We start from the raw sequence: 52,223 nt of genomic DNA on the forward strand, positions 1-52,223 counted from the left end.
GCCACCGGCGGGGGCGTCCGCGGGGGCGTCGGCCGGTACGGCGTCGGGGGCGGGGCGGGCGGGCTGGCGGCGGGCGGCCGCGGCGGCGAGGCGCTCGGCGAGGGTGCTCATGGGTGGTTCACCTCCGGCGGCGGAAGAAGCGCCGCTCGTCGCGCGGCTCCTCCGACGCGTTCGACGTGGTGGGGGAGGCCGGGTGGCCCGGCGCGGAGGTGCCGGCGAGGCGGGCGGCGAGCTGCACGAATTGCGCGCTCGACCCGTGCTCCGGCTTGGCCGCGACGATGGGACGCCCGGCGTTCGTGGCGGCCGCGATCTCCACGGAGGTGGCGACCTGGGCGGCGATCTCGAGGCCGAGGATGGCCTCGACCTTCTCGGCGCTGATGCCGACCTCGTCGTCGGCGCGGTTGAGGAGCAGGTGGCGGTGGCCCTGGGCGATGCCCAGGGCGTCCATCGTCTCCAGCGCGACCTTGACGTTCTTCAGCGTCGGCACGTCGAGGGTGGCGACCATGACGCACTCGTCCGTCTCGTCGAGGGCGGTCAGCGTCAGCTCGTCGAAGGCGGGCGCGGTGTCGACCACGACGAAGTCGAAGTTCTCCGCCAGCACCCGGAGGGTGCGGGCCACCAACGTGGGCGTGATGCGGTCGCGGGCGTCCGGGGTGCTGGGGGCGGCGAGCACCATCAGCGAGTCCTCGTGCCGCGTGAGCATGGGCTCGAGGAGGCGGAAGTCGAGGGCCTCCTCGGAGCCGACTGCGTGCTCGATGGAGTGCGACGGGAAGAGCTGCAGGGTGATGGCGACGTCGCCGAACGCCAGGTCGAGGTCGACGAGGCAGACCTGCCGCGCCCCGCGGTCCGCGAGAGCGAGCGCGAGGTTGACGGCCGCCGTCGTCTTGCCGACCCCGCCCTTGGGCGAGAAGACGGCCGCGATGCGGCCCTGGCGGGCCACGCCGCCGGGGCCCCGCAGGGCGATCCACAGCTGGTAGGCGCGCTCGACCGCGCCGCTGATGGCGGCCAGGTCGGCCCCCGGCACGACGTCGCGCACGCCGGCGTGCATCGCCTTCGTCAGCACGTCGGTGTCGACGTGGTCGCGGACGACGACGACGCTGACGGTCGGTCGGGTGAACCGGAGGGTCTCGCAGATCTCCAGGGCGACGGCGAGGTCGACGCCGGGGCCGATCACCGCGACGTACTCGTCGGGACGGTTGTCGAGCCAGGCGGCGAGCTTCTCCGTGCTGTCCATCCCGTGCCCGCCCGGGGGCAGGGCGGTCAGCAGCTCGCTGAGGGTCGAGCTGTCGGGGTCGACGACGACGGGCATGGTCTCCTCGTTCGGATCGCTGGTGCTGACGTCCGCGGGCGCGCGGCGGGAGCCGCCGCGCCGGGGGTCAGGGGGAGAGGGCGGTCGAGCCGGGCACGGTCTGGCCGCGCTGCAGCTGGACGCCCTCGCCACGGATCGCCAGGGTGATGGTGGACCCGGCGTCGATGGCCGCGGTCAGGTCGAGCGCTCCCTCGGGGGTCAGCGCGAGGGTGACGACCGTGTTGGCGACGGCGTTCTCCTCCGCCGCGCCCGCCTCGCCCTCCGTCGTCGGCGAGGCGATGGGCGACGACGAGCCGACGGCGAGCACCTGGGTCTCGGGCACGAGCACGACGGCGGCCGAGGAACCGGTGGCCACGAGCACGGCCACGGAGTCGCCCGGGCTGGCGAAGCCGGCGACGCGGCCCTGGTCGTCGAGCTCGACGGACTGGCCGAGCATGCCCTCGGGCACGGGCAGCACCACGCCGGTGCGCACCTCCTCGGCGAACTTGGCCGTGGTGACCTGCTCGCCCGGGGCGATGTCCATGGCCGCCAGCTGGCCCTCGAGGCTCGTGGCGTTCTCCGAGGTCACGTAACCCTCCAGCAGCTGGCCCCGGGGCACCGCCTGCTGCTCGATCTTGCCCTCGGCCAGCGCGGCGTCGAAGGTCTCGCCGAGCTCGATGGGCTTGACGACCTTGTAGACGTCGACGGCGTCGTACCGCTCGTCCGCACGGGCGTCGGCCTGGCGGGCGTAGAGGAAGACGATGACGAGCCCGAGCGCGGCGACGACGGCCGCGACGACGAGCAGGATCCTGCGTCGGTCCATGGGGGAGGGGGTCCTTCCAGGCGAGACGTGCGTGCGGGGAGGACGGCCGGCCCGCCGCCGCGGACGCACGGCACGGACCCCTCCCCGCGCCTCACCCTGCCCGACCGGCCCGCCGCGCCGAGCGCTTTTGCGCAGGAGGTGGCCGAAAGTCCCAAGGGTGGTCTAGACCGGCCCTGGCCCGCGGCCTCAGGAGCCGTAGAGCCCCTCGACCTCGCTGCGGAACTCGCGCATGACCACGTTCCGCTTCAGCTTGAGGCTGGGGGTCAGCTGCCCGCCCTCCTCGGTCCAGTCGACGGGCAGGATCGAGAACTTCCGGATGGCCTCGGCCTTCGAGACCGCCTTGTTCGCGTCGTCCACCGCGCCCTCGATGGCCGCGACGAGGTCGGGGTCGTCGACGAGGTCGGCGATCTCGCCGGTCTTGCCGTGCGCCTGGGCCCACGCCGGGAACGACTCTGGGTCGATGGTGACGAGGGCGCCGACGAACGGCTGGCCGTCGCCCACGACCATGCACTGCGAGACGAGGAAGTGGGCGCGCAGCCGGTCCTCGAGCACGGCGGGGGCGACGTTCTTGCCGCCCGCGGTCACGATGATCTCCTTCTTGCGCCCCGTGATCCGCACGAAGCCCTCGTCGTCCACCTCGCCGACGTCGCCCGTGCGGAACCAGCCGTCGGCGTCGAGCGCCTCGGCGCTCGCCTCCGCGTTGCCCCAGTAACCGCGGAACACCTGGCCGCCGCGGAACTGCAGCTCGCCGTCGTCGGCCACCCGCACCGCGGTGCCCGGCAGGGGCCGGCCCACGGAGCCGATCTTCTGGGCGTCGGGGAGGTTCACCGTGAGCGCGGCGGTCGTCTCGGTGAGGCCGTAGCCCTCGAGCACGCCGAGGCCGATGCCCCGGTAGAAGTGGCCGAGCCGCTCCCCGAGCGGCGCGCCACCGGAGACGGCGTACCGGCACTGCCCGCCCAGCGCGGCCCGCAGCTTGCCGTAGACGAGCCGGTCGAACAGTCCGTGCTGCAGGCGCAGGGCGAGCGAGGGACGGCCGTGGTCGCGGGCGCGGGACCAGGCGATGGCCACGTCGGCGGCGCGGTCGAAGATCTTGCCCTTGCCGTCCGCGGCGGCGTTCTGGCTCGCGGTGTTGAACACCTTCTCGAACACGCGCGGCACGGCCAGGATGAAGTGGGGCTGGAAGACGCCGAAGTCGGCGACGAGGGTCTTGATGTCGCTGGAGTGGCCCATCCGGACACGCGCCTTGACGCAGCCGACCTGGATGATCCGGGCGAACACGTGCGCCAGCGGGAGGAAGAGGAGGGTCGAGGCCCCCTCGTCGAACAGGTCGTCCAGCTCGTCGACGGCGACCCCGAGCTCGAACATGAAGTTGCCGTGGGTCAGCTCGCAGCCCTTGGGCCGGCCCGTCGTGCCCGACGTGTAGATGAGCGTGGCGAGGTCGCCCGGGCCGCTCGCGGTACGGCGGGCCTCGAGGTCGGCGTCGGCGACGTCACCGCCGAGGGTGGTGAGGACGCCGACGGCGTCGTCGTCGAAGGACCAGACGTGGGCGAGCGCCGGGGCCTGCTCGCGCGCCTCGGCGACGCGGGCGACGTGGTCGGCCGTCTCGGCGAGGACGGCGACGGCGCCGGAGTCGGCGACGATCCACGCGACCTGTTCCGCGGACGACGTCTCGTAGACCGGCACCGTGACCGCGCCGGCGAACCAGATCGCGTAGTCGGCGAGGGTCCACTCGTAGCGGGTCTTCGACAGCAGCACCACCCGGTCGCCCGGCTGCACCCCGGCCGCGACGAGACCCTTGGCCACCGCCGTGACCTCCGCGAGGAACGTGGCCGCGGTGACGTCCGCCCACCCGCCGGACCCGTCGGGCCGGCTGAAGACGACGGCGTCGGGAGCCTCGGCGGCGTTGCGCACGACGTCGTCGGTGAGGTTCCCGGTGCTCGGGATCTCGATCGTCATGGGGGTGGAGTACTCGCGCACAGAGGGGCTCCTGGCTGCTCGGGGACGCACGTGGTGGGGGTGATCCGCGGTGCACGTTACCGCCGCGATCGGAGGCCACCGCGATCCGGTACGCTCGCCGGGCGTCAGACCGCAGACCGACGGCGGTGGTGATTCCGGAGGCCTGGGAGGTCGCAGTGGCAGAGCAGACGTCGTCCACGATCGTGATCGACGCGCCGCCCTCGGTCGTCATGGCCGTCATCGCCGACTTCCCGGCGTACCCGCAGTGGGCGACCGGCATGAAGTCGGTCGAGGTCGTGACCCCCGGTGCCGACGGCGAGCGTGCCCGCGAGGTGCGCTTCGTGCTCGACGTGGCGCCGATCAAGGACGAGTACACGCTCGCCTACGAGTGGCACGGCGACCGCGAGGTCACCTGGACGCTCGTGCAGGGCGGCATCCTGCGCGCCCTCGACGGCTCGTACGTGCTGCGCGACCTGGGCGGCGGGTCGACCGAGGTGACCTACAGCCTGGCGCTCGAGGTCACCATCCCGCTCATCGGCATGCTGCGCCGCAAGGGCGAGAAGATCCTCATCGACACGGCCCTCAAGGGTCTCAAGAAGCGCGTCGAGGCCCTTGGCTGACGACCCGCGCGTCCTGCTCCTCACCGGGAAGGGCGGGGTCGGCAAGTCCACCCTCGCAGCGGGTACGGCGGCCCTCGCCGCCGCGCGCGGCGCGCGCACCCTGGTGCTCAGCACGGACCCCGCCCACTCGCTCGCCGACGCGTACGGCGTGCCCGTGGGCGCCGAGCCGACACCCGTGGCCGACGGCCTGTGGGTGCAGCAGGTCGACGCCCAGCTGCGCTTCGAGCAGTCGTGGGCGGAGGTGCAGCGCTACCTGCTCTCGGTGCTCGACGTCGTCGGCGTCGACCGGGTGGCGGCCGAGGAGCTCACCGTGCTGCCCGGCGCCGAGGAGGTGCTGGCGCTGCTCGAGCTGCGGCTGCAGGCCCGCTCGGGACGCTGGGACGTGATCGTCGTCGACTGCGCGCCGACCGCCGAGACCCTGCGGCTGCTGGCGCTGCCCGAGGCGCTCGGGTGGTACGTCCAGCGCATCTTCCCGGCCCAGCGCACGGTGGTGCGGGCGCTCAAGCCGGTGCTCACCCGCGCCGCCGGGGTGCCGATGCCCGGTGACGGGGTCTTCGACGCCCTCGAGCGGCTGCACGCCGAGCTCGCCGAGGTGCACGCGCTGCTGACGGGACCGCAGGCCTCGGTCCGTCTCGTGCTGACGCCGGAGCGGGTCGTGCTGGCCGAGGCACGGCGCTCGTGGACGATGCTGTCGCTCTTCGGCTACCGCGTGGACGGGGTCGTCGCGAACCGGGTCTTCCCCGACGACGACGGCGCCGACGCGTGGCGTGCCGGCTGGGCGCGCGCCCAGGCCGCGGTGCTCGCCGAGGCCGAGGAGTCGTTCGCCGGCCTGCCGGTGTGGCGCTCGGTCTACCGCGCCGAGGAGCCGGTGGGCGCCGAGGCCCTGGCCGCGCTCGTGGCCGATGTGCACGGCGACGGCGACCCGCTCGCCGTACCAGTCGGTCCCGGCCCCTACGCGGTCGAGCGGAGGGAGGGGTCCGCCACCGTCCGGCTCACGCTGCCGCTGGTGGAGCGCAGCGACGTCGCCCTCGCCCGCACCGGCGACGAGCTGGTCGTGACCGTCGGGTCGTATCGTCGCGTGCTGACCCTGCCCAGCGGCCTCGCGCACCAGCGCATCGCCGGTGCGCGGGTGGAGCGGGGGGAGCTGGTCGTGCGATTCGAGGAGGGGACGACGTGAAGGGTCACGACGAGCGGGAGGCCCCCGGCGCCCGCACCGACCACGAGGCCGCGGTCGGCAGCGTCGGCGAGGAGGCGGTCAAGCTGTTCGGCGCGTTCTCCGACTGGGCCCGCGACCACGGGGCTGGCGGCCACGCCGGTCCCGCCGCCGACCCGTACGCCAACCCGTACGACGCCCCGCACGACGCCCCGCACGACGCCCCGCACGACGCCCCGCACGACGCCCCGCACGACGCCCCGCACGACCCCCGGACCGGTACGACGGGTGGCGCGGCCGAGTGCACCTGGTGCCCCGTGTGCCGCGGCGCGCAGGCCCTGCGTCACGCCGTGACCCCGGAGGTGCGCACCCACCTCGCGTCCGCGGCGGCGTCACTGCTGCAGGCGGCGGCCGGGCTCCTCAGCGCGGCCGCCGAGGCGCGCCCCGAGGGGTCGCCCGACGGGTCCGGCGGCGGCGGGCGGGCCGACGGCCTTGAGCACATCGACCTCGACGGCGACCTGTCCACCGACGACGACACGACGGGCGGTGCCCGGTGAGCCTGTCCTGCGGCATCGACATCGGCGGCACCAAGATCGCCGGCGGCGTGGTCGACGAGTCCGGCCGCATCCTGGCCCGCCTGCGGGCGGAGTCCCCGGCCACTGACCCGGAGGCCATCGTCGACACGGTCGCCTGCCTCGTCGACGACCTGCGGGCGGAGCACCCGGTCGAGCACGTCGGCGTGGGCGCCGCCGGGTTCATCGACGCCGGCCGGTCGACCGTGCTGTTCGCCCCCAACATCGCCTGGCGCGACCAGCCGCTGGGCCGTCAGCTCGCCGAGCGCACCGGCCTGCCGGTGGTCGTCGAGAACGACGCCAACGCCGCGGCCTGGGGGGAGTACGTGTTCGGTGCGGGCCACGGCTCCGCGACCGGCGACATGCTGCTGGTGACGGTCGGCACCGGCGTGGGCGGCGGCATCGTCGCGGACGGCGAGCTGCGCCGCGGCGCGTTCGGGATCGCGGCCGAGATCGGCCACCTCCGGCTCGTGCACGGCGGACGCCTGTGCGGGTGCGGCAACCACGGCTGCTGGGAGCAGTACGCCAGCGGGTCCGCGCTGGTGCGGGAGGCCCGGGCCGACGCGGTGGGCGGCTCGCTCCTCGCCCGTCCGCTGCTGGATCGCGCCGGGGGCGACCCGGGACGCATCACCGGTCCGCTCGTCACCGAGCTGGCCCAGCAGGGCGACCCCTTCTGCGTCGAGCAGCTGACCGAGCTGGGGCACTGGCTCGGGGAGGGCGTCTCCTCCCTCGTGGCCGTGCTCGACCCCGGCATGGTGGTCATCGGCGGCGGCGTCTCGGCCGCGGGGGAGCTGCTGCTGGCCCCCCTGCGCGACCGGTTCGCGCACACGCTGAGCGGCCGCGGCTTCCGCCCGGCCCCCGCCATCCTCGGCGCCGTGCTCGGCAACGACGCCGGGATGATCGGCGCGGCCGACCTCGCCCGCCGGTGACGGCGTGAGCACGCACGGGGACACGCGGGTCGACGCCACGGGCGGCAGGGGCGGCGGCGTCCGCATCGGCGTCGACGTCGGCGGCACGAAGATCCTCGCGGGCGTCGTGGCGCCGGACGGGCGGCTCGACGCGGTCGCGGTACGGCGTACCCCCGGCCGCGACAGCAGCGTGCTGCTGCTGGAGAGCACCGTGGCGGAGGCCGTCGAGGAGGTCGCCGACGGCCGGCCCGTCGCCGCGGTCGGCGTGGCGGCCGCCGGGTTCGTCGACGGGGCGGGGGAGCGCGTCATGTTCGCCCCCCACCTGCCGTGGCGGGGCGAGGCCGTGCGCCGGCGTCTGGCGGAGCGCTTCGACGCGCCGGTGCGGCTCGACAACGACGCCAACGCCGCCGCCTGGGCCGAGCAGCTGCACGGCGCCGCGCGCGGCGCGTCGCTCGCGGTCACCATCACGGTCGGCACCGGCCTCGGCGGGGCGGTGGTGCTGGACGCCGGGGCCGGGCCCCGGCTGCTCCGGGGCCGCAACGGCATGGCCGGGGAGTTCGGCCACCAGCAGGTCGTGCCCGACGGCGAGCCGTGCGAGTGCGGCGGGCGGGGCTGCTGGGAGCAGTACTGCAGCGGGAACGCGCTCGTCGCGTTCGCCCGGGCCCGGGTGGGCCGGGAGCCCACGCTGCTCGACGACTGGTGCGGCGGGGTCGCGGAGCGGCTGACCGGCCCCATGGTCACCGACGCGGCGGAGGCCGACGACCTGGTCGCGCTGCAGGCGTTCCGGGCGGTGGGCGACTGGCTCGGCGTCGGGCTGGCCAACCTCGTGGCCGTGCTCGATCCTGACGTGGTGGTGGTCGGCGGAGGTGTGTCCGCGGCCGGCGACCGGCTGCTCGAGCCCGCCCGCGCCGCGCTGTCGCGCTCGCTGGTGGGCGCGCCGTACCGCGCGGTGCCGCCGGTCCGCGTCGCGGAGCTCGGCCCCGAGGCGGCGATCGTCGGCGCCGCCGCGCTCGCGGCCGACCTGCGCTAGACGACCGCGCCGTCGTCCCCGTCGCCGTCGACGCGCTGCGTGGGCATCGAGGCCACGAGGAAGGCGAAGCCCCCGAGGAACCACACGACCATGAACGAGGAGACGACCGGCCACAGCACGATGCCGAGCAGCAGCGTCAGCACCAGCAGCGCCGGCATGCCGAGCACCCCCACCCAGGCGAGGAGCCGGGGCGGCGACGGGCGGGGCAGCGGCGGGGGTGGTGGCGGGACGAACCGGTCCTCGAGCGGGTCGCGGACCGGCGCGGCCGGGACGTCGTCGGGCAGGTCGCCGGGCAGGTCGGCGAGGTCGTCGGTGAGGTCGTCCGGTCGCTCGTCCGGGCCCTCGCCCGGGCGCTCGACGGGGCTCGCGGTGCGGCCGGACCCGGGTCCGCCGGACGCGTCGGCGGGCCACGCGTCGTCGTCGATCTCGGCGCGGTCCCCGTAGTTCTCGACGATGGCCCGCCAGGCCTCGTCCTCGCTGCCGCGGTTCACCCGACGAGTGTAGGCACGCTCAGGCGGTGACGCGGGCGACGAACTCCGCGGACTCCTCGATGATGCGCTCCGCGTCGTGGTCGAGGGTGGCGACGTGGAAGCTGTGCTCGAGCACGCGCTCCTCCACCTGCGGCACGCGGGCCCGGATCAGCGCCCCCGACGACGGGTCCACGACCTTGTCGACCCGGGAGCGGAAGAGCAGGACCGGCGCCTGGACCCGCTCGAGCTCGGCCTGCACCGTGCGCCAGCCGCGGGTCATCGAGGCGAGCGCCCGCAGTGGGGTGCGGGCGTAGCCGTGCTCGTCGGCGCCGGGCTTGGCGATGTCGTTGCCGATGCCGGCCACCGACGGCACGAGGTGCTGCAGCACGGGCACGGCCTTCAGCTGCTTGTTCGTGGTCGTGACGGCGGGGTTGACCAGCACGACCCCGGCGACCTGCTCGGGGTGACGGGCGGCCAGCGACAGCACGAGCCCGCCGCCCATCGACAGGCCGCCGACCACCACGGCGTCGCAGGCGTCCGCGAGCGTGGTGAGGGTGCGCTCGAGGTGGCCGTGCCAGTCGGCCCACCCGGTGCGGTTCATCTCCTGCCAGGTCGTGCCGTGCCCGGGCAGCCGCGGCACCTCCACGGCGTACCCGCGCTCGGCCAGCGCCTCGCCCCACGGCCGCATCGAGGCGGGGGAGCCGGTGAAGCCGTGGCTGAGCAGCACGCCGACGCGGCGCCCACCCGTGAGGTCGGGACGGGCGGGCGCGGAGAAGGGGTGCGCGAGCGGGTGGATGGCCATGGCGGGCATTCTGCACCGGGCCCCGCAGGGTCTAGGGTTCGACTCGGTCGTGTCGCGGGCGGACCGCGGGCAGGCGGCGGCCCGGTCCGGAGGAGGTCTGACGGTGTTCTACTGGTTCCTGAAGCTCGTGGCCCTGGGGCCCCTGCTGCGCGTCGTCTTCCGGCCCCGCAGCGACGGCCTCGAGAACGTGCCCGCCGAGGGTCCCGCGATCCTCGCGAGCAACCACCTGTCCTACGCCGACTGGCTCTTCATGCCGCTCGTCCTGTCGCGCCGCGTCAGCTACGTCGCGAAGTCGGAGTACTTCACGGGCCGCGGCGTCAAGGGCCGGCTGCAGCGCACCTTCTTCTCGGGCGCCGGGCAGATCCCCATCGACCGCTCCGGCGCCAACGCCGCCGAGGGCGCGCTGACGTCCGCCAAGGCGGTGCTGGGCCGCGGCGAGCTGTTCGGCATCTTCCCGGAGGGCACCCGCTCCCACGACGGCCGCCTCTACCGGGGCAAGGTGGGCGTGGCCCGCCTCGCGCTGGAGACCGGGGTGCCCGTCGTCCCCGTCGCCGTCGTCGACACCGACACCGTGGCCCCTCCCGGCAAGAAGTTCGGCCGCATGGCGCGACCGACCGTCCGCTTCGGCGCCCCGCTCGACTTCTCCCGCTACGAGGGCATGTCCGGCGACCGCTACATCCTGCGCTCGGTCACCGACGAGATCATGTACGCGATCATGGAGCTGTCCGGCCAGGAGTACGTCGACGTCTACGCCAGCCGGGCGAAGGCCGACGCCAAGAAGTCGGACGCCTCCGACGCGTCGGCGGCCGACCGGGGCGCCCCCGAGGACCGCAAGGCCTCCTGACCCCGTGGCGGGCCGACTCCGCATCCTCCCGCCGGGCTGGCGCGACGCCGCCGCCGTCGCGGTCGAGGACCGCATGTTCCGTGCGCTCGCGGTGCTGCGGGTCGTGCTGCTCGTCAACGCCGTCGCCCTGAACGTGGTGCGGCGCGACAACGCCCAGGTCGCGTGGGGCCTGTGGGCGTGCCTGCTGCTCATGGTCGGGTGGACCGGCGTGGCTCTGTGGGGGTACGCCGTGCCCGCGCGGCGCCGCGCGCCCCTGCTCGTGCTCGACCTGGCGGTGACCGCCGCCCTCCTGCTGCTCAGCCTGCCCGTGAAGGGCGAGGGCCTGCGGGCCACGATCCCCGGCTTCTGGATCATGGGGGCGCTGCTCGCCTGGGCGGTCCACTGGCGCTGGCGCGGGGGCCTCGTCGCCGCTGTCGTGCTCATCGCGGCCGACGTGTCGGTGCGCCAGGAGCTGAGCCAGACGAACTACGGCCACCTCTTCCTCATCGGCATCGGGGCGCCGCTGGTGGGCTACCTGTGCGAGTCGCTGCAGCGCATGGCCGCCGAGCGCGACCGCGCCGAGCGCGTCGCCGCCGCCGCCGCGGAGCGCGCCCGGCTCGCGCGCGCCGTGCACGACGGCGTGCTGCAGGTGCTCGCGCTGACCCAGCGTCGCGGCGCCGACCTGGGTCCGGGCGGTGCGGAGCTGGCCCGGCTCGCGGGCGAGCAGGAGGCGGCGCTGCGGGCCCTCATCCGCCAGCAGGACACCCTGGCGACGCCGGACGCCGGCGCCCCGGACGAGGTCGACCTCGCCGGCGCGGTGGAGGAGCTGGGCCACCGCGACCGCCCCCGGGTCGCGGTCGTGACCCCCGGCGTACCGGTGCTGCTCCCGGCCGACGTGGTGGCCGAGCTGGTCGCGGCGGCGGGGGCCTGCCTCGACAACGTGGCGGTGCACGTCGGCGACGACGCCCCGGCCTGGCTGCTGCTGGAGGACCTCGGGGACGCGGTCGTGCTCACGGTGCGCGACGAGGGCCCCGGCATCCCCGCCGGACGGCTGGCCGAGGCCGAGGCCGCGGGCCGCCTCGGGGTCTCCGGCTCGGTGCGGGGGCGCCTGGCCGACCTGGGGGGTACGGCGGAGCTCGCCACGGGCTCGTTCGGCACGGAGTGGGAGCTCACCGTGCCGCGGTCGGGGAAGGTGGCGTCGTGACGATCCACACCACCCACCCGTTCGCCGACCCCGAGCCGGGACGCGACCCCGTCCGCCGTCTCCGCGGGCGCCTCGGCGGCGCCGTGACGCTGTGGACCGCGGGGGAGGGCGCGACGCGGGCCGGCCTGACGGTCAGCTCGCTGATGGTCGCCCACGGCGAGCCCGGGCGGGTGCTGGCCCTGCTCGACCCCGACGCGGACCACACCGACGCGCTGGAGGAGACCGGGCGCGCCGTGGTGCAGCTGCTGCGCTGGCGCCACCGCGACCTCGCCGAGGTGTTCGCCGGGCTCGCCCCCGCGCCCGGGGGCCCCTTCCGGCAGGCGACGTTCACCCCCACCGCGTGGGGGCCGCTCCTCGACGGCGTCGAGGGCTGGGCTGGGGTGCGGCTCGAGTCGGCCACCGACGTCGGCTGGGCGCGCCTCGTGACCTGCGTGGTGGAGGAGGCCCACCTCGAGCCCGCGCCGGACGCCGCCGCGGCGGCCGGTGACGCGTCCGCGGCCGCCGACGCCCCGCTGGTCCACCGCCGCGGCCGCTACGGCCGCGGCTGACGCGCAGGTCCCGCCGAGGACGGGCCGGAGATCTCCGCCCCGCAGCGGGTTCCGCCGCCCCGGCGCCCGTGCTCGACTGGGCCGCATGGCTTCCTCTCGGGACGGACGACCTGACTACTCGGCGCCGCGCGGCGGGCCCGGCCTGCAGCGCGCGCTCCTGACGCTGCTGGCGCCCCTGCTCGCCCTGGCGCTGCTCACCGGCGCGCCGGGCGCAGCGCACGCGGCGTACCCGACCCTGACGACGGGGTCGAGCGGCCCCGACGTCACGGCGGTGCAGCACCTGCTGACCCACCACGGCCGGGCGACGGCGGCCGACGGGCAGTACGGCTCGGGCACGCGGGCCGCGGTGACCGCGTTCCAGGCCGACCGCGGCCTCACCGCCGACGGGATCGCCGGGCCCCGGACCATCGGGGCGCTCGTCGTCACGCTGCGCGAGGGCGACCGCGGGCCCGCGGTGCAGGCCCTCCAGACGCTGCTGAACGCCCGGGGCGCGGCGCTGAGCGCCGACGGCGACCTCGGACCGGCGACGGCCGCGGCCGTGCGCGCGTTCCAGTCCGCCCGCGGCCTCGCCGTCGACGGGGTCGCCGGGCCGCAGACGTGGGACGCGCTCTTCGGCTCCGGCGGGACGCAGCCGCCCGGGTCGTCGTACGACTCCCTGTCGGAGGCGCAGAAGGCCAACGCCCGCACCATCATCGCGGTCGGCAAGGGCGCCGGCGTGCCCGAGCGCGGCTGGGTCGTCGCGCTCGCCACCGCCTTGCAGGAGTCCACCCTCGTCAACGTCGACTTCGGCGACCGCGACTCCCTCGGCCTGTTCCAGCAGCGCCCGTCGCAGGGCTGGGGCAGCGAGGCGCAGGTGCAGGACCCGGTGCTCGCCTCGAAGGCGTTCTACGGCGTCGCCGTCCACACCCCGAACCCGGGGCTGCTGGACGTCGCGGGGTGGCAGTCGATGACGATCACCCAGGGCGCCCAGGCGGTGCAGCGCTCGGCCTACCCCGACGCGTACGCGCGGTGGGAGACGCTGGCGCGCGACCTCGTCGCCCGCGAGGGCGGGGTCGCGCCGATCGGCTGAGGCGCGCGGTCTGGCCCGTGAGGAGGGTGGGCGCCCGGACGCCGCGTCGTACGCTGGGAGAGGTGACCACCACGACGGCCCTGCCCACCCTCGGCGACCGCTTCGCGCGAGCCCTCCCGGAGCTCGCGGTCGACTGGCGGGCCGAGGAGGCCCCCGACCCGAGGCTGCTCGTGCTCAACGAGCCGCTGGCCCGCCGGCTGGGCCTCGACCCCGACGTGCTGCGCAGCCCCGAGGGCGTGCGCCTCCTCGTCGGCAACCTCGTCCCCGAGGGCGCCCACCCCGTGGCCCAGGGGTACGCCGGCCACCAGTTCGGCGGGTTCTCCCCGCGCCTCGGTGACGGACGGGCGCTCCTGCTCGGCGACCTGGCGGACGTCGAGGGCCGCCGGTTCGACCTCCACCTCAAGGGATCGGGGCGGACCCCTTTCGCCCGCGGCGGCGACGGTCGCGCGGTGGTCGGCCCGATGCTGCGCGAGCACGTGGTGAGCGAGGCCATGCACGCGCTCGGCATCCCCACCACCCGCTCGCTGGCGGTCACCGCGACGGGACGGCGGGTGCAGCGCGAGACGGTGCTGCCGGGCGCGGTCCTCGCCCGCGTGGCCAGCAGCCACCTGCGGGTCGGCAGCTTCCAGCACGCGCGGGCGAGCGGCGACCCCGACCTGCTGCGCCGCCTCGCCGACCACGCCATCGAGGTCCACCACCCGGAGCTGGCGGGCGCCGAGGAGCCGTACGCCGCCCTGTTCTCGGCGGTCGTCGCGGCGCAGGCGCAGCTCGTCGCGCGCTGGATGCTCGTCGGCTTCGTGCACGGCGTGATGAACACCGACAACGTGACGATCTCGGGCGAGACCATCGACTACGGGCCGTGCGCGTTCATGGACGCCTACGACCCGGCCACCGTGTTCAGCTCGATCGACAGCGGCGGCCGCTACGCCTACGGCAACCAGCCGGCCGTCGCGCAGTGGAACCTGGCCCGGTTCGCCGAGGCGCTCCTGCCGCTGCTGGACACCGACGAGGAGGCGGCCATCGCCCGGGCCACCGACCTGCTCGGCGGCTTCGCGACGGCGTACGTCGCGGCCTGGGCGGGCGGGATGCGCGACAAGCTGGGCCTGCCCGCCGGCCTCGGCGACGCGGAGACGATGGACCTCGCGGAGGGCCTGCTCGAGGTGCTGCGCTCCGGGCGGGTCGACTGGACGACGGCGTTCCGGGCGCTGGGCCGCGCCGCGCGGGGTGACGTCGAGGCGGTGCGCGCGCTCGTGCTGGACCTGCCCGAGGTCGACGCCTGGCTGGAGCGGTGGCGCGCGCTGGAGCCGGACGCGGACCGGATGGACCGCGTCAACCCCGTCTACGTGCCCCGCAACCACCTCGTCGAGGAGGCCCTCGCGGCGGCCACGGACGGCGACCTCGCCCCGCTCGAGCGGCTGCTCGAGGTCCTGGCGGCGCCGTACGACGAGCGGCCCGGCCTGGAGCGGTACGCCGAGCCCGGCCCCGACGCGGGCGACTACCAGACCTTCTGCGGCACCTGAGCCCGGAGCTGTCGGTGGGCCGTGCTGGGATGGTCGGCATGGCAGTCGCAGGGTCGGTCGCAGGGTCGGTCGCGGGTCCGGCGTACCAGCTGGTGCGCCCGCAGGACGACGTCGTGGTGCCCAGGCTCGACGCGCACCAGCAGCGCGTCGTCGACCACCCGGGCGGGCCGCTGCTCGTGCTCGCCGGGCCGGGCACGGGCAAGACGACGACGCTGGTCGAGGCGATCGTCGACCGGGTGGAGAACCGGGGCGCCGACCCCTCGTCCGTGCTCGCCCTCACCTTCTCGCGCAAGGCGGCGGAGCAGCTGCGCGACCGCGTGACGGCCCGCCTCGGCCGGACGACCGAGGCGGCGCTCTGCTCGACCGTGCACTCGTTCGCCTACGGCCTCGTGCGCCGCTACTCGCCGCCGGAGCTGTACGCCGCGCCCCTGCGCCTGCTGTCGGCCCCGGAGCAGGACGTCGTGCTCGCCGAGCTGCTGACGGACGCGCCGGAGTCGGTGCGCTGGCCCGACGCGCTGCGCCGCGCGGTCGGCACCCGCGGCTTCGCCCGCGAGGTCCACCACGTGCTGGCGCGCGCCCGCGAGAAGGGGCTGAGCGCGGACGAGCTGGTCGAGCTGGGCGAGCGCTCCGCCGCCCCCGAGCTCGTCGCCGCCGGGGCGTTCCTGGGGCAGTACCTCACGATCCTCGACCACACCGGTGCGATCGACTACGCCGACCTGGTGCGGCGCGCCGTGATCGAGGCCGAGGACCACCGCGACGAGCTGCGGGAGCGGTACTCGTGCCTGTTCGTGGACGAGTACCAGGACACCGACCCCGGCCAGGTGGAGCTGCTCCGCGCCCTCGCCGGCGACGGGCGGGACCTGGTGGCCGTGGGCGACCCCCACCAGTCCATCTACGGCTTCCGGGGCGCCGACGTGCGCGGCATCCTCGAGTTCCCCCGGGCGTTCCCGCAGGCCGACGGCTCGCCGGCCCCGGTCGCGGTGCTGGCCACGACCCGTCGCTTCGGCCCGCGGGTGCTCCGCACGGCCACGGCGGTCGCCTCGCGGCTCTCGCTCGCGGGCAGCATCGACCCGGTGGCCCGGGAGGTATTCAGCGCGCCGGTGACCGCGCCCGGGGCGCCGCGCGACCGCGTCGAGGTCCTGACCTTCGACACGGAGCGGGCCGAGGCCGAGCACCTGGCCGACCTGCTGCGCCGGGCCCACCTCGAGGACGGGGTGGCGTGGGGCGACATGGCGGTGCTGGCCCGCTCGGGCCGGGCGACGCTGCCGGCCCTGCGGCGCTCGCTGTCCGCGGCCGGGGTGCCGGTCGAGGTGGCGGCCGACGAGCTCCCGCTCGTTCGGGAGCCCGCCGTGGCACCTCTGCTCGACGCGCTGCGGACGGTCGTGCACCTCGACGTCACCGATCCCGAGGCGGAGTCGTTCGTCGACGCCGGCCAGGTGCAGGCGCTGCTCACGTCCCCGCTCGGCGGTCTCGACGCCACCGAGGTGCGCGCGCTGGCCCGCCACGTGCGGCTCGAGGAGCGGGCGCGCACCGCGGCGGACGGGGGTGCTCCGCGGCCCTCGGCCGACGTGCTGCGGGAGGCGGTGCTGGAGCCGGGGCGGCTCGACGACGCCGACGCGGCCGGCGTCGCGGGCGTGGCGAAGGCGCGGGCCCTCGGCGACCTCCTGCGGGCGGCGCGCGCCGTGGTGGACGGCGGCGGCACCGCGGAGGAGGCGCTGTGGGCCCTGTGGTCCGGCACGTCCTGGCCCGAGCGGCTGCGCCGGGGCACCACCCTGGGCGGCGCCGCGGCGCGGCGCGCCCACCGCGACCTCGACGCGGTCTGCGCCCTGTTCGAGGGCGCCGCCAAGATGGAGGAGCAGCGGGGCCACACCGGCGTGGGCTCGTTCCTCGACACCCTGGTGGCGCAGGAGATCCCGTCCGACACCCTCGCGGAGCGGGGCGTGCGCGGCGACGCGGTGCGCCTCCTCACCGCTCACCGCTCCAAGGGCCTGGAGTGGCGCCTCGTGGTCGTGGCCCACGTGCAGGAGGAGACGTGGCCCGACCTGCGCCGCCGGGTGACCCTCCTCGGCGCCGACCGCATCGGAGGGCCGGGGGACGACCTGCTGCCGCCGCCGGGGGTGCGCGAGGCCCTGATGGAGGAGCGCCGCCTCTTCTACGTGGCCTGCACCCGCGCCCGGGAGCGCCTCGTGGTCACCGCGGTGCGCTCCCCGGAGGACGACGGGGAGCAGCCCTCGCGCTTCCTCGCCGAGACGGGCGTCGACCCGGTCCACCGGGTGGGGCGGCCGACCCGGCCGTTGTCGATGACTGGCGTGGTCGCCCACCTGCGCCGCACCGTCGCCGACCCCGAGCGCCCGGAGGAGGTGCGCCGGGCCGCCGCCCGCCGGCTGGCGGCGCTGGCCTCGGCCCGCGACGTCGAGGGGCGCCCGCTGGTGCGCGCGGCCGACCCGGGCACGTGGTGGGGCACCCGCGGCCTGACGTTCGCGGAGACCCCGGTGCGCCCGGCCGACCAGCCGCTGCGCATCTCGGCGAGCACGCTCAGCTCCATCCTCGTCTGCCCCCTGCGCTGGTTCCTCGAGCGCGAGGCGGGCGGCAGCCAGGTCAGCAGCGCCTCCCAGGGCTTCGGCCTCGTCCTCCACGCGCTAGCGGAGCGCGTCGCGACGGGGGAGCTGCCCGGCGACCCGGCCGCCGTGGACGACCTCATTGCCCACGTGGACGAGGTGTGGCCCCAGATGTCCTTCCGCACCCCGTGGTCCGGCGCCCGGGAGCGGGCCGAGGCGCGGGCCGCGTTGCTGCGGTTCCTGCGGTGGCACACCCGGCCCGAGGCGCGGCGCGTGCTCGGTGTCGAGCAGCACCTGCGTGCGGAGCTGCGCCTGGACGACGGCGAGCGCATCGTCCTCAACGGCTTCGCCGACCGCCTGGAGATCGACGACCAGCACCGCGTCGTGGTGGTCGACCTCAAGACGGGGAAGTACCCGCCGACCGGCGCCGAGGTGGCCGAGCACCCGCAGCTGGGGCTCTACCAGCTGGCGGTCGAGCTGGGCGCCGCCGACGAGCTGCTGCCCCCGGAGCACCGCCCCGCCCGTTCCGGCGGCGCCGAGCTGGTGCAGCTGCGCAAGGAGACGCGGGGCAGCGTCAAGGTGCAGGCCCAGCCGCCACAGGAGGCCGACGCGACGGGCCGTCGGCTCGTCGAGCAGCAGCTGGCGCTCGCCGCCCGCGTCGTGCGCGGGGAGTCGTTCGGGGCCCGCGCCGGCGGTCACTGCGACACGTGCGCCTTCGTCGCCACGTGTCCCGCCACGGGCGCCGGGACGGTGCTGTCGTGACGGGCACGGCGGTGGAGCCGGGCGTGACGACCGGGGCGACCGCCCCGGTCGAGATCCGCACGCCCGCCGACCTGCAGCGGGTGATGCGGGCGCCGTACCCGGTGAGCGACGAGCAGTGGCGCGCCGTCAGCGCGCCGCTGGAGCCGGCGGTCGTGGTCGCCGGCGCCGGGTCCGGCAAGACCACGCTGATGGCGGCGCGGGTCGTCTACCTGGTGGCGACGGGCCAGGTGCGCCCCGAGCAGGTGCTGGGCCTCACCTTCACGACGAAGGCGGCCCGCGAGCTCTCGACGCGGGTCCGCGAGGCCCTCGCGGTCGCGGGGCTCGGCCCGGCCGGCTCGCGCCCGTCCCCCGAGGACGACGGCGAGGAGGTGCTGGAGCCGACGGTCGCGACCTACAACGCGTACGCCGCGTCCCTGCTGACCGAGCACGGCCTGCGGATCGGCCACGAGCCGGACACGCGGGTGATGGCGGACGCGTCGCGCTACCAGCTCGCGGAGCGGGCCATCACGCGCCACCGGCGCCCCGTCGAGCTGCTGAGCGACCACCCCGCGACGGTCATCGGCAACATCGTGGCGCTCGAGGGCGCCCTCAACGAGCACCTCGTCGAGCCCGACGACGTGCGGGCGTTCCACGCGCGGGAGCGGCCGCGCTTCACCGAGGCGCTGGCCGTCTCGCGGGGCAAGAAGGACCTCGAGGGCGTGCTCAACACCATCGGGCGGCGCGAGGAGCTGCTCGACCTCGTGACGGCGTACCGGCGGCTCAAGGGCTCGCTGGGGCTCATGGACTTCTCCGACCAGATCGCGCTGACGGCGCGGCTGGCCGACGAGCACCCGGACGTCGGAGCCCTCGAGCGCGGCAAGTACGCCGTCGTGCTGCTCGACGAGTACCAGGACACCTCGGTCGCCCAGGCCCTGCTGCTGCGCAAGCTGTTCTCGGGTCCGACGCCGGGGACCGGGCGCGGGCACGCCGTGACGGCCGTGGGCGACCCGAACCAGGCGATCTACGGCTGGCGCGGCGCGTCGGTCTCCAACATCCTCGGCTTCGGCCACGACTTCCCCCGCGCCGACGGGGCGTCCGACGTCGCGACCTACGCCCTGACGGTCAACCGGCGCTCCGACCGCCGCATCCTGGCCGCCGCGAACCGGCTCGCCGGCCCGCTGTACGCCGCGCACGACGTCGTGCGACCCCTGCGGGCCCCCGACGGCGCGGCGGAGGGGCGGGTCCGCGTCGCCGTGCACGACACGTACGACGACGAGCTGGCCTGGCTGGCCGAGCAGGTGCTCGCGACCCGGTCCGCGGGGACGCCGTGGCGCGAGATCGGCGTGCTGACCCGCGACAACCGGCACGCGGCCGACGTCTTCGACGCGCTGACCGCCCGCGAGGTGCCGGTCGAGATCGTCGGCCTGTCGGGGCTGCTGCGCCTGCCGGAGGTGGCGGAGGTGGTCGCCACGCTGACCCTGCTCCACGACCTGACCGCGAACGCCTCGGCCCTCGTGCTGCTGACCGGCCCGCGGTGGGCGCTGGGTCCGCGGGACCTGGCGATCCTGGGTCGACGGGCCCGCGACCTGGCCGCGACGGGCCCGGCCAGCGACCTCGAGCACGGTGTCGAGGAGGCCCTGGCCGTCGCCGTCGAGGGCGCCGACCCGACCGAGATCTCGTCGCTGTGCGACGCGCTGGAGTCGCCGGGCGAGGCGCCCGACTACCCCTACTCCCGCGAGGCCCGGGTGCGGATCGGGCTGCTGGCCGGCGAGCTGCGGATGCTGCGCGGCCACGTCGACGAGCCGCTGCTCGACCTGGTGCGGCGCATCGTCGACGTGAGCGGGATCGACGTCGAGCTCGCGAGCTCGACGTCGCCCGCGGCCGCGGCCCGCCGCGACAACCTCGACCTGTTCGTGCGGGCGGTGGCCGACTTCCAGGCCGTCGACGGCGCCACGGGCCTCGGCGCGCTGCTGGCCTACCTCGGCGCGGAGGACGAGATGGGCACGGGCCTCGACGTGGCCACGCCCACCGAGGCCGACTCGGTGAAGCTGCTGACGGTGCACCGTGCGAAGGGCCTCGAGTGGGACGTCGTGTTCTGCGTCGGGGTGGGGGAGGACAAGTTCCCCACCAAGCAGACCCGGACGCAGTGGACGACGGGACCGGCGGTGCTGCCCTCCCCGCTGCGGGGCGACGCCCGCGACGTGCCCCAGCTGCGGGGGTACGAGAAGGCCGACCTCGACGCCCTCAAGGTCGACGCCCGCGCCCACGAGGCCGAGGAGGAGCTGCGGCTGGGCTACGTCGCGTTCACCCGCGCCCGCCACGAGCTGGTGGCGTCGGCGTACCTGTGGACCGCGACGCGGGCCTCGCCGGTCGGGCCCTCGCCGTACCTGGTGACCCTGGCCGAGGCGATGGCGGACGACGGCGACGAGCCCGAGCGCTGGGTGGAGCGGCCGCCGAAGGACACGCCCAACCCGCTGAAGGCGGAGAAGCCCCCGGTGCCGTGGCCCGTCGACGGGCACACCCCGGAGGTCGAGCGGCGGCTGGTGGCCGCCCGGATGGTGCGCGCCGAGCAGGAGCGACTGGCGGCGGGCGAGGGCGGCGAGGCCGACGACGCGGACCTCGACATCGTCGGCATCGCCGAGGTGGCGGAGTGGGACGAGGAGATCGAGCGCCTGCTCGCGGAGGCCCGCCGGCAGGTGGCGGCACAGGTCGACATCCCCCTGCCGCCCAGCATCTCCGCGACCGCGCTGGGGCGGCTGCGCGACGACCCCGCGGTGATGGCACGGGAGCTCGCGCGGCCCATGCCCCGGCCGCCGTCGGCGGCGGCCCGCTTCGGCACGCGCTTCCACGCCTGGGTCGAGACGCGCTTCGACCAGCAGACCCTGATCCCGACCGACGAGGTGCCCGGCCGGGCCGACACCGACATCGAGGACGAGCGGGACCTCGCCGAGGTGGTGGCCGCCTTCGAGTCCGGCCCGTTCGCCGAGCGGGTGCCGCTCGCGACGGAGGCCCCGTTCGCGCTGGTGCTCGCCGGGCAGGTCGTGCGGGGGCGCATCGACGCGGTGTACGCCGAACCGGCGGGCGGCGACGCCGACTTCCTCGTCGTCGACTGGAAGACCGGGCGGGGCGGGCGCACCGACCCGCTGCAGCTCGCTCTCTACCGCCTCGCGTGGGCCGAGCTCCGCGGGGTGCCGGTGGAGCGGGTGCGCGCGGTCTTCTGCCACGTCCGCACGGGACGGGTGGTGGAGCCGCGCGACCTGCCGGGGCGCGTCGGCCTGGAGCAGCTGGTGCGGGGCGCGGCGCCGGGCTGAGGGCCGCGCGCCTACGCTCGGGGGGTGCCCGACCGCGACGCCCCGACCACCCCCGGCCACCGCCTCCCGCACGTCGCGCTGTCGGCGTACGCGCACGACCGCCACGGCGTCGAGCGCATCGACGAGGCGTGGCTGCGCCGGGCGTGGGAGGCCCCGGACACACGGGTGCTGCCGATCGCCGGCAACCGGATGCTCGTCGCCGACGGCGTCCCCGCGTGGGGCGCGGTCGACGACCTGCCGGCCGCGGCCGCCGAGCCGTCGGCGACCCGGCTGCTGCTGGGCGAGCACGAGGGCACGACGTACTTCGCGGCACTCTTCGACCCCGCCCGCGCCCCGCACCCCGAGGAGCAGTGGCAGGGCCTGCGGGCCGTCCTGGAGGGCGTCGTCGAGGGCCCCACCGCGCCGCTCGTGCTCCACGCGACGGGGATGGCGGAGTGGCACTGGAGCACCCGGTTCTGCACCCGCTGCGGCCGACCGGTCACGCCCTCGCACGCCGGCCACGTGCTCGTGTGCTCCACGGCGCGCGGCTGCGGCAAGCACCACTTCCCGCGCACGGACCCCGCCGTGATCATGCTCGTCACCGACGGCGAGCCGGGCGCCGACGACGAGCGCTGCCTGCTCGGTCACGCCCGGGCGTGGCCCGCGGGCCGGTTCTCGACGCTCGCCGGGTTCGTCGAGCCGGGCGAGACGTTCGAGGACGCGGTGCGCCGCGAGGTCGCCGAGGAGACGGCGGTCCGGGTGGGGGAGGTGACCTACTTCGGCAACCAGCCGTGGCCCCTGCCGGCGAGCGTGATGATCGGGTTCACCGCCCGCGCGACCTCCACGGAGATCGACGTCGACGGCGCCGAGGTGGCCGACGCGCGCTGGTTCACCCGGGCCGACATCGCCCGCGGGGTGGCCGACGGGTCGCTGGCGCTGCCGGGATCGGTGTCGATATCGCACCGCCTCATCCAGGCCTGGTACGGCGCGCCCCTCGACACCCGCTGGTGAGGCGGGCGCCGAGGGGCGCGGGGGAGACGGGCGCTCAGGCCAGGGAGGCGATCTTGGCCTTCACCTGCGCCAGGCTCGGGTTGGTCTGCGCGGAGCCGTCGGAGTAGACGAGCGTCGGCACCGTCTGGTTGCCGTTGTTGACCTTCTCGACCAGCGCGGCGGCGTCGGGCTGCTGCTCGATGTCGACCACGTCGTAGGCGATGCCCTCCCGGTCGAGCTGCCCCCGCAGGCGGTGGCAGTAGCCGCACCAGGGCGTGCTGTACATGGTGAACGTCGCGGTCATCGAAGTGTCCCCTCGGGCGTCTAGTGTCGTCGGCGCCATAACGTTCCACGCCGAGGAGATGTTCCCCCATGCCGTCGCCGCTCCCTCCGACGACGTCGTCCGCGCCCGCCGCGCTGCAGCCCGACGCCCTCCTCGAGGCCCTCGACCCCGAGCAGCGCCGGGTCGCCGAGGCGCTGCGCGGGCCCGTGCGCGTGCTCGCCGGGGCGGGCACGGGCAAGACCCGCGCGATCACCCACCGGATCGCGTACGGCGTGGCCACGGGCGTGTACGCGCCGACGGAGGTGCTGGCCGTGACCTTCACGACCCGGGCCGCCGGCGAGATGCGCACCCGGCTGCGCCAGCTCGGCGCCGGGGGAGTGCAGGCCCGCACGTTCCACTCGGCCGCCCTGCGCCAGCTGCGCTACTTCTGGCCGCGGGTCCACGGCAGCGAGCTGCCCGAGCTGGTGCAGTCGAAGCTCGGCATCCTCGGTCCGGCGGCGCGGCGGCTGCGCATCGGCACCGACGCGGCGCTCCTGCGCGACCTCGCCGCCGAGGTCGAGTGGAGCAAGGTCTCGAACGTGGGGCCCGACGACTACGCGCGGGTCGCGACGGCCCGCGGCCGCTCGGTGGGCGGGCTCGACGCGGCCGCGGTGGCCCGCGTGCTGACGGCCTACGAGGAGACGAAGCGCTCCCAGGGCCGGATGGACATGGAGGACGTGCTGCTGTGGACGGCGGGGCTGCTCGCCGAGGACGAGCGGGTCGCCGCCCAGGTCCGCCGGCAGTACCGGTGGTTCGTCGTGGACGAGTACCAGGACGTCTCGCCGCTGCAGTCCGCGCTGCTCGACCTGTGGCTGGGTGGGCGCGACGAGGTGTGCGTCGTCGGCGACCCCGCGCAGACCATCTACAGCTTCGCCGGGGCCGACGCGTCGTACCTGCGGGAGTTCCACCGCAAGCACCCGGGTGCCGCCTCGATCGAGCTGGTGCGCAACTACCGCTCGACCCCCCAGATCGTCGCCGGCGCCAACGCGCTGCTGGCGGGCACGCAGAGCCAGGGCGTCCAGCTGCGCGCGCAGGGCGCGGCGGGGCCCGAGATCGCGGCCCGCGCGCTGCCCGACGAGGTCGCCGAGGCCGACGCGGCCGCCGCCGAGGTGGCCCGCCTGCGCGCCCAGGGCGTGCCGCTCGGCGAGGTCGCGATCCTCTTCCGCATCAACGCCCAGTCCGAGGCGTTCGAGGAGGCGCTGGCCGCCCGCGGCCTGCCGTACGTCGTGCGCGGCGCCGCCCGCTTCTTCGACCGGCCCGAGGTCCGCCAGGCCGTCACGCTGCTGCGCGGCACGGCCCGGGCCGGGGTCGACGACGACGTGCCGCTGCCCGACGCCGTCCGCTCGGCGCTGGCCGGCATGGGCTGGGCGGCGGAGCCCCCCGCCGCCCGCGGCCAGACCCGCGACCGGTGGGAGTCGCTGCAGGCGCTGGTCGACCTCGCCGGCGACGCGGGCACCGCCGACCTGACGGCCTTCGTCGAGGACCTCGAGCGCCGGGCCGCCGAGCAGCACGCCCCGGTGGCCGACGGCGTCACGCTGGCCACCCTGCACGCGGCGAAGGGCCTCGAGTGGGACGTGGTGCTGCTGTGCGGCATCCACGACGGTGCCCTGCCGATCAGCTACGCCGACACCCCGGCCGCGGTCGAGGAGGAGCGCCGGCTGCTGTACGTCGGGATCACCCGCGCTCGCCGCGAGCTGGTGGTCTCCTGGGCCAGCGCCCGCCAGCCCGGCGGCCGCGCCTCGCGCAAGCCCTCGCGCTTCCTGCGCCCGGTGCTGCCGTCGTCGTTCGAGGAGGTCGCCGGGGCGGGCACGCGGTCGAAGGGGAAGAAGTCGCGGCACGCGGTGCACTGCCGCGAGTGCGGGCGCCCGCTGGACTCGGCGGCCGAGAAGAAGGTCGGGCGCTGCGCCGACTGCCCGGCGTCCTACGACGAGGAGCTGTTCGAGCGCCTGCGCGAGTGGCGGCGCGGCCGGGCCGCGGCGGAGAGCGTGCCGGCGTACGTGGTGTTCACCGACGCCACGCTGCAGCTCGTCGCGGAGCACCAGCCCCGTGGCGCGGACGCCCTGCTGAAGGTGAGCGGGGTGGGCCGCTCGAAGCTGGAGAAGTACGGCGACGAGCTGCTCGCCGTCGTCGCGGGCGAGACGCCCGAGGCGGCGGCCGCAGCGGCCGCCGGGGGAGCCGGGGGAGCCGGGGGAGCCGGGGAGACCCTCGACGAGGGCTGATCCGGGCCCGCCGGAGACCGGCGGTGAAATGAGTCAGAAAATAGATTGCCCATGACGGGCGGGCGCGGGTAACTTCGTGCCCGTTCTGACCACGAGCGCGACGAGGGCCCTGGCACGGCCCGCGCACGAAGATCGACCGGAGGAGGTGGCACCCATGGAGAACACGACGATGACGTGGAAGGCGAGCGAGCTCGCCGGCGTCGGCACGTCCGCCTGCACGCGTCGCCACCTGACCCTCGGTGGCGAGGCCGGCCGGGTGGCCGGCCTGCGTCTGCGTGCGTACGACGCCATCCGTGGCGCCGTCGCGCCCGCCGCTGCCCCGCGCGGCTTCGCGTTCCCGGAGACCCCTGCCTGGAGTCCACCCGTCTGACACAGCTCAGTCGGCGCCTCCAGGCCACGGTCCCCCCACGGGAACCGTGGCCTTTCTGTTTTCCCGCCCAACCGACAGGTCGACGAAGGAGGTGACACGACATGACCGTCCACGAGCTGGTGCCCGACGCGGCACTGCCCACCCTCGGGGCGCTGCACGACGCCGCCGACCAGGTGGACCCCCGGCTGCTGCCGTGCCGCAGGGGGGACGCCGAGCTGTGGTTCGCGGAGTCGCCCGGCGACGTCGAGGCGGCGAAGGCCCTGTGCCTCGACTGCCCCGTGCGGGCCCCCTGCCTCGACGGCGCCCTCGAGCGCCGCGAGCCGTGGGGCGTGTGGGGCGGAGAGCTCTTCGCCCAGGGCGTGGTGATCCCGCGCAAGCGCCCCCGGGGGCGCCCGCGGAAGAACCCCGTCGCGGCGTGAGCCCGCACCCGTCCGCGCAGCACCCGCACCACCCGCAGCACCACCCGCAGCACCACCCGATGACCCCCAGGAGGAACCGATGAACCTCGACCACCGTGTGCGTCCCCTCGGCGACGACCGCGTCGCCACCCCGACCCGCCAGGACGTGACCGCGTCGTGACCACCGCCCTGCAGCCCCAGACCTCCAGCACCCAGGACAGGAACACCGAGATGCAACTGCTCAACGAAGAACTGGCCCGAGCACAGTCAGCCGAGCTGCTCCTTGAGGCGGAGCAGCGCCACCAGGTCCAGCGCCTCGTCGCGGCGCGTCGCCTCAGCCGCAAGGCCGAGGTCGTCGCCGCCCGCGCGCGGCTCAAGCTGGCCCGCTCGCTCTGAGTCGACGGCTGCCGTCCCGTGACGGCGGCCCAGCCTCGGACGCACCTCCGTCACGAGCCCGTCGGGAAGGTCCCGGCGGGCTCGTGCCGTTCCTCCACCTCGTGCTGCTCGTCCGCCTCGTCCCGTTCCTCCACCTCGTCCCAGCTGCAGCCGCACCAGGGGTGGCGCGCCCAGGGCGTGCGGGCCGGCATCGCCCCGTCGAGGTCGACCGTGGCCGACCAGGTGGTGGGCAGCCCGCCGTCGACGAAGCGCAGCACGTCGCTGACCGCCCACCCGACCGCCCATCGCGCCAGCCCGGGGTCGACGGGCGGCGGGACGAGGCCGGGAGCGCTCGCCGCGGCCTGGCTGACGACGAGCGGGTAGCGGGGGTCCTCCTCGCTGCGGCCGGCGTCCACGCAGCGCTGGCACGCGGTCGTGCCGGCCACCACGAAGGGCCCCAGGCGCGCCCCGCCCGCGCGCAGCACGACCACCAGGTGCGGCTCGTCGCGGCGCACCAGCTCGTCGACCACCGCGCGGTCCAGCTCACCCACCGCGACGTGCACGGTGCACACGGGGGCGCGCGTCGTCGTACCCGCGCCCGTACCCGCGCCCGCACCATCACCGGCGGGGCGGACGAGCGCCTCCTCGAGCGCGTCCTCGATCGCCGAGCGCCACGGCTCCGCACCCGTGACCCGCACGCGGGCGTCGCGCCGACCGTGCAGGCGGTCCGCGGCGTCGGCCGGGTGGTCGGCCCACAGTGCGCTGACGGCCGAGCGTCGGGTGCCATCACCCGCGGTGCCGAGGGCGGCGAGGAGCGCGTCCGCGTCGACCAGCAGCCCCGCCTCGGCGAGGCGCCGGTGGGCGTCCCGGGCGGAGGGGGCGTCGGGCGTCGGGCCCGCCCCGGCGGTGTGCAGCGCGACGAGGTGCTCCCGCACCGCGTCGGTCGCGGGGAGCAGCGCCCGCTCGGGGCCGTCGACCCCGACCTGCAGGTGGCCGTCGCCGCGCCGCACCGGGACCCAGCCGGGGCGCAGCACGGCCCGTCGCGGCGCCACGTCGGTCCCACCCACCCCAGCGGTCGCCCCGGCAGCCACCCCGGCGGCGACCCCGCCTCGTCGCTCGTCCTCGCGCACGTCCACGACGACGAGCCTGGCACGGGCCGCGGCGGTGCGCCGTGCGCTCTCCACAGGGCACGGGGCGGCGCCCGGGGCCGCCCGCGTGGCGCGGGTCACGCCGTCGTCCCCGCCCGGGGCTAGCCTGCCGACCATGACGGACACCCCCGGGGCCGGCGCCCCCACCACGACCGAGCTGCCCCACCTGCGGGTCGAGCGGTACGACGACGGCGTCGTCGTGCTCGTCCTCGACAACCCCGACCAGCGCAACGCCATGTCCGCCCCGATGTCGGCGTCGTGGCAGCAGGCGGTCGACGGCCTGGTGGGGGACCGCGACGTCCGGGCGGTGGTCGTGCGCGGCGAGGGCTCGGCGTTCTGCTCCGGGGGCGACCAGAGGTGGATCGCGGGCGATCCCGAGGCGTCGGTCGACGACCTGCGCGCCCGGATGCTGCCGTTCTACCGGGGGTGGCTGTCGATCCGCCGCCTCGAGGTGCCCACCATCGCGGCCCTCAACGGCGCCGCCATCGGCGCCGGGCTCTGCGTGGCGCTGGCCTGCGACATCCGCTACGCCGCCCGTGGCGCCAAGCTGGGCGTGCCGTTCGTGAACCTCGGCATGCACCCGGGCATGGCCGCGACCTACCTGCTGCCCGACGTGGTGGGTCCCGCTCACGCGCGGGACCTGCTGCTGACCGGGCGTCTCGTCGCCGACGAGGAGGCCCTCGCGCTCGGCCTGGTCTCGCGCGTCATCGAGCGCGAGACCTTCGTCGACGAGGTGCTCGCCGCGGCCCACGCGGTCGCGGCCACCGCGCCGGTGCCGAGCCGCCTGACGACGCTGGCGCTCCGGTCGCGCCACGCCGACATCGAGGCCGGGCTGCAGTGGGAGGCGATGGCCCAGCCGATCACCCTGGCCACCGAGGACCTGCAGGAGGGGATCGCCGCGGCGCGGGAGCGTCGTACCCCGGTCTTCCGCGGCCGCTGAGCGAGAGCGAGGCCCCCGGCCGTCGTGGCGCCGCCGGCCTTCCCCTTGCCTGCGGAGCACGACGGACCCGGGGGCCTCGTCGCCCTCCACGCTAGGGGGTGGTGACCCCCCGGTCAACGGCGACGCCGGGCGCGGTCGTCCACCCCTGTGGACGAACCTGTGGAGGACGTGTGGACGAGGGGCCGCGGTCCGTGGAGGAGCGTGCCCGGGGCGGGGAGGCACCTGGGGAGCGTGCCCGCGGCGGACCGTCGACGACCACCGCTGACCTGCCAGGATGGTCGTCCACACCCTGGGGAGGAGAGCCGACGGTGACGCAGAGCTACGACGGGGGTCCGGTGGCGGCGCTGCGCCGCATCGCCTTCCTCCTCGAACGCGCCCGCGAGGACACCTACAAGGTGAAGGCCTACCGGGCCGCCGCGGCCGCGCTGCTCGACCTGCCGCCCGAGGAGCTGGCGCGCCGCGCGGGCGACGGCACCCTCACCGACCTGCCCGGCGTCGGCCGCAGCACCGCCCGCGTCGCCGAGGAGGCCGCCCGCGGGGAGCTGCCCGCCCGCCTCGCCGAGACCGAGGAGCGGTACGGCGGACCCCTCACCGCCGGCGGGCACGACCTGCGCCGGGCCCTGCGCGGCGACCTGCACTCCCACTCGGACTGGTCGGACGGCGGCTCGCCCATCGAGGAGATGGCGATGACGGCGATGGAGCTGGGCCACGACTACCTCGTGCTGACCGACCACTCGCCGCGCCTGCGGGTCGCGAACGGGTTGAGCCCCGCCCGCCTGCGGCGCCAGCTCGACGTGGTCGATGCGGTCAACGAGCACCTCGCCGACGGCGGCTTCCGGTTGCTCAAGGGGATCGAGGTCGACATCCTCGACGACGGTGCGCTCGACCAGGAGGACGCCCTGCTGGAGCGGCTCGACGTCCGGGTCGCGAGCGTGCACTCCAAGCTCGCCATGGACCCTGCGCCCATGACCCGCCGGATGGTGGCGGCGGTGCGCAACCCGTTCACGAACGTGCTCGGCCACTGCACGGGCCGGCTCGTGCGCGGCAACCGGGGCACCCGGCCGCCGTCGTCCTTCGACGCGCGGGCCGTCTTCGAGGCCTGTGCGGAGAACGACGTGGCGGTGGAGATCAACGCCCGCCCCGAGCGGCGCGACCCGCCCACCGCCCTGCTCGAGCTGGCCCGCGACGTCGGGTGCCTGTTCTCCATCGACTCCGACGCCCACGCACCGGGCCAGCTGGACCTGCAGGTCCACGGCTGCGAGCGGGCCGAGGAGGCCGGTATCAACCCCGACCGCATCGTCAACACGTGGACGCGGGAGCGTCTGACGTCCTGGGCGCGGCCCTCCTGACGCGCTAGCGTCCCCTCCATGGAGCCGGGGGCCGGCCCCGGCGCGGACCGGGGCGACGTCACGCCCGACGGCACGGGCCGCACCGGAGCCCGGCCAGACGTCGAGGTACGCCGCTCCCGTCGCCGACGGCGCACGGTCTCGGCGTACCGCGAGGGCGGCCGGATCGTCGTCCTCGTGCCCGCAGCGCTCAGCGACGCCGAGATCGAGCGCTGGGTGGCGGAGATGGTGCGGCGCATCGAGCGCTCGGACGCCCGCGCCCGCCCCAGCGACGACGAGCTGCTCGGTCGCGCACGCCGGCTCAGCGACCGCTACCTGGGCGGGATGGCGCGCCCCGCGTCCGTGCGGTGGGTGGACAACCAGCGCTCGCGCTGGGGCTCCTGCACCCCCGGGGACAGCACGATCCGCCTCTCCTCGCGGCTGCAGGGCATGCCGGCGTGGGTCGTGGACTACGTGCTCGTCCACGAGCTCGCGCACCTGCTCGTCCCCGGCCACGACGCCGACTTCTGGGCGTGGGTGGCGCACTACCCGCACGCCGAGCGCGCGAAGGGCTACCTGCTCGGTTACTCCGCCGCCGGGCGGCTGGAGCCGCCGCCGGGGGAGGAGCCCGACGACCTGGACGATCCCGCCGACCCCGCTGACCCCGACGGGTTCGACGCGCTCGCGGACGAGCCGGGTGACCCCGCAGCGGGCTCGGCGTCCGGCGTGCCCGGCACCGACTGAGCGCCCACCCGCGCCGTCAGCCGGGCGCGGGCGAACGTCACCGCCTCGACGAGGTCGGGCTCGGGGTCCGGCAGCGCGTCGACCGGCCACCACCGCACGTCGAGGGACTCCTCGCTCACGACCGGCTCGTCGGCGCCGTCGACGACGACGAGGAACCGCACGTCCAGGTGGTGCACGACGTCGTCGGGACCCAGCGTGGGGGGCCGGCAGAACGGCACCGGGTGCGCGGAGAGCTGCACCGGCGCCGGGTCCACCACCAGCCGGTGCGCCGGGAGGCCCGACTCCTCCGCGCTCTCGCGCAGGGCGGCCCCGGCCAGCGTCGTGTCACCGGTCTCGCAGTGCCCGCCGAGCTGGAACCACCGGCCGGCCTTGGCGTGCAGGGTGAGGAGCACGTGGTCGGCGGTCGCGTCGAGCACGACGGCGCTCGCCGTCACGTGGTCCGGGGCGGCGTGGCGGTACACCCCGTCGCGGTGCGCCCGCAGGTGCGCGACGTACTGCTCGCGCAGCGTCTCCTGGTGGGGGACCGGCGCGGCCCACGCCTCCAGCAGGGCCAGCGCGTCGGCGTGGAGGCTCACCCCGTGGGGCCGGGCCGCGTCGGGGGCTCCCCGCCGCCGTCCTCGTCGTCCTCCCCGTCGGTGCCGGCCTGCGGCTCGCCCTCCGGGCCGGCCAGCAGGTCACGCAGGGCGGCGTCGAAGTCGTCCTCGACGAGCTCGTCCGTGGTGAGCGCGTCCTCGCGGAACCCGAGCGGGTCGTCGAGGTCGGCGGCGCTCGGCAGCAGGTCGGGGTGCATCCACACGCCGTCGCGGCCCTCCGTGCCCTGACGGGTGCGCAGGGAGCCCCAGAGCGTCGAGGCGTCGCGCAGGCGGCGGGGCCGCAGCTCGAGGCCCACGAGGGTCGCGAACGTCTGCTCGGCGGGACCACCGGTGGCCCGGCGCCGGCGCACGGCCTCGGCGAGGCGCACCGCGTTCGGCATCCGCTCGGCGGTGGCCTGGCCGACGACCTCGTCGACCCAGCCCTCCACCAGCGCGAGGGTCACCTCGAGCCGCTCGAGCGCCGCCTTCTGCGCGGGGGACTGCTCGATCTCGAAGAGCCCGCCCTCCATGGCCTCCTGCAGCCCGGCCAGGTTGGTCGGGTCGAGGTCGCCGAGCTGGCTCTGCAGCTTCTGCTGGATGCCCTCGACGTCGATGTCGATGCCGCGGGCGTACGCCGCGACGGCCTCGACGAGGTGGCTCCGCAGCCACGGCACGTGCGCGAACAGGCGCTGGTGGGCGGCCTCGCGCAGCGCCAGGTAGAGCAGGACGTCGTCGGCGGGCACGTCGAGGCCCTCGGCGAAGGTGGCGATGTTGGCCGGCACGAGCGCAGCGCGACCGGTGGGGCCGAGCGGCAGGCCGATGTCGGAGGCGCTGAGCACCTCGCCCGCGAGCGTGCCGAGGCCCTGCCCGATCTGGGAGGCCAGCATGGCGCCGGTCGCCTTGGCCATCAGGTCGAGGATCGGTCCGCCCATCGCGCGGGCCTGCTCGGGCAGCGCGTTGCCGAGGGAACCGACGGCCTGCTCGGCCATGGGCTCGACGAGCACCTTCCAGACGTCGGTCGTGCCCACGACCCACTCCGCGCGGCTCCACGCGGCCGTCGAGGTGACGCCGCTCGGGAAGTCGGTCGCCGCGTCCAGCCACAGGTCGGCGAGGCGCACGGCGTCGGCCACGGCCGAGACCTGGCCGCTGGTGGGCGACGGGTCGGGGGAGGAGGCCACCTGTCGGCGGGCGAGATCCACCGCGACCGGCCAGTTGATGGGGCCGTCGTGCGGCTGCATCATCGCCTGCACCTGCTGCATCAGGCCGGAGAGGTCGGGCATGCCGCCCCCACCGCCACCGAGGAACGCGCCGAGGCCGCTGCCGGAGAAGAGGGCCTCGAAGGGGGTCCCGCGGAACGGGTTCTCGCCGTCGCCGGGTCGGTCGCCGCCGGGGTCGCCGGGCTCGTCGCTCATGGTGCAACGTTACTCCGGCACGCACGGCCCGCGACCGGCCGAGGACGGGCGCGGGTCCGGGTGTGCGGGTCCGGGTGTGCGGGTCCGGGTGTGCGGGGTCACTACGATCGGACGGGTGAGCCCCGAGGTGTCCGCCGCCCCCGCCGCCGTCGTGCGTCTCGTGGGCCTGCGCGAGCAGGCCCTGGACCTGGCGGAGGTGGTCGCCGCGCTCGACCACCCGGCGTCGGGCGCGATCGACCTCTTCGTCGGGCGGGTGCGCGACCACGACGGCGGTCGTGGCGTGACCGGGCTGGGGTACGTGGCGCACCCCGGCGCCCAGGCCGCCCTCGAGGCGGTCTGCGCGGAGGTCGCGGCCGACTTCGACGTGCAGGCGGTCGCGGTGCTGCACCGCGTGGGCGACCTGGCGATCGGTGACGCCGCAGTGGTCCTGGGCACGGCGGCCGCGCACCGCGGCACCGCCTTCGACGCGTCCCGCGCGCTCATCGACCGGCTCAAGGAGCGCGTGCCGATCTGGAAGCACCAGCTGTTCGCCGACGGCGACGACAGCTGGGTGGGCACGCCGTAGCGCCTGCCCGGTCGGGGGCGGCGCCCGCCGTACCCTCACCGGGTGGAGATCCTGCTCTGGCTCGTGCCGCCCGTCGTCGTCACCCTGGGGGCGATGGTGTGGGTGACGTGGCTGGACCGCGACCGTCCCGCGCCCGACCGCCACGAGCAGGTACGCCGCCTCGGCGACGCCCTGCGCCGGCCGCCGGCCGCCGGCTACGCGGTGCCCGGCGAGGCGCGGCGCGACCGCAGCAGCGGCGTCGCGGTGCGACGGCGCGAGGCCGGCTGAGCGACGCCCCGGTCGCCGGGTGCCGTCGGGTGTCGGGCGATGACCGCGTCCTTGCGGCCATTTGAGAGGGTGGGGCCCATGAAGCAGCGGACCCTGGCGGGCGTCGTGGCGGTGCCGCTCGTCGTCGGGCTGTGGTCCGCCGCGCTGTTCCTCCCCGCCCCGTTCGTCACCTACTACCCGGGCACGACGGCCGACCTGCTGGGCGAGAGCGACGGCACGCCGATCGTCGAGGTCGAGGAGCACGAGAGCTTCCCGCCGGAGTCCGGCGAGCTGCGGATGACCACCGCGAGCATCACCCGCCCGGAGACGCAGCTGGCCCTGGTGCAGGCCCTCTCGGCGTGGCGCGACCCCGACGCGGCGGTGCGCCCCTACGACAGCGTGTACGACGAGGACGAGGACAACGCGACCAGCGAGATGATCTCGACGGCCCAGATGACGGGCTCGGTCGACGTCTCGATCGCCGTCGCCCTCGCGGCCCTCGACATCGACTTCACGGCCAACGTGCAGGTCGGCGGCGTGCGCGTCGGCTACCCGGCCGAGGGCCTGCTGCAGCCGGGGGACGTCGTGCGCAGCATCGGCGGTCGGGCCGTGACCGCCCCGGCCGAGATCGGTGAGGTCGTCCAGCGCGCCGGGGTCGGGGCCCGCCTGGCCGCGACCGTCGAGCGCGACGGCGAGGAGCGCGAGGTGGAGATCGTCCCCGTGGAGGAGGACGACCGGGCCGTCATCGGGATCACCCCCGTCCAGGGCTACGACTTCCCCTTCCCCGTGCGGCTGACCCCGCCGGCCGGCATCGGCGGCTCGAGCGCCGGCACGATGTTCGCGCTCGCCGTCTACGACTACCTGACGCCCGGGGACCTCACCGGCGGCCTGCACGTGGCGGGCACCGGCACCATCTCGCCGGAGGGCGAGGTGGGCCCGATCGGGGGCATCGCCCAGAAGATCCCCGGGGCCCGCGACGACGGGGCCGCGGTCTTCCTCGTGCCCGTCGACAACTGCGGCGAGGCCCTGGGGGCCGCCAACGGCGACGTCCGCCTCGTCGCCATCGACACCTTCGACCGCGCCGTCGAGACGCTCACGGCGCTCGCTGACGACGTCGACGCCGACGTGCTGACCTGTGAGGACGTGACCCGGTGACGGAGCAGACCGACCGCCCCGAGCAGCCCGACCAGCCCGGCCCGGGCGCCGACGACGCGCCCGCGCTCGAGCGCGACCTCGCCGCCGAGCTCGACACGGACCCGGCCCTGGCCGCCGCCGTCCTCGAGCTGGAGTCGCACGCCGCGACGGCGGGCTGGGACCAGCCCGCCCGCCTCTACGCCCTGGTCGACACCGGCCTGCTCGTGGCGCAGGCGCCCGAGCTGGCCGCCAGCGCCGGCCTCGACGACGCCAGCGCGGAGGGGTCGCTGACCCCGGTGGAGCAGGACGAGCTGCCCGGCGGGCCCGGTGCGTTCGAGCGCGCCGTCGCCGACATCTCGTGGCCCCCGGCCGTCGCCGGGTGCGCCGCCGTGCTCGAGCGGCTCGTGCTGCCGCCCGAGGTCGACCCCGAGATCCCCCAGGACCCGGCGGAGGCCGACGCCTTCGCCCGCGCCCACCCCCTGCGCCAAGAGGTGCGCATGGTCGTGGGCGTCACGCGAGCGGGGGCGGCGTACTGCGCCCTGCGCATGCGATCGCACGACGACGAGCAGTCGGTGGTCGGTGGACCCGACCTGGTGCCGGGACTCGTCCAGCTGCTGGCCACCACCCTCGACGAGGAGAACCGAGACACGTGAGCGACCTTTTCGACTCCGGCCCCCGGCCGCCCCGCGGCGGCCCGCGCACGAGACCGGCCCCCTCGGGTCGTTCGCGCGCACTGCTCATCACGGCGGGAGTCGTGGTCGCCGGTCTCATCGCGCTCGCGGGCTTCTCGTCGTTCTGGACCGAACGCCTGTGGTTCGACTCCGTGGGCTACTCCGACGTGTTCTCGACGCTGGTGTGGACCCGCATCGCGCTGTTCGCCGTGTTCGGCCTGCTCATGGCCGCGGCCGTGACGACCAGCATGTGGCTGGCCTACCGCTTCCGGCCCGTCTTCCGCCCGGCCTCGCCGGAGCAGACGAGCCTCGACCGCTACCGCGAGGCGGTCACGCCGGTACGCCGGTGGCTGCTCGTGGTCATCGGCCTGCTCATGGGCGTCTTCGCCGGCACCTCGGGCGCCGGTCAGTGGCGCAACTTCCTGCTGTGGCGCAACGGCAAGTCCTTCGAGGAGACGGACCCCTACTTCGGCAAGGACCTGGGCTTCTACGTCTTCGACCTGCCGTGGTTCCACTTCGTCACCGACTTCGTGCTGGCCATGCTGGTCGTCTCGGCCATGGGCGCGGTCGTCGTGCACTACCTCTTCGGCGGCATCCGGCTGCAGGCCGCGACCGACAAGCTCTCGAGCGCCGCGCAGGTGCAGCTCTCCGTGCTCGTCGGCCTGCTCGTCCTGGTCAAGGGGCTCGACTACTACCTCGACCGCTTCGACCTGCTGACCGGCACCGGCGGCTACATCGACGGCATGGGCTACACCGACGAGAACGCGGTGCTGCCGGCGAAGAACATCCTCATGGGCATCGCGGTGATCTGCGCGATCCTCTTCTTCCTCAACGTCTGGCGCCGCACGTGGATGCTGCCGAGCGTGGGCCTCGGCCTGCTCGTGCTGTCCTCGATCCTGCTCGGCATGATCTGGCCCGCGATCATGGAGCGCTTCCAGGTGCTGCCGTCGCAGGCGGACCGGGAGGCGCCGTACATCGAGAAGCACCTCGCCGCGACCAAGGACGCGTACGGGATCGACGACGTCAACATCGACGACTTCGACGCCGAGACCGACCTGACGAACCTGTCGGAGGACTCGCGGGCGCAGCTGGCCAGCACCGTCGCCAACAGCGGCGGCGTGCGCCTGGTGGACCCGGCGGTCGTGCCGCAGACCTTCCAGCAGCTGCAGCAGGTGCGCGGCTACTACACGGTCTCGGACGTGCTCGACGTCGACACCTACGAGATCGACGGCATCGAGCGCGACGTCGTGCTCGGCGTGCGCGAGCTGAACCAGGCGGGCATCTCGGAGGGCAGCCAGAACTGGGCCAACCTCCACACCGTCTACACGCACGGGTACGGCGTCATCGCCGCCTACGGCAACCAGAAGCGCGCGGACAACGCGACGATCGTGCCGGAGGCCCCGGCGTGGGCCGAGCGCGACCTTCCGCCGGTCGGCGACCTCACGGACATCTCGGGAGAGGACGGCTACGAGGGCCGTATCTACTTCGGCGAGAACAGCCCGTCGTACTCGATCGTCGGCAAGGGCAGCGAGGGCGCGAACGACGTCGAGCTCGACCTGCCGCGGGGCAACGAGGGCGGGACCACCACGACGTACGACGGCGCCGACGGCGTCGAGGTCGGTGGCCTGTTCCACAAGCTGCTGTACGCGGTGAAGTTCGGCGAGCCGAACATCGTGCTGTCGGACCGGGTCAACGAGAACTCCCGGATCCTCTACGACCGCGAGCCGGGCCGCCGGGTCGAGAAGGTCGCCCCGTGGCTGACGGTCGACGGCGACGCGCTGCCGGCCGTGGTGGACGGCAAGGTCGTCTGGATCGTCGACGGCTACACGACGACGGACCAGTTCCCGCTGTCGAACCGCGAGTCGTTCGACGAGATGACCGACGACGCGCTGCAGAACGACAACCCGTTCCAGACGGTGCCGACCGACGACATCAACTACATCCGCAACGCGGTGAAGGCGACCGTCGACGCGTACGACGGCACGGTCACCCTCTACGCGTGGGACGAGGACGACCCCATGCTGCGGTCGTGGATGGACTCGTTCCCGGGCACGGTGCAGCCGCGCTCGGAGATCCCCGAGGGCCTGCTGAACCACATGCGCTACCCCGAGGACATGTTCAAGGTGCAGCGCTTCCAGCTGGCGTCGTACCACGTGGACGACGCGGGCGACTTCTACGAGGGCAACGACCGCTGGCAGGTGCCGGTCGACCCGAACAACGACCGGAGCCTGCAGCCGGCGTACCGGCTCTCGGTGCCGTCGGGTGACCAGGTCGAGCCGGACACGTTCTCGCTCACCAGCGTCTACACGCCGGCCAACCGCCAGAACCTCGCGGCCTTCGTGCAGGTGGACGGCGACGCCTCCTCCGACACGTACGGCGAGTTCCGCGTGCGGCGCCTGAGCTCCAGCAGCCAGGTGGCGGGTCCCGGGCAGATCGCCAACCAGATCCAGTCCGACCAGGGCGTGACGGACGCGCTGTTCCCGTACCGCCAGGGCGAGGTCCGGCCCGTGTTCGGCAACCTGCTGACCCTGCCGGTGGGGGAGAGCCTGCTCTACGTGCAGCCGCTCTACTCGATCCGCACCGCCGGTGACGGCAACTACCCCGTGCTCCGCTTCGTGGCCGTCTCGTTCGGCGACGACAACGTCGGCATCGGGCAGACGCTGGCGCAGGCGCTGGGCGACGTCCTGGGCGTCTCGCTGGACGACGGACCGGTGGCACCGCCGTTCGACCCGGACGACCCGGACGCTCCCGAGGAGCCGACCGAGCCGACCGGCACGGTCGAGCAGCGGATCGCCACCGCCCTCAGCGAGGCGGACCGGCTCTTCGCGGCCGCCGACGCCGCGCTCGAGGAGGGCGACCTGGGCACCTACCAGGACAACATCCGCGACGCGCAGGCGCTGATCGAGGACGCGCTCGAGCTCGCCGCGCAGCTGCCGGGTGCCGGTGCCGCCGCTGAGGGCGAGCCCTCCGCGGACGCCACGGCGGACCCGTCGGCCGAGGCCACGGAGCAGCCGGCCGAGCCGTCGGCCGAGCCCACGGAGTGACCGGTCGGGGGTGGGTGACCGGTGTCACCCACCCCCGATTTGGCACCGTGCGGGTGGTCGCGTAACGTTCTGTTCACCGACGCGGGGTGGAGCAGCTCGGTAGCTCGCTGGGCTCATAACCCAGAGGTCGCAGGTTCAAATCCTGCCCCCGCTACAAAAAGAAACAGCAGGTCAGGGGCGGTTTCCGGAGAGATCCGGAAGCCGCCCCTGATTCGCGTTTTCGGCGCTTGTCCGCAACCTGTCCGCAGTCGTTGCCGTGTGACGTCGGTCCCGACGGCCGTGGATCTGCGTGGATCCGAGTGGACGGACTGGGAAATCTCGTCCGTGAAATGTCCGCGGCCGAACTCCGGTGGCAGAGCCATGATGACGACATGGACGGCGACGGGGAGTAATGGCTTCGGCTCGATGAGGCCGCTGACCGCCTCGGCCTGCCGCGACCGTCGGTCGAAGGGCTCCTCGGCCAGAGGATCCTGGTTGGCCGTCCCTCTGCGGGCGGCGTGATCATCCGGGAAGCCGATCTGGATGTCTTCTGTGCGCAGCGAGTTGCCAGGCAGCGCGAGGCCCTGGATGAGCTGCGGGCTCTCGAGGACTTGTTGGACCGGATCTGACGCGCCGGACCAGTTGTCTTCCTATCCCGGAAGCTCGGCGAACCTCTGGGAGCAGGTGGGGCATTCGGGCAGGGCTTTGTGATCCTGGGTCGGCACGAAGAACGTGCCGCAGAGCGCCCGCACGGCAGTGCCCTCGATCGTGCTTCCAGCCAGGTGCTTTCGATGGCTGAAGTGGCTCACGGATCCTGGCGCGGATGTGGCCAACGTGCCCGAGCGGACGTGTTCATCGAGCGCAGTGAGACGCTCAGTCCAGGCCCCGACTTCGCCGATGTTGGAGTACGTGTCCTTGTATCGGTCCCAGCGCTGTTCTGGCGGGTCGATGGAGTTCAGGACTCGAGCAGTCAGTTGCCACATCAGGTTGCTCCATGCGAATCCTGCGGCTGGCACGATCTCGACGACGACCTCATCGGCCACGTAGTCGTCGTCCCTGACGGCGATTACCGAGATCTCGACCTGGGCGAGCCCGCCCTTGCCGGGGATCGGATGCTCGACCGCCAGCTGCGCGGCGCCTCCTTCGTGAATGGTGCGCAAGACGTCCCTGACGAGCCTTTGGACGCCGAGCTCCCACTCTGTCATCAGACGGGCTGCCGTCTCCTGCTTGAGTAGGCGAATGTCGTCCTTGGAGGGGAGCCAGTCGCTGATGTCGCCAGAGTCGTTCTCACGCTGGACGCGCTGGTAGAAGTCGTCGCGGTCCTGGTGCCCGCCTTTGGCCAGGCCGGCGACGACTAGCCAGCACACGCCGGTTTCGTCGTCCTGCCAGACGCCGCCTCGCCACTGTGACTGCTTGATCTCGAGGAGTCGCAGCTGCGCCGCGCTGGCGACCGGACCCACGTAGTTGTCGTGCGCCGCGTCCGGACCGAAGGATTCGGTTGCCTTCGCGATGATCGGGTGTGGCAGCTCGCTCACCGGATGCAGTTCGCTGTGCTGCCCGGCTGCGATCCTTCGCTGCGGGACAGGGGAGTCCCAGCCCGACGTCAGGTCCTCCTTGAGCACGCGAAGCGTGGGACGGGCTCGACGGTTGTGCACCCGCCCATCTTGCCGAACGGTGCCGACGAAGATCGCCAGACCCGCTCAAGTCAGAGCAGGTCGGCGATCTCGTCGGTCGCGGCGGCAGCGGTCTGGCGCTGGTGGGCGAAGCGCTCGGCGAGCTCACGGCGGTCGCGCTGGCGCTGCTCTTCGAACTGGAGCAGGTCGGGAACGCGGATGCGACGATCGCGGCCGACGCGATGGAACACGATCTCTCCGCGGTCGAGCAGCTTGTAAAGGTGCGTGCGGCTCATGCCGAGTCGCTCGGCAGCTTGGCTGGGTGTCACGGTCTGAGAGCCGTCGATGACGACGACGACGTCGTCGCCTTCGCGCACGCAACGACTCAGGCTCATCAGGACATCGCGAAGCTCGGGACCAGCGGTTTCGGCGAACTTGTCGAGTTCGTCGAGCTGGTCGGCAGGGATGTTGGAGGTCTCAAGAGTCTTCATGGGTGCACCTACGTTGGAGGTAGTGTCACAGGTGATTCAGATGACACAGATGACACTAGGTTAGCTCGGGGTCCGACGCAATCGAAATCCTTGCGTTGTGCATCACGTCGCCCACGTGCTGAGCGCCTCGAGTTGATGGTCCTCGATGCCTCTGCGGGGCGCGATCCGGATGATGAGGCAATCGTGGCCGCGGAGCAGCCGCATCGCGTCGCTCCGCGTGTTCCAGTCGTCGAGCCACGCGAACGGCCGGTCGCCGACGTAGGCGAGGATGGCACTCGCCTTCGGGCTCTCGAACGGCGCGTCCTCCAGTGCTCGCGTGGCGTCGAGTGGCACCACGGGCAGCGACGCCAGGCCCAAGCGTTGCGCGACGCCGTTCGCTCCCTCGTTCCAGGTCGTGGCCCAGGCCAAGTCGTACCTGTCGGCGAGGGCGAAGAGGCGCCGTGCGCCAGAAAGGTGGACCTGCATGTGGCTCAATATCTGCAGATCGGTGAACCCGGGGAGCCGTTCGTCCCGGTGATTGTAGGGCGAGAGGAAGCCGTCGACGTCGATCAGGAGCAGTGGTCGCTCGGCGGATCTCTTGCGGGGATGTTCGGCGATGGTCGTCCAGCCGATGCCGGAGTGGTCGATCACCTTCGGTCGGCGGTCGATCACGACGTACTGCCGTTCGGGGTCCAGGTGTCCGCACTCGGCCACCAGTGCACGGACAGCCTCTGGGTCAGGAATGGAGCCGTCGCTGACCAAGCGGGGGAGGATGATCGTCGGAGCTCCGCTTTGGACCAGGGTCCCGCCGACGGCCCACGGACGGTCGTGAGCGGCGGCCCATTCAAGGACCTCGAAAGCGGCATGCCCGCCGGCGGGCGCGAAGCGACCGCCCCAGGCGAGAATCGTGTGCTCGGTCCGTACGACGATCCCGGTGCCGTCGGCCCAGAGGAGCTCGAAGTCCGTCTCCTCATCGGACCAGCGTTGCAGCACCGCGGGGTCGGTCACGTTCATGCACTCGTAGGCGTTCTCGATCGCCTCCGGCGACGCATGCTCGCCGACGTGCCGGATCGTGGGCTCGCTCAAGGGTGTGGCCTGTCGAGTGTCCGGGCCATGACGCTCACGGCGCCGGTTCGCACGAGCTGGTCGATCGCGATGACGGCGATGAGCGCGTGCTCGTGGCAGAGATTCGCCGGCTCACGCCAGTCGACTGCCTCTCGGAGCAGGTCACGGAGCTCAGTGACCCGCGCGAGGGTCGCCAACCCCTGTGGAATCGAGCCTGCGTTGACCGCCCGCTCGAGGAGTTCGGCCAGCACGGCAGCCCCGCCCTTGTTGATGGACGGCGACTTGTGCTGCGCGAGTCGATGTTGAAGCTCGCGGCGGATGCTGTCCGCCGTCGGCGTACCGGCTGAGGATGGCGAACGACAGGTCCAGCAGACCCAGGTCGTCACGTTTCCGCTACGCCCGGCGGGCAGCTTGAAGATCCGCCCCGCCGACCTCAATGGGTCCGCCGCACAGCGGGCACGTGCCGGGTCATGGGCGTTCGGCAATTGCGTGCCCAGGACCTGCGTTCTCCTGATTCTGTCGGGCCGGCCCCATAGAGTTTCGAGAGGAGCGAGGGAGTGAAGGGAAACCGAGTGGCAACGTCAGATCAGTTCATTGTCGACAACACAGCAGAGGATTGGAAGGCACTCCAGTACGTCCGCGAGTGGTGCGACATCAGCTCGGCGATCGACATCGCCACCGGTCACTTCGAGATCGGAGCGTTCCTCGCGCTCGACGGTGCCTGGCAGAAGGTTGAGAAGATCCGCCTTCTCATCGGGGGCGACACCAGCCGCACCACAGCCGACGCCATTGCAGCCGCCCTCGACACCTCCATTCTCGAGGAACGACAGAACGGTGACGCCTTCCTCACCGGGGTGGACGCCGTCGTTGACGGCATCCGCGCCGGCAAGATCGAGATTCGGGTCTACAAGCCCAAGAAGTTCCATGCGAAGGCCTACATCACCCACAGCAAGCTGAAGGTCGTCGGCTCGGCAGCGCTCGTCGGCTCTTCCAACTTCACCCGCCCCGGGTTGACCCAGAACGTCGAGCTGAACGTGAAGTTCCAGGGTCCCGAGGTGGCCGACCTCCAAGAGTGGTACGAGAGCCACTGGGACGAGGCCACGCCGGTCAACCCCGAGCTGCTCGCCGTGCTTGAACACAATGTGCGTGAATTCACCCCTTTGGAGGTCTACGCCAAGGCGCTGCACGCGCTGACCGCGAACGTCGATCCCACCGACAAGTCGTGGGAGGAGTCCGACTCCGTCATCTACCCCCTGCTCGCGCCCTACCAGCAGGAGGGATTCCACTCGCTGATCGAGATGTCACGACGGTGGAACGGTGGCTTTCTCACCGACGGCGTCGGACTGGGCAAGACGTTCGTCGGGCTGATGCTGACGGAGTACTTCGCCGTGCGCCATCGCAAGAACGTCCTCATCATGGCGACGAAGACCGGCCAGGACGCCGTGTGGAACCCAGAGCTCAAGGAGAAGCTGCCCGAGCTGTTCGGACAGTTCTCCAACGTGCTCGTCCGAGCCCACACCGACCTCACGACACAGAAGGGTGCCGACGAGATCGAGCATCTGGCAAAGCGCGCCGACGTCATCATCATCGACGAGGCGCACAATTTCCGGAACCACGGCAAGAACCCGACGGACGAGAACCCATGGGGATCGCGCTGGTGGCGGATGCACGAGATCTGCAGGCGGAAGACCGTCTTCCTTCTCACGGCAACCCCAATCAACAACTCACTCTTCGACCTTGTGCACCAGGCTGAGCTCTTCACCGGGGTCGATGCCGACAGCCACTTCGCGAGCATCGGTATCAACAGCCTGCGGAAGTACGTCGTCAGCCTCGAAAAGCCGTTCAAGACGGCAGTGCCAGATGCCACTGCGATCGCGGATCTCATGGCGAAGGACAAACTGTTCCAGTCGATCATCCACCAGAACAGCCGCAAGTATGCCGTCGAGAGTTCCAAGGTCGTCGGCGGCTCGGAGGTCGTCTTCCCCGAGACACAGGTGCCCCGAGTTGTGCCCTACGAGTTCGGGACGCTCTACTCCCCGCTCTTCACCGAGTTGCAGAACGCTTTCAGCCGCGCCACCCCCCTCTTCGTGCTGCCGATGTACTACCCCTTGGCGTTCTCGACCAACAAGGACGTCGACACCCGAGCGGAGAACCGCCAGCGGCAGGTGGTTGCCCTCATCCGCACCATCTTCCTCAAGCGGTTCGAATCGAGCCTCGCCGCATTCGCGGGCTCTTGCCTCGACCTGTCGGCCAAGGTACTCGGCTGGCTCGACGTGAATACGAAGGTGGATCCGGATCAAGAGAGCCGGCTGACTATTTGGCGTGCCGCAAATGAGCCGACACTCCAGGCGATCCACGACCGCTACCGCGCAACGCTGGATGAGGTGTGGCGCGAGGAGGACCTCACCGAAGAGGAGCTCAACGAACTCGATTACTACCTCGTCGGCGGTGAGTACAGGTTGCAGGACATGATCGACGCGGCCTTCGACGATCTCGATCAGCTCGCGCGCTTCATGGATCTGATCCTGGGTGGCGCAGGCGTGGACGACAAGTACCTCAGCCTCCGCGACCTCCTCATCGGTCAGTCCAAGGGGTCGAAGGAGAAGTTGGACAAGGCCGTCTTCACGCCCGAGTTCCGCAACGAGCCCGTGATCGTCTTCACCGAGTTCGCGGACACCGCCCGCTACCTCGAGGAGCAACTCCGAAAGGATGGCCTGGTCGACGTCGATCGCATCGACGGCACACGTGGCAACGACCGCTACGCGATGATCAAGCGGTTCGCGCCCTTCTACAACAAGGTCTCCGCAGCCGACCGCAAGAAGCTCGCGCCACTCCGTGTACTGGTATCCACCGACGTGCTGAGTGAAGGAGTGAACCTCCAGGACGGCAGCCTTCTCGTGAACTACGACATCCATTGGAACCCTGTCCGCCTGATGCAGCGCATCGGTCGCGTCGATCGCCGGATGAACCCACAGATCGAAAAGGAACTGATCAAGGAGAGGCCCTCAGCGAAGAAGTCGCGCGGCCACATCCAGATCCGAAACTTCCTGCCTCCGGCAGAGATCGAAACTCTGCTCACGCTGTACAGCCGCGTCCAGAGCAAGACGCTCATGATCTCCAGCACGCTCGGTATCCCGGGCGGCAAGCTCATCGACGAGTCCGACGTGTACGACGACGTGAAGGTCTTCCAGGCATTCAAGGACGAGTACAACGGGGACGTCGCCCCCATCGAAGAGCTACGTCTCAAGTGGCTCAACCTGGTCAGAGAGAACCCCAACCTGCACGAACTCGTCACGCGCCTGCCCGATGGCATCTCCACGGCCAAGGTGGGCAAGCCCTCCGGCGTGTTCATCTGCCGCCGCGTCCCCGTGCTCACCAAGGCGGCCGACGACGACAGCGAGGCCGAGTGGACGATCGAACCGGGTGAGATCGAGTGGGCGCTCCGTACTGCCGAGGGCGTCGAGCGCGCCCTACACGCGGTCGACGGAGCGATCGTCGCCGAACCCAGCACGCCGCCCGCCGCGTTCAGCGACCGCTCGAAGCTGTACCCAGCGCTGCGCGAGTTCGAGAGAAACGAGACCAAGAGGCTTCGCAAGGAGACCCAGTTGCCGATGGATGCTCCGACGCCGAAGACGATCTGCTGGATGGAAGTGCGATGACTGCCAACGAGAGCCGCCTCCGGCAACTTCTCAAGGCCGCACCGAAGTCAACTGACCACCTCCTGACCCTGCTGCTCGACGGCCTCGACTGGCCGATCCCCGACGGCCTCACCTGGGACGACCTCCAACTCGAGTGGGAACCGGAGGAGCTCCACCTTGATCCGGAAAAGGTCGCGAGGCTCAAGCACATCTCTCAGATTCCGCAGCTTAAGAAGGATCAGGCGTTTGGCGTCTGGGTGTTGGAGTTCGACGGCGGCCGCTTACCAGTCGGCGCGATCCGCCGCCTCGTACAGCGTCTCGTCAAGAACGAGCGCGCCCGCAAGGGCAGCGGCACCCACGCCCAATGGGATCTTCCTGACCTGTTGTTCTTCTGCCTCTCCGAAGGCAACGAGCACCTCCTGCACGTCGTCAACTTCCGCGAGAAAGACGGCAAGCGCGTTCTCAATGTCCTTTCCTGGAGCAACGAGCCGACCTCGGCCCGACTTGACCTCCTGGTACGCCGTGGCGTGCCTGACCTGTTCTGGAATTCCCCGAATGGCCCCAAGATCGTCCTGAGTCCGGAATTCGGCAAGGGATTTCGGGGCTACCGTGAGGGCATCCGGTCAGCCAAGGCACTATCGGCCCGCATGGCTGAGGTTGCTCAGGACGTCCGCGACGAAGTTCGTGCGCTCTACGAGGTCGAGACCGAGGGCGGTCCGATCCGGGCCCTCTTCAACGACGTCCGCGAGCAGCTGCTGGGGAACCTGACCCCGGACCGGTTCGCGGATGTCTATGCCCAGACGATGGTCTACGGGCTGCTCACCGCGCGCATCGCGCACCCCGAGGAGTTCAAGGCTGACCAGTCAGTCTCCGCCCTGAAGTTCGACAACGAGTTCCTCGACGCGATCTACTCGCGCTTCCGTGATGACTCCGATGGGGTCATCGACGTTGATGAGCTGGGGCTGAACGAGCTTGCGGAGCAGCTCGCGGTCACGGACGTCGACGAGCTGCTCGCCGACTTCGGTGCCGACAACCAGCGCGACGATCCCGTCGTCTACTTCTACGAGGAGTTCCTCGCACAGTACGACCCAGGCCAGCGCAAGGACTTGGGCGCGTTCTACACGCCCCTTCCGGTCGTGCGCTACATCGTCAAGACCGTCGACGACGCGCTGAAGTCGTTCGGGCTGCCGCTTGGTGTCGCGGACGCCACTACTTGGGCCGAGTACGTCGAAGCGAACCCCGACATCGACATCCCCAAGCGCGCCAACGCTGGCGACGCAGTGGTCTCGATGTTCGACCCCGCGAACGGGACCGGCACCTTCCTCGTCGAATGGCTGCGCCAGGCGAAGCGCAACGACAAGGAGGGCGGCGAGGCGGCCGCGCTCGCACATGCCTCCGCATGCGAGATCTCGCTCGCCTCCTACGCCGTCAGCCACCTCAAGGTTTCACTCGACATCTCCGAGAATCTCCGGGCAAAGGCACGCCTGCCCATCTACCTCGGCGACACGCTGGGGGCCAAGCACCCACAGGTGATCGAAGCGCTCGCCGACCCGATCAGCACCGAGGGCGCACACGCCGATGAGGTCAAGTACGACTGGAACCACAACGTCTTGATCGGCAACCCGCCCTACGACCGCGTCGAGAGCAACGGCACGGGCGGTTTCATCACGGCGCTGCAGGAAGGCGCATCCCGGTCGTTGTTCGACGACATCTTCGACGATGCGAAGAAGCACGTCATCTTCAGTTCCCACGCCAGCCTGTACAACCTCTATGTCTACTTCTGGCGCTGGGCCATCTGGAAGGTCTTCGAGGAGAACACCGGGCCGGCCGTCGTTTCGATGATCACCGCTTCGTCGTGGCTCGACGGACCAGGATTCCTCGGCCTGCGCCGACTCGCCCGTGAGGTGGCGGACGAAATCACCGTCGTCGACCTCCACGGCGACAACAAGGGCACCCGCAAGGACGAGAACGTCTTTGACATCGAGTCGCCGGTCGCGATCGTCACCCTCGTCCGCCACGGCAACGGAGATCGAAGCAAGCCGGCGCCGGTGCGGTACGCCAGCTACCGGGGCACCCGGGCCGAGAAGCTCGCCGCGCTCACCGATCTCGCCGCTGGGAAGACCACGCTCACCACCCTTGAAGCGAGTACCGACTGGCACGCGCCCTTGATCCCCACTGCAGGCGGTGCCGACTGGGCGGCGTGTCCCAAGGTGATCGACCTCTTTCCGTGGCAGCAGCCGGGGTCGATGATCAGCCGCACCTGGCCGGTGGCCCCGACGAAGGAGTTGCTGGAGGAGCGATGGGAGCAATTCGTCGCGACGAATGTGCCCGGCGAGCGGTTGAAGTACTTCGCGCCCTCGAAGACCGGTCGCAGCATCTCCACCAAGGTGCCGGGCATGACGAAGCTAGTCGACCTCAAGCCAGGCGACGCTCACGAACCCATCGTCCGCTTCGGAATGCGCTCGTTCGATCGGCAGTGGACCTTCGAGGACCCTCGCCTCGCTAAGACCGAGAGCCCGTCGCTCTGGGCATCTCTGTCCAACAAGCAGGTGTTCCTCACGACCATGACGACCACCAGTCTCGGCGGCGGACCGGCCGCCACCCTGACGACGGCCGTGCCAGACAAGCATCATTTCCGCGGCTCCTACGGCGGCAAGGACATCGTCCCCCTGTACCGCGACGCCAAGGGCACACCTAATGCGGACACGGCGGCGCTCGAGATCCTCGGTGACAAGCTCGGCGCCAAGGTCACCGTCGAACTGCTCTTCGCCTACACCTTCGGGGTACTTGCTGGCACCGACTACACCGAGCGGTTCCACGACGCCCTCGAGACGCCCGGCCCCCGGGTGCCCCTCACCGCCGAACCCGGGCTGTTCGTGCGGATGTCGCAACATGGCGAGAAGCTGATGTGGCTCCAGACCTTCGGCGAGCGCTTCGGCGCTGGCACGCTACCGACCGCGGGCATCGAGTGGCAGCCCGAGCCGTCGCGCCTCCCGGAGGCGAAGACAGACATAAAGTTCGATGCCCCCACCGAGACCTTGAAGGTCGCCGACGGAGTACTCACCGGCGTGCCCGAAGAGGTCTGGACGTTCGAGGTCAGCGGAATGGACGTCATCCCCAAGTGGCTTGGCTACCGCATGTCGAAGCCGGCTGGCCGCGCGGCTTCCAGCGCCTCACCGCTCGACCACATCCGACCCGCTGCTTGGGCGCCTGAGTGGAGCCATGAGCTCGTCGAGATCGTCGCCGCCATCAAGGAGACTCTCGCGATCGTGCCTGACGGAATTGCCTTGCTGGAGCAGATCCTTGCGGGCCCGCTCATTCCCGCTGACGAACTGCCTCCCGTGTCCGACGCTCTGCGCAAGCCGCCAAAGGGCGGCACGTCATCTGACGACGCCGCCTTGTTCTTCGAGGACGGGATGCTTCCTGGAACGCAGGGCGAGGTGATCTTCTGATGAGCTTCAAGCCCAACCTGTCGGTGAAGGAAGGGCTCGACCACCTCGCGAAGAGGCTCGATCCGATCATCGCCGCGAAGCTCGCACCCAACCTCGGCGGCCACCCGTGGACAGTGGTGCTCGACCTCCTCGACCAGAAGAAGGGTTTCTCGGGCAGCTACCAGCACTGGACCTACGACCTCCAGGCTCAGCTCCGAATGCTCACCGAGCGGCTCGGCGACTTCGGTTACCCGTTTGATGACAGGCAGCGCGCAGTGAGCACCATCGGCAACGAACTCCGCATTGTCCGCAAGCAGATGGCGCACATGTACGACTTCTCGGTCGAGGAAGCGTTCCGCGCCAACGACTTCTGCGTCCGCCTCCTGGAGCACTTCAACGACGACGGTATGGAGGATGCACGGAGCATTCGTCACGAGGCGCTCGCCGCACTCGCAGTGGAAGCGGGAGTCACCGAGCAGGCTGCCGAAGCGTCTGCCACGCCACCCGCCTCGCCCGCTCCAGCTCGTGCCGAGGTTCCCACGCCCGGCGACGCCGAGGGCGCTGGCAACCCCGAGGTCGTGATCCCCGACCCGGAAGTGCTGGAGCGCGAACCCAGCGTGATTGGCAGCAAGCGCCTGGAGTTCGAGCCATGGACTGTCGTTCCGGTGGGCGGGGTCGAGGTCCTCGATGACCTGCCCAAGAAGGTGGCTAAGGAGAAGGTGCGCGCAGTCGCCGTCGAGATCGCGACGTACGAGGGTCCGATCCATCTCGATCGACTCGTGGACAAGACCGCTCAGTCGTTCGGACTACAGCGCGTCCGGGCGAACCGTGAGAAGAAGATCGCCTACCAAATCAGGCAGGCCGGTCTCTTTGTCGACGAGGACAAGTTCGTCTGGCCCCGCGAGATCGACCCGGCGACGTGGGCCGAGTTCCGCCCCAACGACAGCACCGCCGACCGACCGTTCGTCTACATCAGCCCCGTCGAGATCGCCAATGCCGCTCGTTTTGTCAAGGCGAAACACGCCGACATCTCGGACGAGGATCTCGACGTCGCCGTACTCCAGACCTTCGGCCGCAGGCGCGCACCAAACAGGTCGCGGGGCACCTCGCCAGAGCGAAGGAGTTGCTGTGAGCGTTCTCTACCGCGCCGTATGGACTGACAGGACCCCCGCCGCAAGTCTCGAAGACCTCCGCCACTGCACGGCGGCGTGGGCGCAGGAGACATCGGATCCCGAACCGCTCGTGGAAGGGCAGACCGATCTGGAGGTCTCGCAAGGCCGCCATCGTCGCATCGACTACCGGCCTGTTGGCGCTACCGCGTTCGAGCTCAGATCCAGCGACCACAAGCCGGGTGATGCAGCTGTCTGGACAACTGTTATCAGGGTGGTCGCCGACGATGCAGTTACCCACGCCCTCGTCGAGAACCGCATGGAGTCTGACGACCTCACACTCCGCGTCGCGGTAGGGCGGCCGAAGATCGTGCACGAGTTGCTGGCGGTGGCAGGTAAGCCATCACTTGGTGGCAGCGCGCTCCTCACCGAGCCGCAAGCCATTCCTGCCGCAGGCATGGCCATCCTCACCGACCTGCTGGCCGCCCCGAACCGAACCCTGCCGCTGATCGTGTGTTCTGAGCCGGGTGGCCAACACGATGGTCGGTGGCTGATGTGGGCCAACAGGATTGCGACGCGCGTCGAAGGGGTGGCGGTCGTCGTCACGCTCGACAACGATGCCGTCACGGCCTTCAAGGATGTGCTCGGCGGTCTCGCCGTCTGGGGCGGTGGAATCCGGGTCTACACGCCACATCCGGTAACGCCGGACGCCGATGGTTGGCGGCACCGGTACTACCAGCGGGCCCGTCTGCACGACGCGACTCAGGCGACGATCGATCGGATCGTCTACTCGGTAACGCAACTGTCCGCGCGTCGACGCGTGCCCGATGTGTTCGCTGTCTTCGCCGAGCAGACCGGTCTTCCTGCCGATGCCCTCGACGGAATGGTCCCTGCGGCCGAGCTCGAGGAAGCACGGCAGCAGTGGGAACTCGAACGAGATGTCGCCATCGCCGACCACAGCGAACTGGAGAAGGCCCTTGCGAAGGCCAATGGTCACCTCGCCCGGCTTAAGGAGGCGCTGATTGCGAGAGGACTGGGCGAGATCCTCTGGGGGACGCAGCACGAGATCACGACGGCCATCCCCGACGAAGTACAGGACACATCCGAGGCCGTACTGGCTGCCCAGACTTACCTGTCGCGATGGCTCGCCGTCCCCGACTCGGCGCCACGGGACCTCGCTGACATCGACACCGCGCCGAACTCATTCGCCTGGGGAAACACGACGTGGCGAGGGCTGCGCGCACTGGCTGCCTACGCCGAGGACCGTTCCAACGGGTGGAACAAGGGCGGCTTCTGGGAGTGGTGCGCCGAGGGTCCGCTGCTCGGCTGGCCCGCGACGACGAAAAAACTCTCGATGAGCGAGAGCGAGACCGTCCAGAACAGTGACAAGCTCCGCCGGACTCGGATCTTCAAGGTCGATTCGGCGGTCGACCCATCGGGGGAGATCACGATGCTCGCCCACCTGAAGGTCTCGGAGGGCGGGGGCAACCTCGCGCCACGCGTGTACTTCCATGACGACACCGGCGGCTCAACGGGCAAGGTCCACGTCGGACTAGTTGGCCCGCACTACCTGGTCCCCAACAAGTCCAAGAACTGAATGGCACTTTGATGACGGCCGAGTCCGACCTGCGCCGGTACCGCGAGCAGGCCATCCAGTTGCGGACGCAGATCAGCAAGGCGTCGGCGACCGTCGCCGACAAGCGGAAGAAGGCTGCCGCCGCTCGCGCTGCCGCCGACAAGACGAAGTCGGACGCCACAAGGCGGTCGAAGGCGCGCGAGGCCGAGTCGGCTGAGAAGGCAGCGAACGAAGGCGAGAAGAAGCGATCGTACCTGGAGAAGAAGCTCGCTGACGTCGAAAAGAAGATCGCCACGGCGCAGGGGAAGTACGACAAGGAGCAGCAGGCGAGCCAGAAGAAGGCGCTCGATGCGATCAAGAAGCAGAACGCGGCTGCTGCTCGCCAGTTCGCCCCACCTCGCCGCCTGGGTGATCCGCCGCGCGAACCCTTCGCTCCCGATCGTCATCCCGGCGGTCTCTCGCCCCGCGCGTTCGAGCCCTTCGTATCGGAGAACGATGTCTTCCTGTCCTACGCGAGTGAGGACAAGGACGAAGTTGCGCGGCCCCTCAAGGGAGCGCTGGAAGCACGCGGTCTCTCTGTCTGGTTCGACGAGATCAAGATCAAGGGCGGTCTGAGCATCCGCCAAGAGATTGAGAAGGGGATTGCCCGCGCTCGGTTCGGCGTCGTCATCCTTTCGCCGGACTTCTTCGCCAAGCAGTGGACGCAGGCGGAACTCGATGCCCTGTTCAGCAAGAAGACGAGTACTGGCGAAAACCTCATCCTGCCGGTCTGGCATCGAGTGACCAAGGATCAAGTGCACGCACAGTCGCCCCTGCTCGCTGGGATCTTGACTCTCAACACCTCGCTGATGACCGTCGACGAGTTGGCGGACGCCCTGGCCGAGGCTGTCCGTCCGTAGTGTCGGTCTCGGCCCGTCCGGCTTAGTTTCGCGACGCGTACCTGAGCGTCCCATACGAGCTCGACGTACCGGGCGACCCAGTACATCCGTGCTCACGAGCGCCGATGGACCGCTTCGAGCGCGTGGAGGTTCTTCTGATCGGCGTCGGGCAACGCGTGGAGGTACTTCTGCGTCGTCTGGATCTGGTGGTGGCCCATCCGGTCCATAACCGACTCGAGGTCCGATCCGCCGGCCAGCAGCCAGGAAGCGTGCGCGTGGCGGAGGTCGTGGACGCGGACGGGGAAGTCGACGCCGCTGGCCTGCACTGCGGGAAGCCAGACGCGGGTTCGGAAGCTGTTTCGGGAGATCGGCGTCCCGACCTTGGTGGTGAACAGCAGGTCGTCGCGGCCGATCTCTTTGACACGCATGTGCTCGGCGATCGCATCGAGCCAAGCCTGGCGAACGCCGAAGGTGCGGGGTTCGTTGCTCTTCGGGTAGGGCTTGACGATGAAGCGCTCGCCGGTGGGGGAGTGGGCCTTCGAGGTCTCCACGATCGTCTCCTCCACGCTGATCGTGCGGCGCAGGAAGTCGATGTGGCGAGGCCGCAGCGCGAT

43 protein-coding genes, 1 tRNA gene and 1 pseudogene are annotated in these 52,223 nt (G+C 72.5%); 31 read left to right on the forward strand and 14 right to left on the reverse strand.

The genetic code is table 11. The features are described 5' to 3' along the window. Positions 1–118 precede the first annotated feature (118 nt). The 3 genes from KK617_RS10625 to KK617_RS10635 form a co-directional block, all read right to left on the reverse strand. Positions 119–1,309, reverse strand: a complete 1,191-nt coding sequence (locus tag KK617_RS10625; protein WP_277499971.1) for an AAA family ATPase — start codon at positions 1,307–1,309, stop codon at positions 119–121. 67 nt (positions 1,310–1,376) lie between these two features. Next, positions 1,377–2,111: an RcpC/CpaB family pilus assembly protein gene (locus KK617_RS10630; RefSeq protein ID WP_277499972.1), complete on the reverse strand. Its 735-nt coding sequence runs from the start codon at positions 2,109–2,111 to the stop codon at positions 1,377–1,379. Between the two features lie 186 nt (positions 2,112–2,297). Continuing rightward, positions 2,298–4,088 (reverse strand): AMP-dependent synthetase/ligase, encoded by a 1,791-nt coding sequence (locus KK617_RS10635; RefSeq protein WP_277499973.1) that lies wholly within the window; start codon positions 4,086–4,088, stop codon positions 2,298–2,300. Between the two features lie 155 nt (positions 4,089–4,243). Between KK617_RS10635 and KK617_RS10640 the strand changes: the two genes are divergently transcribed. From KK617_RS10640 to KK617_RS10660, 5 genes are read left to right on the forward strand one after another with little or no spacing between them, the layout of a single operon-like run. Then, positions 4,244–4,687, forward strand: coding sequence for an SRPBCC family protein (locus tag KK617_RS10640; protein WP_277499974.1), 444 nt, complete (start codon positions 4,244–4,246; stop codon positions 4,685–4,687). Next, a complete protein-coding gene (locus KK617_RS10645) occupies positions 4,680–5,864 on the forward strand; it encodes an ArsA family ATPase (RefSeq protein WP_277499975.1) in 1,185 nt (394 codons plus the stop codon). The genes KK617_RS10640 and KK617_RS10645 overlap by 8 nt, the downstream gene beginning before the upstream one ends. Then, entirely contained in the window at positions 5,861–6,397 is a 537-nt protein-coding gene (locus KK617_RS10650; RefSeq protein WP_277499976.1) for a hypothetical protein, read from the forward strand. Before KK617_RS10645 ends, KK617_RS10650 begins: the two co-directional genes overlap by 4 nt. Further along, positions 6,394–7,341, forward strand: coding sequence for an ROK family glucokinase (locus tag KK617_RS10655; RefSeq protein ID WP_277499977.1), 948 nt, complete (start codon positions 6,394–6,396; stop codon positions 7,339–7,341). The genes KK617_RS10650 and KK617_RS10655 overlap by 4 nt, the downstream gene beginning before the upstream one ends. A 4-nt stretch (positions 7,342–7,345) precedes the next feature. Further along, positions 7,346–8,350: an ROK family protein gene (locus tag KK617_RS10660; protein ID WP_277499978.1), complete on the forward strand. Its 1,005-nt coding sequence runs from the start codon at positions 7,346–7,348 to the stop codon at positions 8,348–8,350. On the opposite strand, the gene KK617_RS10665 is transcribed toward KK617_RS10660, so the two are convergent. Continuing rightward, a complete protein-coding gene (locus KK617_RS10665; protein ID WP_277499979.1) occupies positions 8,347–8,841 on the reverse strand; it encodes a hypothetical protein in 495 nt (164 codons plus the stop codon). The genes KK617_RS10660 and KK617_RS10665 overlap by 4 nt on opposite strands. 19 nt (positions 8,842–8,860) lie before the next feature. After that, positions 8,861–9,622 carry an alpha/beta fold hydrolase gene (locus KK617_RS10670; RefSeq protein WP_277499980.1) on the reverse strand — a complete coding sequence of 254 codons (762 nt, stop codon included), beginning with the start codon at positions 9,620–9,622 and terminating at the stop codon, positions 8,861–8,863. 103 nt (positions 9,623–9,725) lie between these two features. Between KK617_RS10670 and KK617_RS10675 the strand changes: the two genes are divergently transcribed. From KK617_RS10675 to nudC, 8 genes are all read left to right on the forward strand, one after another. Continuing rightward, positions 9,726–10,466 carry a lysophospholipid acyltransferase family protein gene (locus KK617_RS10675; protein WP_277499981.1) on the forward strand — a complete coding sequence of 247 codons (741 nt, stop codon included), beginning with the start codon at positions 9,726–9,728 and terminating at the stop codon, positions 10,464–10,466. A gap of 4 nt (positions 10,467–10,470) precedes the next feature. After that, on the forward strand, positions 10,471–11,649 hold the full coding sequence (locus KK617_RS10680; RefSeq protein WP_277499982.1) for a DUF5931 domain-containing protein: 1,179 nt from the start codon (positions 10,471–10,473) through the stop codon (positions 11,647–11,649). Further along, a complete protein-coding gene (locus KK617_RS10685) occupies positions 11,646–12,197 on the forward strand; it encodes a flavin reductase (protein WP_277499983.1) in 552 nt (183 codons plus the stop codon). Before KK617_RS10680 ends, KK617_RS10685 begins: the two co-directional genes overlap by 4 nt. Before the next feature lie 85 nt (positions 12,198–12,282). Then, on the forward strand, positions 12,283–13,266 hold the full coding sequence (locus tag KK617_RS10690) for a peptidoglycan-binding protein (protein ID WP_277499985.1): 984 nt from the start codon (positions 12,283–12,285) through the stop codon (positions 13,264–13,266). Between the two features lie 62 nt (positions 13,267–13,328). Then, the gene (locus tag KK617_RS10695; protein ID WP_277499987.1) at positions 13,329–14,786 is read left to right on the forward strand and encodes a protein adenylyltransferase SelO; all 1,458 of its coding nucleotides are present in this window, start codon (positions 13,329–13,331) and stop codon (positions 14,784–14,786) included. 38 nt (positions 14,787–14,824) lie between these two features. Continuing rightward, a complete protein-coding gene (locus KK617_RS10700; RefSeq protein ID WP_277499988.1) occupies positions 14,825–18,106 on the forward strand; it encodes an ATP-dependent DNA helicase in 3,282 nt (1,093 codons plus the stop codon). Beyond that, complete coding sequence (locus KK617_RS10705; RefSeq protein ID WP_277499990.1) at positions 18,103–21,396, forward strand: ATP-dependent DNA helicase; 3,294 nt, start codon at positions 18,103–18,105, stop codon at positions 21,394–21,396. The genes KK617_RS10700 and KK617_RS10705 overlap by 4 nt, the downstream gene beginning before the upstream one ends. A 24-nt stretch (positions 21,397–21,420) precedes the next feature. Beyond that, positions 21,421–22,386 carry an NAD(+) diphosphatase gene (gene nudC, locus KK617_RS10710; RefSeq protein ID WP_277499991.1) on the forward strand — a complete coding sequence of 322 codons (966 nt, stop codon included), beginning with the start codon at positions 21,421–21,423 and terminating at the stop codon, positions 22,384–22,386. A gap of 34 nt (positions 22,387–22,420) precedes the next feature. Here the strand turns inward: nudC and KK617_RS10715 are convergent, their stop codons facing one another. Next, positions 22,421–22,669, reverse strand: a complete 249-nt coding sequence (locus KK617_RS10715; protein ID WP_277499992.1) for a mycoredoxin — start codon at positions 22,667–22,669, stop codon at positions 22,421–22,423. A 68-nt stretch (positions 22,670–22,737) separates the two neighbouring features. On the opposite strand from KK617_RS10715, the gene KK617_RS10720 reads away from it, so the two are divergent. From KK617_RS10720 to KK617_RS10735, 4 genes are all read left to right on the forward strand, one after another. Further along, complete coding sequence (locus KK617_RS10720; RefSeq protein WP_277499993.1) at positions 22,738–24,906, forward strand: UvrD-helicase domain-containing protein; 2,169 nt, start codon at positions 22,738–22,740, stop codon at positions 24,904–24,906. 154 nt (positions 24,907–25,060) lie between these two features. Next, positions 25,061–25,276 carry a hypothetical protein gene (locus KK617_RS10725; protein ID WP_277499994.1) on the forward strand — a complete coding sequence of 72 codons (216 nt, stop codon included), beginning with the start codon at positions 25,061–25,063 and terminating at the stop codon, positions 25,274–25,276. 101 nt (positions 25,277–25,377) lie between these two features. Next, on the forward strand, positions 25,378–25,695 hold the full coding sequence (locus tag KK617_RS10730; RefSeq protein WP_277499995.1) for a WhiB family transcriptional regulator: 318 nt from the start codon (positions 25,378–25,380) through the stop codon (positions 25,693–25,695). Positions 25,696–25,851: 156 nt separating this feature from the next. After that, the gene (locus KK617_RS10735; RefSeq protein WP_277499997.1) at positions 25,852–26,070 is read left to right on the forward strand and encodes a hypothetical protein; all 219 of its coding nucleotides are present in this window, start codon (positions 25,852–25,854) and stop codon (positions 26,068–26,070) included. Positions 26,071–26,120: 50 nt separating this feature from the next. Here the strand turns inward: KK617_RS10735 and KK617_RS10740 are convergent, their stop codons facing one another. Continuing rightward, positions 26,121–27,185 (reverse strand): hypothetical protein, encoded by a 1,065-nt coding sequence (locus tag KK617_RS10740; RefSeq protein ID WP_277499998.1) that lies wholly within the window; start codon positions 27,183–27,185, stop codon positions 26,121–26,123. Positions 27,186–27,312: 127 nt separating this feature from the next. Here KK617_RS10740 and KK617_RS10745 point away from each other — a divergent pair, with 127 nt between their 5' ends. The 3 genes from KK617_RS10745 (at position 27,313) to KK617_RS18685 (ending at position 30,206) form a co-directional block, all read left to right on the forward strand. Then, a complete protein-coding gene (locus KK617_RS10745) occupies positions 27,313–28,137 on the forward strand; it encodes an enoyl-CoA hydratase/isomerase family protein (RefSeq protein WP_277500000.1) in 825 nt (274 codons plus the stop codon). A gap of 308 nt (positions 28,138–28,445) precedes the next feature. Then, the gene (locus KK617_RS10750; protein WP_277500001.1) at positions 28,446–29,486 is read left to right on the forward strand and encodes a PHP domain-containing protein; all 1,041 of its coding nucleotides are present in this window, start codon (positions 28,446–28,448) and stop codon (positions 29,484–29,486) included. An 18-nt stretch (positions 29,487–29,504) separates the two neighbouring features. After that, entirely contained in the window at positions 29,505–30,206 is a 702-nt protein-coding gene (locus KK617_RS18685; protein ID WP_346812991.1) for a M48 family metallopeptidase, read from the forward strand. A gap of 77 nt (positions 30,207–30,283) precedes the next feature. Here the strand turns inward: KK617_RS18685 and KK617_RS18690 are convergent. Together KK617_RS18690 and KK617_RS10765 are read right to left on the reverse strand one after the other, a co-directional pair. Beyond that, positions 30,284–30,781: pseudogene (locus tag KK617_RS18690) on the reverse strand (NUDIX domain-containing protein); the annotation flags it as partial. Further along, positions 30,778–32,190 (reverse strand): zinc-dependent metalloprotease, encoded by a 1,413-nt coding sequence (locus KK617_RS10765; RefSeq protein ID WP_277500002.1) that lies wholly within the window; start codon positions 32,188–32,190, stop codon positions 30,778–30,780. The pseudogene KK617_RS18690 and the gene KK617_RS10765, both read right to left, overlap by 4 nt. Positions 32,191–32,305: 115 nt before the next feature. Here KK617_RS10765 and KK617_RS10770 point away from each other — a divergent pair, with 115 nt between their 5' ends. The 6 genes from KK617_RS10770 (at position 32,306) to KK617_RS10795 (ending at position 38,004) form a co-directional block, all read left to right on the forward strand. Then, positions 32,306–32,755, forward strand: a complete 450-nt coding sequence (locus tag KK617_RS10770; protein ID WP_277500003.1) for a molybdenum cofactor biosynthesis protein MoaE — start codon at positions 32,306–32,308, stop codon at positions 32,753–32,755. A 42-nt stretch (positions 32,756–32,797) separates the two neighbouring features. Beyond that, positions 32,798–33,022, forward strand: coding sequence for a hypothetical protein (locus KK617_RS10775; protein ID WP_277500004.1), 225 nt, complete (start codon positions 32,798–32,800; stop codon positions 33,020–33,022). A gap of 78 nt (positions 33,023–33,100) precedes the next feature. Continuing rightward, positions 33,101–34,156, forward strand: coding sequence for a S16 family serine protease (locus KK617_RS10780; protein WP_277500005.1), 1,056 nt, complete (start codon positions 33,101–33,103; stop codon positions 34,154–34,156). Further along, a complete protein-coding gene (locus KK617_RS10785; RefSeq protein WP_277500006.1) occupies positions 34,153–34,788 on the forward strand; it encodes a PPA1309 family protein in 636 nt (211 codons plus the stop codon). The genes KK617_RS10780 and KK617_RS10785 overlap by 4 nt, the downstream gene beginning before the upstream one ends. Then, complete coding sequence (locus KK617_RS10790; RefSeq protein ID WP_277500007.1) at positions 34,785–37,850, forward strand: UPF0182 family protein; 3,066 nt, start codon at positions 34,785–34,787, stop codon at positions 37,848–37,850. Before KK617_RS10785 ends, KK617_RS10790 begins: the two co-directional genes overlap by 4 nt. Positions 37,851–37,930: 80 nt before the next feature. Continuing rightward, a tRNA-Met gene (locus KK617_RS10795) sits at positions 37,931–38,004 on the forward strand. 475 nt (positions 38,005–38,479) lie between these two features. Here the strand turns inward: KK617_RS10795 and KK617_RS10800 are convergent. From KK617_RS10800 to KK617_RS10815, 4 genes are all read right to left on the reverse strand, one after another. Further along, the gene (locus tag KK617_RS10800; protein ID WP_277500008.1) at positions 38,480–39,451 is read right to left on the reverse strand and encodes a DUF3039 domain-containing protein; all 972 of its coding nucleotides are present in this window, start codon (positions 39,449–39,451) and stop codon (positions 38,480–38,482) included. An 83-nt stretch (positions 39,452–39,534) separates the two neighbouring features. Further along, positions 39,535–39,933, reverse strand: a complete 399-nt coding sequence (locus KK617_RS10805) for a helix-turn-helix domain-containing protein (protein WP_277500009.1) — start codon at positions 39,931–39,933, stop codon at positions 39,535–39,537. A 102-nt stretch (positions 39,934–40,035) separates the two neighbouring features. Beyond that, entirely contained in the window at positions 40,036–40,998 is a 963-nt protein-coding gene (locus KK617_RS10810) for a hypothetical protein (protein WP_277500010.1), read from the reverse strand. Beyond that, positions 40,995–41,363: a hypothetical protein gene (locus KK617_RS10815; RefSeq protein ID WP_277500011.1), complete on the reverse strand. Its 369-nt coding sequence runs from the start codon at positions 41,361–41,363 to the stop codon at positions 40,995–40,997. The genes KK617_RS10810 and KK617_RS10815 overlap by 4 nt, the downstream gene beginning before the upstream one ends. Positions 41,364–41,534: 171 nt before the next feature. Between KK617_RS10815 and KK617_RS10820 the strand changes: the two genes are divergently transcribed. From KK617_RS10820 to KK617_RS10840, 5 genes are read left to right on the forward strand one after another with little or no spacing between them, the layout of a single operon-like run. Continuing rightward, the gene (locus KK617_RS10820; protein ID WP_277500012.1) at positions 41,535–44,636 is read left to right on the forward strand and encodes a helicase-related protein; all 3,102 of its coding nucleotides are present in this window, start codon (positions 41,535–41,537) and stop codon (positions 44,634–44,636) included. Next, entirely contained in the window at positions 44,633–48,067 is a 3,435-nt protein-coding gene (locus KK617_RS10825; RefSeq protein ID WP_277500013.1) for a type ISP restriction/modification enzyme, read from the forward strand. Before KK617_RS10820 ends, KK617_RS10825 begins: the two co-directional genes overlap by 4 nt. Continuing rightward, positions 48,067–49,206: a DUF3320 domain-containing protein gene (locus tag KK617_RS10830; protein ID WP_277500014.1), complete on the forward strand. Its 1,140-nt coding sequence runs from the start codon at positions 48,067–48,069 to the stop codon at positions 49,204–49,206. Before KK617_RS10825 ends, KK617_RS10830 begins: the two co-directional genes overlap by 1 nt. Continuing rightward, positions 49,175–50,752, forward strand: coding sequence for a hypothetical protein (locus KK617_RS10835; RefSeq protein ID WP_277500015.1), 1,578 nt, complete (start codon positions 49,175–49,177; stop codon positions 50,750–50,752). Before KK617_RS10830 ends, KK617_RS10835 begins: the two co-directional genes overlap by 32 nt. An 11-nt stretch (positions 50,753–50,763) precedes the next feature. Further along, positions 50,764–51,630, forward strand: a complete 867-nt coding sequence (locus tag KK617_RS10840; RefSeq protein ID WP_277500016.1) for a TIR domain-containing protein — start codon at positions 50,764–50,766, stop codon at positions 51,628–51,630. Positions 51,631–51,722: 92 nt separating this feature from the next. Here KK617_RS10840 and KK617_RS10845 read toward each other — a convergent pair. Then, positions 51,723–52,223 (reverse strand): tyrosine-type recombinase/integrase (locus KK617_RS10845; protein ID WP_277500017.1); only part of this gene is annotated, 501 nt, incomplete at its 5' end.

The organism is Nocardioides sp. ChNu-99, assembly GCF_029493445.1.
Lineage (GTDB): Bacteria > Actinomycetota > Actinomycetes > Propionibacteriales > Nocardioidaceae > Nocardioides.

Coding starts and splice junctions, on each gene's coding strand:
- KK617_RS10625 (WP_277499971.1), bottom strand. CDS start 1,309: ATGCCCGTCGTCGTCGACCCCGACAGCTCGACCCTCAGCGAGCTGCTG.
- KK617_RS10630 (WP_277499972.1), bottom strand. CDS start 2,111: ATGGACCGACGCAGGATCCTGCTCGTCGTCGCGGCCGTCGTCGCCGCG.
- KK617_RS10670 (WP_277499980.1), bottom strand. CDS start 9,622: ATGGCCATCCACCCGCTCGCGCACCCCTTCTCCGCGCCCGCCCGTCCC.
- KK617_RS10690 (WP_277499985.1), top strand. CDS start 12,283: ATGGCTTCCTCTCGGGACGGACGACCTGACTACTCGGCGCCGCGCGGC.
- KK617_RS10700 (WP_277499988.1), top strand. CDS start 14,825: ATGGCAGTCGCAGGGTCGGTCGCAGGGTCGGTCGCGGGTCCGGCGTAC.
- KK617_RS10715 (WP_277499992.1), bottom strand. CDS start 22,669: ATGACCGCGACGTTCACCATGTACAGCACGCCCTGGTGCGGCTACTGC.
- KK617_RS10720 (WP_277499993.1), top strand. CDS start 22,738: ATGCCGTCGCCGCTCCCTCCGACGACGTCGTCCGCGCCCGCCGCGCTG.
- KK617_RS10725 (WP_277499994.1), top strand. CDS start 25,061: ATGGAGAACACGACGATGACGTGGAAGGCGAGCGAGCTCGCCGGCGTC.
- KK617_RS10730 (WP_277499995.1), top strand. CDS start 25,378: ATGACCGTCCACGAGCTGGTGCCCGACGCGGCACTGCCCACCCTCGGG.
- KK617_RS10745 (WP_277500000.1), top strand. CDS start 27,313: ATGACGGACACCCCCGGGGCCGGCGCCCCCACCACGACCGAGCTGCCC.
- KK617_RS18685 (WP_346812991.1), top strand. CDS start 29,505: ATGGAGCCGGGGGCCGGCCCCGGCGCGGACCGGGGCGACGTCACGCCC.
- KK617_RS10765 (WP_277500002.1), bottom strand. CDS start 32,190: ATGAGCGACGAGCCCGGCGACCCCGGCGGCGACCGACCCGGCGACGGC.
- KK617_RS10780 (WP_277500005.1), top strand. CDS start 33,101: ATGAAGCAGCGGACCCTGGCGGGCGTCGTGGCGGTGCCGCTCGTCGTC.
- KK617_RS10805 (WP_277500009.1), bottom strand. CDS start 39,933: ATGAAGACTCTTGAGACCTCCAACATCCCTGCCGACCAGCTCGACGAA.
- KK617_RS10825 (WP_277500013.1), top strand. CDS start 44,633: ATGACTGCCAACGAGAGCCGCCTCCGGCAACTTCTCAAGGCCGCACCG.
- KK617_RS10830 (WP_277500014.1), top strand. CDS start 48,067: ATGAGCTTCAAGCCCAACCTGTCGGTGAAGGAAGGGCTCGACCACCTC.
- KK617_RS10840 (WP_277500016.1), top strand. CDS start 50,764: ATGACGGCCGAGTCCGACCTGCGCCGGTACCGCGAGCAGGCCATCCAG.